At 72.7% G+C, this 57,671-nt stretch carries 45 protein-coding genes and 1 riboswitch (2 of these 46 only partly in view); of the genes, 20 read left to right on the forward strand and 25 right to left on the reverse strand.

Going from position 1 to position 57,671, the window contains the following annotated elements:
- The 14 genes from OG982_RS24115 to OG982_RS24175 form a co-directional block, all read right to left on the reverse strand.
- Nucleotides 1-98: the start of a sirohydrochlorin chelatase gene (locus tag OG982_RS24115; protein WP_266783411.1), read on the reverse strand. It extends 658 nt beyond the left edge of the window; 98 of the gene's 756 nt are visible here — the first part of the coding sequence; the start codon lies at nt 96-98; its stop codon lies beyond the left edge, outside the window.
- 5 nt (nt 99-103) lie between these two features.
- Nucleotides 104-1,000, reverse strand: coding sequence for an ABC transporter permease (locus OG982_RS24120; protein ID WP_266949243.1), 897 nt, complete (start codon nt 998-1,000; stop codon nt 104-106).
- Nucleotides 987-1,781, reverse strand: coding sequence for an ABC transporter ATP-binding protein (locus OG982_RS24125; RefSeq protein ID WP_266783407.1), 795 nt, complete (start codon nt 1,779-1,781; stop codon nt 987-989). The genes OG982_RS24120 and OG982_RS24125 overlap by 14 nt, the downstream gene beginning before the upstream one ends.
- 34 nt (nt 1,782-1,815) lie before the next feature.
- A complete protein-coding gene (locus tag OG982_RS24130; protein WP_266783405.1) occupies nt 1,816-2,940 on the reverse strand; it encodes an aliphatic sulfonate ABC transporter substrate-binding protein in 1,125 nt (374 codons plus the stop codon).
- Nucleotides 2,941-3,158: 218 nt separating this feature from the next.
- Entirely contained in the window at nt 3,159-4,499 is a 1,341-nt protein-coding gene (locus tag OG982_RS24135) for a sulfate adenylyltransferase subunit 1 (RefSeq protein WP_266783403.1), read from the reverse strand.
- Nucleotides 4,500-4,501: 2 nt separating this feature from the next.
- Nucleotides 4,502-5,440 (reverse strand): sulfate adenylyltransferase subunit CysD, encoded by a 939-nt coding sequence (gene cysD / locus OG982_RS24140; RefSeq protein WP_266783401.1) that lies wholly within the window; start codon nt 5,438-5,440, stop codon nt 4,502-4,504.
- On the reverse strand, nt 5,437-5,982 hold the full coding sequence (gene cysC, locus OG982_RS24145) for an adenylyl-sulfate kinase (RefSeq protein ID WP_266791744.1): 546 nt from the start codon (nt 5,980-5,982) through the stop codon (nt 5,437-5,439). Before cysC ends, cysD begins: the two co-directional genes overlap by 4 nt.
- Nucleotides 5,983-6,032: 50 nt before the next feature.
- A complete protein-coding gene (locus OG982_RS24150) occupies nt 6,033-6,755 on the reverse strand; it encodes a phosphoadenylyl-sulfate reductase (RefSeq protein WP_266783399.1) in 723 nt (240 codons plus the stop codon).
- A complete protein-coding gene (locus tag OG982_RS24155) occupies nt 6,752-6,931 on the reverse strand; it encodes a hypothetical protein (protein WP_266783397.1) in 180 nt (59 codons plus the stop codon). Before OG982_RS24155 ends, OG982_RS24150 begins: the two co-directional genes overlap by 4 nt.
- Nucleotides 6,928-8,619, reverse strand: coding sequence for a nitrite/sulfite reductase (locus OG982_RS24160; protein WP_266783396.1), 1,692 nt, complete (start codon nt 8,617-8,619; stop codon nt 6,928-6,930). The genes OG982_RS24155 and OG982_RS24160 overlap by 4 nt, the downstream gene beginning before the upstream one ends.
- A gap of 227 nt (nt 8,620-8,846) precedes the next feature.
- Nucleotides 8,847-8,930 (reverse strand): putative leader peptide, encoded by an 84-nt coding sequence (locus OG982_RS31005; RefSeq protein WP_309550570.1) that lies wholly within the window; start codon nt 8,928-8,930, stop codon nt 8,847-8,849.
- 398 nt (nt 8,931-9,328) lie between these two features.
- Nucleotides 9,329-9,892, reverse strand: a complete 564-nt coding sequence (locus OG982_RS24165) for a GNAT family N-acetyltransferase (RefSeq protein WP_266783395.1) — start codon at nt 9,890-9,892, stop codon at nt 9,329-9,331.
- Nucleotides 9,893-9,918: 26 nt separating this feature from the next.
- Nucleotides 9,919-11,190, reverse strand: a complete 1,272-nt coding sequence (locus OG982_RS24170) for a GAF domain-containing protein (RefSeq protein ID WP_266791742.1) — start codon at nt 11,188-11,190, stop codon at nt 9,919-9,921.
- A 342-nt stretch (nt 11,191-11,532) separates the two neighbouring features.
- On the reverse strand, nt 11,533-13,176 hold the full coding sequence (locus OG982_RS24175) for an acyl-CoA dehydrogenase family protein (RefSeq protein WP_266783393.1): 1,644 nt from the start codon (nt 13,174-13,176) through the stop codon (nt 11,533-11,535).
- Between the two features lie 17 nt (nt 13,177-13,193).
- On the opposite strand from OG982_RS24175, the gene OG982_RS24180 reads away from it, so the two are divergent.
- Both OG982_RS24180 and rsgA read left to right on the forward strand, forming a co-directional pair.
- Entirely contained in the window at nt 13,194-14,309 is a 1,116-nt protein-coding gene (locus tag OG982_RS24180) for a YihY/virulence factor BrkB family protein (protein ID WP_266783391.1), read from the forward strand.
- A 263-nt stretch (nt 14,310-14,572) separates the two neighbouring features.
- On the forward strand, nt 14,573-15,727 hold the full coding sequence (rsgA, locus tag OG982_RS24185; protein ID WP_266783389.1) for a ribosome small subunit-dependent GTPase A: 1,155 nt from the start codon (nt 14,573-14,575) through the stop codon (nt 15,725-15,727).
- Nucleotides 15,728-16,057: 330 nt separating this feature from the next.
- Here rsgA and OG982_RS24190 read toward each other — a convergent pair whose 3' ends face one another.
- The 3 genes from OG982_RS24190 to OG982_RS24200 all read right to left on the reverse strand — a co-directional run bounded on the left by OG982_RS24190 (nt 16,058) and on the right by OG982_RS24200 (nt 17,991).
- Nucleotides 16,058-16,435, reverse strand: a complete 378-nt coding sequence (locus tag OG982_RS24190) for a PPOX class F420-dependent oxidoreductase (RefSeq protein WP_266783387.1) — start codon at nt 16,433-16,435, stop codon at nt 16,058-16,060.
- 71 nt (nt 16,436-16,506) lie between these two features.
- Nucleotides 16,507-16,989, reverse strand: a complete 483-nt coding sequence (locus OG982_RS24195) for a DUF456 domain-containing protein (protein WP_266783384.1) — start codon at nt 16,987-16,989, stop codon at nt 16,507-16,509.
- Nucleotides 16,990-17,013: 24 nt separating this feature from the next.
- On the reverse strand, nt 17,014-17,991 hold the full coding sequence (locus OG982_RS24200) for a helix-turn-helix domain-containing protein (RefSeq protein ID WP_266783382.1): 978 nt from the start codon (nt 17,989-17,991) through the stop codon (nt 17,014-17,016).
- Between the two features lie 198 nt (nt 17,992-18,189).
- Here OG982_RS24200 and OG982_RS24205 point away from each other — a divergent pair, with 198 nt between their 5' ends.
- From OG982_RS24205 to OG982_RS24220, 4 genes are all read left to right on the forward strand, one after another.
- Nucleotides 18,190-21,960, forward strand: a complete 3,771-nt coding sequence (locus tag OG982_RS24205) for a S8 family serine peptidase (protein WP_266783380.1) — start codon at nt 18,190-18,192, stop codon at nt 21,958-21,960.
- Between the two features lie 102 nt (nt 21,961-22,062).
- A complete protein-coding gene (locus tag OG982_RS24210) occupies nt 22,063-23,775 on the forward strand; it encodes a protein phosphatase 2C domain-containing protein (protein WP_266783378.1) in 1,713 nt (570 codons plus the stop codon).
- A gap of 57 nt (nt 23,776-23,832) precedes the next feature.
- Complete coding sequence (locus OG982_RS24215) at nt 23,833-25,575, forward strand: pyruvate dehydrogenase (RefSeq protein WP_266783376.1); 1,743 nt, start codon at nt 23,833-23,835, stop codon at nt 25,573-25,575.
- 165 nt (nt 25,576-25,740) lie between these two features.
- Nucleotides 25,741-26,172 (forward strand): ATP-binding protein, encoded by a 432-nt coding sequence (locus OG982_RS24220; RefSeq protein WP_266791740.1) that lies wholly within the window; start codon nt 25,741-25,743, stop codon nt 26,170-26,172.
- A gap of 53 nt (nt 26,173-26,225) precedes the next feature.
- On the opposite strand, the gene OG982_RS24225 is transcribed toward OG982_RS24220, so the two are convergent.
- Both OG982_RS24225 and OG982_RS24230 read right to left on the reverse strand, forming a co-directional pair.
- Entirely contained in the window at nt 26,226-27,284 is a 1,059-nt protein-coding gene (locus OG982_RS24225) for a DUF2637 domain-containing protein (protein WP_266783374.1), read from the reverse strand.
- A 192-nt stretch (nt 27,285-27,476) separates the two neighbouring features.
- A complete protein-coding gene (locus OG982_RS24230) occupies nt 27,477-28,340 on the reverse strand; it encodes a (2Fe-2S)-binding protein (RefSeq protein ID WP_266949968.1) in 864 nt (287 codons plus the stop codon).
- A gap of 130 nt (nt 28,341-28,470) precedes the next feature.
- Here OG982_RS24230 and OG982_RS24235 point away from each other — a divergent pair, with 130 nt between their 5' ends.
- Nucleotides 28,471-29,136, forward strand: a complete 666-nt coding sequence (locus OG982_RS24235) for a GntR family transcriptional regulator (protein ID WP_323139276.1) — start codon at nt 28,471-28,473, stop codon at nt 29,134-29,136.
- A 216-nt stretch (nt 29,137-29,352) separates the two neighbouring features.
- On the opposite strand, the gene OG982_RS24240 is transcribed toward OG982_RS24235, so the two are convergent.
- Nucleotides 29,353-30,129, reverse strand: a complete 777-nt coding sequence (locus tag OG982_RS24240; RefSeq protein ID WP_266949244.1) for a hypothetical protein — start codon at nt 30,127-30,129, stop codon at nt 29,353-29,355.
- A 166-nt stretch (nt 30,130-30,295) separates the two neighbouring features.
- The gene (locus tag OG982_RS24245; protein WP_266783368.1) at nt 30,296-31,978 is read right to left on the reverse strand and encodes a PucR family transcriptional regulator; all 1,683 of its coding nucleotides are present in this window, start codon (nt 31,976-31,978) and stop codon (nt 30,296-30,298) included.
- A gap of 253 nt (nt 31,979-32,231) precedes the next feature.
- Here OG982_RS24245 and OG982_RS24250 point away from each other — a divergent pair, with 253 nt between their 5' ends.
- The 8 genes from OG982_RS24250 (at nt 32,232) to OG982_RS24285 (ending at nt 42,596) form a co-directional block, all read left to right on the forward strand.
- Nucleotides 32,232-33,128: a xanthine dehydrogenase family protein subunit M gene (locus tag OG982_RS24250; RefSeq protein WP_266783366.1), complete on the forward strand. Its 897-nt coding sequence runs from the start codon at nt 32,232-32,234 to the stop codon at nt 33,126-33,128.
- 2 nt (nt 33,129-33,130) lie between these two features.
- The gene (locus OG982_RS24255) at nt 33,131-33,736 is read left to right on the forward strand and encodes a (2Fe-2S)-binding protein (RefSeq protein ID WP_266783364.1); all 606 of its coding nucleotides are present in this window, start codon (nt 33,131-33,133) and stop codon (nt 33,734-33,736) included.
- 2 nt (nt 33,737-33,738) lie between these two features.
- Nucleotides 33,739-36,144 carry a xanthine dehydrogenase family protein molybdopterin-binding subunit gene (locus tag OG982_RS24260; RefSeq protein WP_266783362.1) on the forward strand — a complete coding sequence of 802 codons (2,406 nt, stop codon included), beginning with the start codon at nt 33,739-33,741 and terminating at the stop codon, nt 36,142-36,144.
- Between the two features lie 356 nt (nt 36,145-36,500).
- Entirely contained in the window at nt 36,501-37,964 is a 1,464-nt protein-coding gene (locus OG982_RS24265; protein WP_266783360.1) for an NCS2 family permease, read from the forward strand.
- A 94-nt stretch (nt 37,965-38,058) separates the two neighbouring features.
- Nucleotides 38,059-39,210: an XdhC family protein gene (locus OG982_RS24270; protein WP_266783358.1), complete on the forward strand. Its 1,152-nt coding sequence runs from the start codon at nt 38,059-38,061 to the stop codon at nt 39,208-39,210.
- A 113-nt stretch (nt 39,211-39,323) separates the two neighbouring features.
- Nucleotides 39,324-40,598 (forward strand): YncE family protein, encoded by a 1,275-nt coding sequence (locus OG982_RS24275; protein WP_266949245.1) that lies wholly within the window; start codon nt 39,324-39,326, stop codon nt 40,596-40,598.
- Between the two features lie 98 nt (nt 40,599-40,696).
- Complete coding sequence (locus OG982_RS24280) at nt 40,697-41,254, forward strand: septum formation family protein (protein ID WP_266783355.1); 558 nt, start codon at nt 40,697-40,699, stop codon at nt 41,252-41,254.
- Between the two features lie 109 nt (nt 41,255-41,363).
- Nucleotides 41,364-42,596, forward strand: coding sequence for a GNAT family N-acetyltransferase (locus OG982_RS24285; protein ID WP_266949246.1), 1,233 nt, complete (start codon nt 41,364-41,366; stop codon nt 42,594-42,596).
- A 13-nt stretch (nt 42,597-42,609) separates the two neighbouring features.
- On the opposite strand, the gene OG982_RS24290 is transcribed toward OG982_RS24285, so the two are convergent.
- Both OG982_RS24290 and OG982_RS24295 read right to left on the reverse strand, forming a co-directional pair.
- Entirely contained in the window at nt 42,610-44,826 is a 2,217-nt protein-coding gene (locus OG982_RS24290; protein WP_266949247.1) for a germacradienol/geosmin synthase, read from the reverse strand.
- Between the two features lie 123 nt (nt 44,827-44,949).
- Nucleotides 44,950-46,959 carry an ABC transporter ATP-binding protein gene (locus OG982_RS24295; RefSeq protein ID WP_266949248.1) on the reverse strand — a complete coding sequence of 670 codons (2,010 nt, stop codon included), beginning with the start codon at nt 46,957-46,959 and terminating at the stop codon, nt 44,950-44,952.
- 297 nt (nt 46,960-47,256) lie between these two features.
- On the opposite strand from OG982_RS24295, the gene OG982_RS24300 reads away from it, so the two are divergent.
- Nucleotides 47,257-47,802 carry a hypothetical protein gene (locus OG982_RS24300; protein ID WP_266783349.1) on the forward strand — a complete coding sequence of 182 codons (546 nt, stop codon included), beginning with the start codon at nt 47,257-47,259 and terminating at the stop codon, nt 47,800-47,802.
- Nucleotides 47,803-47,853: 51 nt separating this feature from the next.
- Here OG982_RS24300 and cobN read toward each other — a convergent pair whose 3' ends face one another.
- Nucleotides 47,854-51,465, reverse strand: a complete 3,612-nt coding sequence (gene cobN / locus OG982_RS24305) for a cobaltochelatase subunit CobN (RefSeq protein WP_266783347.1) — start codon at nt 51,463-51,465, stop codon at nt 47,854-47,856.
- A gap of 32 nt (nt 51,466-51,497) precedes the next feature.
- Nucleotides 51,498-51,656: riboswitch (cobalamin riboswitch) on the reverse strand.
- Between the two features lie 254 nt (nt 51,657-51,910).
- Between cobN and OG982_RS24310 the strand changes: the two genes are divergently transcribed.
- The 3 genes from OG982_RS24310 to OG982_RS24320 are packed head-to-tail and all read left to right on the forward strand — an operon-like array spanning nt 51,911 to nt 55,277.
- A complete protein-coding gene (locus tag OG982_RS24310; protein ID WP_266783345.1) occupies nt 51,911-53,149 on the forward strand; it encodes a cobalamin biosynthesis protein CobG in 1,239 nt (412 codons plus the stop codon).
- A complete protein-coding gene (locus tag OG982_RS24315; RefSeq protein ID WP_266783343.1) occupies nt 53,146-53,793 on the forward strand; it encodes a precorrin-8X methylmutase in 648 nt (215 codons plus the stop codon). Before OG982_RS24310 ends, OG982_RS24315 begins: the two co-directional genes overlap by 4 nt.
- Nucleotides 53,790-55,277: a precorrin-2 C(20)-methyltransferase gene (locus OG982_RS24320; protein WP_266783341.1), complete on the forward strand. Its 1,488-nt coding sequence runs from the start codon at nt 53,790-53,792 to the stop codon at nt 55,275-55,277. Before OG982_RS24315 ends, OG982_RS24320 begins: the two co-directional genes overlap by 4 nt.
- 84 nt (nt 55,278-55,361) lie before the next feature.
- On the opposite strand, the gene OG982_RS24325 is transcribed toward OG982_RS24320, so the two are convergent.
- A complete protein-coding gene (locus OG982_RS24325; protein ID WP_266783339.1) occupies nt 55,362-56,510 on the reverse strand; it encodes a serine hydrolase in 1,149 nt (382 codons plus the stop codon).
- A 167-nt stretch (nt 56,511-56,677) separates the two neighbouring features.
- Here OG982_RS24325 and OG982_RS24330 point away from each other — a divergent pair, with 167 nt between their 5' ends.
- Nucleotides 56,678-57,671: the 5' portion of a sensor histidine kinase gene (locus OG982_RS24330; RefSeq protein ID WP_266783337.1), read on the forward strand. It continues 227 nt past the right edge of the window; only the first 994 of its 1,221 coding nucleotides appear in the window; the start codon lies at nt 56,678-56,680; its stop codon lies off the right edge, out of view.

Genomic DNA, 57,671 nt, shown 5'->3' on the forward strand with positions numbered 1-57,671 from the left:
AGCGCCCGCACGCGCCGGGTGAGGGCGTGCACGGTCGCCGCGTGCCGCGGGTCGCGGCTGCCGTGGGCGATGACGAGCAGGGCGGGTGCGCTGTACACGGGACTCAGCTCTTGACCAGCAGGCCGCGGCTGCGCAGGACCCGGCGTTCGAGGGGGCTGAAGATGAGGAGGTCGATGGCGATGCCGACGACCAGGATGAGGATGATCGCGAGGAACACGCCGGGCAGGTCGATGTTGTTGCGGCCGTTTTCCAGGAGCTGGCCGAGGCCGAGGCCGAGGTCGGGGGAGGAGGCGATGATCTCGGCGGCCATGAGGGAGCGCCAGGAGAAGGCCCAGCCCTGCTTGAGGCCGGCGAGGTAGCCGGGGAGGGCGGCGGGCATGACGATGTGGCGGGCGCCGCGCAGTCCGGTGGCGCCCAGGGTGCGGCCGGCGCGGAGGTGGAGGGGTGGGATCTGGTCGATGCCGGAGACGAGGCCGTTGGCGATGGAGGGGACCGCGCCGAGCAGGATGACGGTGTACATCATGGCGTCGTTGAGGCCGAACCAGAGGACGGCGGGGGGTACCCAGGCGACGGAGGGCAGGGATTGCAGGCCTTGCAGGATGGGGCCGATCGCGGCGCGGACGAATTTGACGCGGGCGACGATCAGGCCGAGGGGGGTGCCGATGGCGAGGGCGAGGAGGAAGCCGAGCAGGCCGCGCGAGACGCTGGTCCAGACGACGTCCAGCAGGGTGCCCTTGACCCACATGTCGGCGAGGCTCGCCCATACTGCGGACAGGGCGGGGAGTTTCGTCTCGTCGGTGACGTTGGCGGTGACGAGGATCTGCCACACGAGCAGGACGAGGGTGACGGCGAGGAGGGGCGGGAGGGCCTTTTTGAGGAGGACCTCGCGCAGGGGGGTGCGGTGGGTGGTGACCGCGTCGAGGGCGTCGAGGCCGGCTTCGAGGCCGGCGAGGTCCTCGTGCCTGCCGTCGGCCTTGGGGGTGGTGTCAGTGCTGGCCATGGCGGCGGATCTCCCCACGCAGGTGTTCGGTGATCTCAAGGGACAGCTCGGCGACGTCGGCGTCCTCGATGCGGCGGGGCTGGGGGATGTCCACGCTCCATTGCTTGGCGATCCGGCCGGGGCGGGAGGAGAGCAGGACCACGCGCTGGGCCAGGCGCACGGCCTCGCGCACGTTGTGGGTGACGAACAGGACGGAGAGCCCGTTCTCGGCCCAGATGCGGGTGAGTTCGCCGTGCAGGACGTCGCGGGTGATGGCGTCCAGGGCCGCGAAGGGCTCGTCCATCAGCAGGAGCCGGCTGTCCTGGGCGAGCGCGCGGGCCAGGGCCACGCGCTGGCGCATGCCGCCGGACAGCTCGTGCACCCGCTTGCCGTAGGCGCCGCCGAGCCGGACCAGCTCCAGCAGCCGTTCGGCCTCCGCCTTGCGTTCGCTCTTGGCCACCTTGCGCAGGCGCAGGGCGAGTTCGATGTTCTTGCCCGCGGTGAGCCAGGGGAAGAGGGCGTGTTCCTGGAACATCAGGGCCGGGCGGCCGCCGGGCGTCTCGATGGCGCCGGCGGACGGCTTGTCGAGGCCGGCGACCAGGTTGAGCAGGGTGGACTTGCCGCACCCCGAGGCCCCCAGGATGGTGACGAACTCGCCGGGAGCGACATCGAGGCTGATGTCGTCCAGGACGAGCTGCGATCCGGCCGGGCCGGAGAAGGACTTCGAGACGTGCTCGATCCGCGCGGCGTGCGTCAGCTGCGCTACGGGGCCCTCGGCGGCCTTGGCGAGCGTGGTGGCCATGGTCGTCACCTCCTGGGGTTGCTGGACTGCGGACTTACTTGGCGCCGAGACCGGCGTCGGAGACCTCGGGCTTGCCCGCGGCCTTGAGCACCTTGTTCAGGAGCGTCAGGTCGTAGATCCCGGCGAGTTCGGGCTGCTCGATGAGCTTGGCCTTGACGGCCCACTCGGACTGGGTCTTCAGCGTCGCGGCGAGCGGGTCGTCGGTGATCGCGATGCTCGGCCAGGCCGGGTCGATGACCTTGGCGTCGAGTTCCTTGCCGCTGAGGGTCTTGAGCGCCGCGTTCGCCGAGGCCTTGGCCTTGTCCGGGTTCGCGTTGATCCACTCGTTGGTCTTCACCGTGCCGCTCAGCACGGCCTCCACGACGTCGGGGTGCTCCTTGAGGAACTTCTGCGACACGATGACGTTGGTGATGACGAACTTCTTGTCGGGCCACAGGTCGGTCTCGTCGAGGAGGACCTTGCCGCCGTCGGAGACGAGCTTGGAGGCGGTGGGCTCGGGCACCCAGGCGCCGTCGATGGAGCCCTGCTTGAAGGCGTCCGGGGTGACCTTGTTGTCCGTGCGGACGACGGAGACGTCACCCTTGCCGGACTCCGGGTCGACCTTCCAGCCCTTCTCGGAGATCCAGTTGAGGAACGCGACGTCCTGGGTGTTCCCCTTCTGCGGGGTGGCGATCTTCTTGCCCTTGACGTCGTCCAGGGTCTTGATCTTGTCCGGGTTCACGACGAGCTTGACGCCGCCGGAGGCGGACCCGGAGACGATCCGCAGGTTGGAGCCCTTGGACTTCACGTAGCCGTTGATCGAGGGCGAGGGGCCGATGAAACCGATGTCGAGAGAGCCCCCGTTGAGGGCCTCGATCTCGGACGGGCCGGCGTTGAACGTCTGCGCCTTGATCGCGGTGGAGCCCAGCTCCTTGGCGATGAGGCCCTCCTGGATACCGACCAGCGCGGTCGCGTGCGTCAGGTTCGGGAAGTACCCGATACGCACCTCGGAGGCGGACAGCTTCTTGCCGCCGGCGGAGGCGGCGGCCGGCTTCGTGTCGTCCTGCTTCGCCTCCGAGCCGTAGCCGCACGAGGCGAGCGCGCCGATCAGCAGCGGAACGGCGGCAGCGGCGGCGAGACCGCGGTGTGCGGACTTGCGGGTGTTGCTGTTGGCAGGCACGGAGGGCTTCCTCTCGTAGCGTCAGCTCATGACGCGTGTCGTCTGTCTTCGTCTGTGGAGCGAGGGCGGGTACGGCTCGTGGGGGGTGCGGGCGCGCGGGCAGTGCGCGTACGTCATCGCGCACATCGCGCAACCCCTCCCTGGCCGCTGCCGAGGGCGCCGCTGCCTACGCGGCCGCCCTCCTTCGCGAAGGTGGAGTAGATGTCGGAGGGCATGGGTTAGAAGTCCCACCCTTCTTCGTCCGCCGGGGTGACCGTCCGCGCCTGGGAGGCGAAGGACTCGCCCGCCATGCCGGCCGCCAGGGTGGTGCCGTCGGCGGGGTCGATCAGCAGGAAGGACCCGGTACGGCGCGAGTCGGCATACGCGTCGAGCGCGAGCGGCTCGGCGGTACGGACGACCACGCGGCCGATGTCGTTGGCCACCAGCTGCCCGGGGTCCGGGTGCTGGGACAGGTCGTCCAGGGTCAGCCGCGAGGGGATCTCCTTGACGATCGCCTTGACCGTGCGCGTCGTGTGCTTGAGCAGCACCCGGGCGCCCACGGCGAGCGGCTGGTCCGCCACGTGGCAGACCGTCGCGACGACGTCCTGCGTGGTGGCCGGCGGGTTCGACGACGGTGCGATCAGGTCGCCGCGCGAGATGTCGATGTCGTCCGCCAGCCGCAGCGTCACCGACTGCGGGGCCCAGGCGATGTCCACGCTCTCGCCGAGCGCGTCGATCCCCTCGATCACCGAGGTACGGCCCGAGGGAAGCACGGTGACGGCCTCGCCGACGCGCAGCACGCCGGAGGCGATCTGGCCCGCGTAGCCGCGGTAGTCGGGGTGCTCGGCGGTCTGCGGACGGATCACGTACTGCACCGGGAAACGCGCCGGGCAGGCGGTGAGGTCGTGGCTGACCGGGACCGTCTCCAGGTGCTCCAGCACCGTCGGGCCGCCGTACCAGTCCATGTGCGCGGACGGCTCGACCACGTTGTCCCCGGCCAGGGCCGAGATCGGGATCGCGGTGATCTCCGGGACGCCCAGGTCCGAGGCGTACGCGGTGAACTCCTCGGCGATCTTCGCGAAGACCGCCTCCTCGTAGCCCACCAGGTCCATCTTGTTGACGGCCAGCACCACGTGCGGCACCCGCAGCAGCGCGGCGACGGCGGCGTGCCGGCGGGTCTGCTCGATCACGCCGTTGCGGGCGTCGACGAGGACCACGGCCAGGTCGGCGGTGGAGGCGCCGGTGACCATGTTGCGGGTGTACTGCACGTGCCCCGGGGTGTCCGCGAGGATGAACCGGCGGCGCGCGGTGGCGAAGTAGCGGTACGCGACGTCGATGGTGATGCCCTGCTCCCGCTCGGCGCGCAGGCCGTCGGTGAGCAGCGCCAGGTCGGGGGTGTCCTGGCCGCGCTGGGCCGACACCGCCTCGACGGCCTCCAGCTGGTCCGTCAGGACCGACTTGGAGTCGTGCAGCAGGCGCCCGACCAGGGTGGACTTGCCGTCGTCGACGGAACCGGCGGTCGCGAAGCGCAGCAGCGTGGTCGCCGACAGGTCGGCGAACTGCTCGGTGGTGCTCGTCATGTCTAGAAGTACCCTTCGCGCTTGCGGTCTTCCATCGCGGCCTCGGACATCTTGTCGTCGGCACGCGTCGCGCCCCGCTCGGTGAGCCGGGAGGCGGCGATCTCGGTGATCACTGCGTCCAGCGTGGCCGCGTCGGAGTCGACGGCGCCGGTGCAGGACATGTCTCCCACGGTGCGGTAGCGGATCAGACGAGTCTCACTCGTCTCGCCCTCGTTCGGACCGCCCCACTCGCCCGCCGTCAGCCACATCCCGTTGCGCTGGAATACCTCGCGCTCGTGGGCGAAGTAGATCTCCGGGAGCTCGATGCCCTCGCGGGCGATGTACTGCCAGACGTCCAGCTCGGTCCAGTTGGAGAGCGGGAAGACGCGCACGTGCTCGCCCGGCGCGTGGCGGCCGTTGTAGAGCTGCCACAGCTCGGGGCGCTGGCGGCGCGGGTCCCACTGGGAGAACTCGTCGCGCAGGGAGAAGACGCGCTCCTTGGCGCGGGCCTTCTCCTCGTCGCGGCGGCCGCCGCCGAAGACGGCGTCGAACCTGAGCTGCTGGATCGCCTCCGTGAGGGGGACGGTCTGCAGCGGGTTGCGGACGCCGTCCGGGCGCTCGCGGAGCTTGCCGGCGTCGATGTACTCCTGGACGGAGGCCACGTGCAGACGCAGGTTGTGCTTCGCCACGGCCCGGTCGCGGTAGTCGAGGACCTCGGGGAAGTTGTGCCCGGTGTCGACGTGCAGCAGCGTGAAAGGCACCGGAGCCGGCGCGAACGCCTTCAGCGCCAGGTGCAGCATGACGATGGAGTCCTTGCCGCCGGAGAACAGGATCACCGGCTTCTCGAACTCGCCCGCCACCTCGCGGAAGATGTGCACGGCCTCCGATTCGAGGGCGTCGAGGTGCGACAGAGCGTAGGGCGCGTCCGTCCCTTCGTGGACGTGTGCGACGGTGGCGGTCATGCCAGACCCCTCTCGGTGAGCAGTGCGTGCAGGGCCGAGGCCGACTCCTGAACGGACTGCGTGTGCGACTCGATACGCAGGTCCGGGGACTCCGGCGCCTCGTACGGGTCGTCGACCCCGGTCAGACCGGAGATCTCGCCCGCCGCCTGCTTGGCGTACAGGCCCTTCACGTCACGCTCCGAGCACACCTCGACCGGGGTGGCCACGTGGACCTCCAGGTACGCGGTGCCCTCGGCGGCATGCCGCTTGCGGACGGCCTCGCGGCTGTCCGCGAACGGCGCGATGACCGGCACCAGCGCCTTGACGCCGTTGCTCGCGAGCAGTTCGGCGACGAAGCCGATCCGCTGCACATTGGTGTGCCGGTCCTCCCGGCTGAAGCCCAGGCCGGCGGAGAGGAACTCGCGGATCTCGTCGCCGTCGAGGACCTCCACGCGGTGGCCCTCGGCGCGCAGCCGCTCGGCCAGCGCGTAGGCGATGGTGGTCTTGCCCGCGCTCGGCAGCCCGGTCAGCCACACGGTGGCGCCCTGGTCGCTCACGCTCATCGTTTTCGTCTCCGTCGGGTCGGTGAGGGTCGGTGCTTCGGGATCGGTCATCAGCCGTGCAGTCCGCACTCGGTCTTCGCGCGCCCGGCCCACCGGCCGGCCCGTGCGTCCTCGCCCTCCGCCACGCGGCGGGTGCAGGGCGCGCAGCCGACGGAGGCGTAACCGTCCATCAGCAGCGGGTTGGTGAGGACGCCGTGCTCGGTGACGTACGCGTCCACGTCGTCCTGCGTCCAGCGGGCGATCGGCGAGATCTTGACCTTCTGCCGCTTCTCGTCCCAGCCGACCACCGGGGTGTTCGCCCGGGTCGGGGACTCGTCGCGGCGCAGACCCGTCGCCCACGCCTCGTACGCGCTCAGGCCCTCCTCCAGCGGCTTGACCTTGCGCAGCGCGCAGCACAGGTCGGGGTCGCGGTCGTGCAGCTTCGGGCCGTACTGAGCGTCCTGCTCGGCCACCGACTGGCGCGGGGTGAGGGTGATGACGTTGACGTCCATCACGGCCTCGACCGCGTCACGGGTGCCGATGGTCTCCTCGAAGTGGTAGCCCGTGTCGAGGAAGACCACGTCGACGCCGGGGAAGACGCGGGAGGCCAGGTGGGCGACGACCGCGTCCTCCATGGAGGAGGTCACGGCGAACTTGCCGCCGAACGTGTCGGCCGCCCAGCGCAGGATCTCCAGCGCGGAGGCGTCCTCCAGCTCCCGGCCCGCCCGCTCGGCCAGTTCCTTGAGGTCGCGTCCTTCGAGACCGGGCGTCCGCACTGCCTGACTCGTCGTCATATCTCTTCCCCTCCAGCGGCATTGGACTGAACACCCCGGGACAGCAGCCCGAGGTACTTCAGCTGGAAGGCTCGGTTGCAGGCCCTGCATTCCCAGGCGCCGTGACCCGTCTCGTTCGGGAACAGGTCCTCGTCACCGCAGTACGGGCAGTAGAAGGGGGCCGCGCGCTCGCTCACGAGAGGTCCTCGTCCTTCGCACGGGTCACCCAGGCGGCGAAGCGCTCGCCGTCGCCGCGCTGCTCCTGGAAGCGCGTGACGACCCGCTCGACGTAGTCGGGCAGACCGGCCGAGGTGACCTTGAGGCCGCGGACCTTGCGGCCGAAGCCGGCCTCCAGGCCGAGCGCGCCGCCCAGGTGGACCTGGTAGCCCTCGACCTGGTTGCCGTCGTCGTCCAGGACCAGCTGGCCCTTGAGGCCGATGTCCGCGACCTGGATGCGGGCGCAGGCGTTCGGGCAGCCGTTGATGTTGATGGTGAGCGGCTCGGCGAACTCCGGCAGGCGGCGCTCCAGCTCGTCGATCAGCGAGGCGCCGCGCGCCTTCGTCTCGACGATGGCCAGCTTGCAGAACTCGATGCCGGTGCAGGCCATCGTGCCGCGGCGGAACGGGGACGGCTTGACCCGCAGGTCCAGCGCCTCCAGGGCCTCCACGACGGAGTCGACCTTGTCCGCCTCGATGTCGAGGACGATCATCTTCTGCTCGGCGGTGGTGCGCAGCCGGCCGGAGCCGTGCTGCTCGGCGACGTCCGCGATCTTCGTCAGGGTCGCGCCGTCGACGCGGCCGACGCGGGGCGCGAAGCCGACGTAGAAGCGGCCGTCCTGCTGCTGGTGCACGCCGACGTGGTCGCGCCACTGGCCGCTGGGCTGCTCGGGCGCGGGGCCGTCGGTCAGCTTGCGCTTCAGGTACTCGTCCTCCAGCACCTGGCGGAACTTGGCCGGGCCCCAGTCCGCGACGAGGAACTTCAGGCGGGCGCGGGTGCGCAGGCGGCGGTAGCCGTAGTCGCGGAAGATCGAGATGACGCCCTCGTAGACGTCGGGAACCTCGTCGAGCGAGACCCAGGTGCCCAGGCGCACGCCGAGCTTGGGGTTGGTGGAGAGCCCGCCGCCGACCCAGACGTCGAAGCCGGGGCCGTGCTCGGGGTGGTTCACGCCGACGAAGGCGATGTCGTTGATCTCGTGCGCCACGTCGAGCAGCGGCGAGCCGGAGACCGCGGACTTGAACTTGCGGGGCAGGTTGGAGAAGTCCGGGTTGCCCACGATGCGGCGGTAGATCTCCTCGATGGCGGGCGTGCCGTCGATGATCTCGTCCCGGGCGATGCCGGCGACGGGCGAGCCGAGGATCACGCGGGGCGTGTCACCGCATGCCTCGGTGGTCGAGAGGCCGACGGCCTCCAGACGGCGCCAGATCTCCGGGACGTCCTCGATGCGGATCCAGTGGTACTGGACGTTCTGGCGGTCGGTGAGGTCCGCCGTGCCGCGCGCGAACTCCTCGGAGATCTCGCCGATGACGCGGAGCTGCTCGGTGGTCAGCCGGCCGCCGTCGATGCGGACGCGCAGCATGAAGTACTTGTCGTCCAGCTCCTCCGGCTCCAGGATCGCGGTCTTGCCGCCGTCGATCCCGGGCTTGCGCTGGGTGTAGAGGCCCCACCAGCGCATGCGGCCGCGCAGGTCGTTGGGGTCGATCGAGTCGAAGCCCGTCTTGGAGTAGATCGTCTCAATGCGTGTCCGCACGTTGAGACCGTCGTCGTCCTTCTTGAACTGCTCGTTGCCGTTGAGGGGGGTGTGGTGTCCGACGGCCCACTGGCCCTCGCCGCGGTGACGGCCGGGCTTACGGCGCGCGGCGGCGGGCGTTTCGGGGGTGGCGGCCATGGCGGTACATCCTTCTTCGGCGGCTCGGGGCAAGGGCGGGGGGAGCGGCGGCGAGTGCCCCCGTGATCGGTCCTGCCGCTGAGCAGGTGTGGCGGATCGCCGCCCATTGCCGGTGTTTCCGGTGGTCAGGGCGGTGTTCGGCCTTCAGGGGACTTGCGGGTACTTCGGGTGACCGACGAGTCCGCAGCGGCGGGGACTACGTCGATGTGCGGCGTTGGCTGGTTCCGTCAGCTCGCCGGACAGATGGCGCTGGACATGCGGCCGAGGTCGACGTGCCGCCGACTCACCAAGGCAATTCCAGCTCCATTCATGGCGGAAGCGTGTCATGTGCCGATTGGAGGAGTCCACTACTGTCCACAATCCGGACGAACTCGTCCCGGATCGTGGGACCGCGTGACGGGGGTCACGCGGCGAAGGGGCGCAATCCGGCCGCTGTCGGCCCGTTCGCGCCGACCGGGCGCCGACGCGACCCCGGCCGCATCGGGCCCCTCCCGCCAGCGCCTCTCCAGGGCGTTGCCCGGGGCGCGGCGGCGATTGCGGCTTGGCCGTCCGGGTCAGGGGTGCCGGGCAGGGCGGCGGGGGGTGTGGTGCTCATGCGCCTCGCCTCGTTCGGCGGGGCTCCGGCATGCGGACCGCGGGCCCGCGCCGTCCCGCGGCCACGCCGCACACGCACCACCCCGCGGCGGCGGGGCCGGCCGTGCGCGGTGCGTCACGCGCCCGGCCAGGGGCCCGGGGTGGGGGTGGATTCCTTTTCTTCCGTTTCCGTCTTGAAGACCTTGAAGCCGCGGCGGAGGTAGTTGTCCATCGCCGTCGGGCCGTCCTGGCTGCAGGTGTGGACCCAGACGCGGCGGGTCGGCTCCAGCCGCGGCCAGCGGGTGGCCAGGTCCCAGGCGCGGGCGACGCCCACCGACAGCAGGTGGCCGCCGATGCGGCGGCCGCGGAACTCCGGCAGCAGGCCGAAGTACATGATCTCGACGACGCCGTCCGGCTGCGGGTCGAGCTCCACGTAGCCCGCCGGGGTGCCGCGGTCGTACGCGACCCACGTCTCCACGCCGGGCCGCCCCAGCTGCTCCACCCACTGCGCGCGCGTCAGCGACAGCCGGTCCGTCCAGTGGATGTCCCCGCCCACCGACGCGTACAGGAAGCGGCTGAACTCGGGGGACGGGACCTCCGCCCGGGCGATGTGGATCTCCGGTCCGGGCGTGACGGCCGGGACCAGGTCCCGCACGGAGGTCATGTCCAGGGACCACGTGGTCAGGGTGACGGTGCTCATGCACGCCAGGGAATCACATCCCCCGGTCAGCGCCGGGCGGGCCCCCACGGCCCCGGGCGGCCGCCCAGGCGGGCCCTGGCAACCGCCGGGGCCGTCGAGTGCGGGAGCAGCTCGGCCGGGTCCTGCGGGCGGATCAGCTCCACCTCCACGTCCTCCGCGAAGCGGTACGGCCGGTGGGTCAGCACCCCCGCCAGGTGCCGGCGTACCCGCGACAGCTCCGCGCGGACCGTCACCGTACGCGTGGGGTCCCCGAAGAGCTCCGCCGACAGCTGCGCCGCGGAGCGCCCGCGCGGCGACTCCGCCAGCAGGAACAGCAGCTCCGCGTGGCGCGGGCTCAGCTCCTGCGACCAGCTGCCCGCGGCCCCGTACACCGCCACCGACCAGGACCGGGGCCGGCTGAGGTCCAGTACGACACGGCTCGCCGGCGCGTCCGTACGGGACTCCGTCACCCGCAGCAGCCAGCCCCCCGGCAGCGCCTCCACCACGCAGTCCCCGAGCTGCGGCACCCACACCCGGCCCGGCCCGAAGCGCTTGGGGAGCGGGTAGCGCTCCTGCGGCGCCAGCCCCGTCACCGCGGCCGTCCAGCCGTTCGCGTCCACCGCCAGCGCCCGCCCGGCCAGCCGGGCCAGCATCGGGGCCGCCACCGCGCGCAGCCGCTCCAGCGACTCCAGGTGCCGCACCCGCAGCTCCCGCTCCGCGAGCCGGGCCACCGAGCTCACCCACGCCAGCGTCGCCGGGTGCATGGTGGCCAGCGGCCCGCTGACGTCCACCACCCCCAGCAGCCGACCGTCGCGCGGGTCCCGCAGCGGGGCCCCCGCGCACGTCCAGTCGTGGTGGCTGGAGACGAAGTGCTCCGCCGAGAACACCTGCACCGGCCGCCGGGCCACCAGCGCGGTCCCCACGCCGTTCGTGCCGACCACGGCCTCGTCCCAGTCGGCGCCCACCGCGAACCCCAGCCGGTCCGCCTTCCGCAGGATCGAGGAGTGCCCCTCCCGCCACAGCAGCCGCCCGTCCGCGTCGGCGACGACCATGATGTGCAGGGCCCCGTCCAGCGCGGGCAGCAGCCCTTCGCGCAGCACCGGCAGCAGCTCCCGCAGCGGCGAGAGCCGGCGCCGCTCCTCCGTCTCGGCGGCGGACAGCATCCGCGAGCGCGCGTCCCGGTCCGGGTGCACCCCGCCGGCCAGCATCCGGCGCCAGGATTCCGCGATCTCCGGGCGCGGGGAGGCCGGGGGACGGTTCCCGGCCAGCGCGGCGGCCCTTACTCCCTTGAGCAGACGCGTGGCCTCCCGCGCGTCCATGGCCGAAATGCGCGCCACGTCGATCGTGCTGACTGCGGTGTCGCCCACCGGAACCTCCCCGTGTGAAACAGACGTGCTGCCGAAGCCCCCCCCGGACGGTCCGCGCGTGCCGCTTCCCCTGGCGCGCGCGACGGGGGCTCCGACTCGAAGGGTTGCAACGGTACGCAACTCTCGCCAAGCCCCGGTCACCCGACCGAGACTGTCCGGACGTCGCAGAGCGGCGTGACGGCTCCTTCCTCGGGGCTCAACGGATCAGGGGTGGTGCCGAGTCGGCGCGGCGCCGCCCCCGATCTCCGGTCAACGGGCCCGGATCCCGGCCGGGGGCGGTTTGGGGACCACTCCTCAACCCGTGATCCGCGCCCGTTCCACCACCGCGCCCAGGTCCAGGCTGTGCGGCAGCGTCCCGAACGCGGAGCCCCAGTCATGGCCCAGCCGCGACGCGCAGAACGCGTCCGCGACCGCCGGCGGGGCCCAGCGGACCAACAGCGACCCCTGTAGCACCAGGGCCATCCGCTCCACGACCCGGCGGGCCCTGGCCTGAATCCCCTCCAGGTCCGCGAGCTCCGTCAGCAGGTCCTTGATGGCCGAATCGAGCCGGTGATCGGCGCCGCGCGCCAGCCCGACCTCCTGTAGGAACGCGTTCAGCGCCAGCGGCTCCCGCTGGAGCGCCCGCAGCACGTCCAGCGCCTGCACGTTGCCCGAGCCCTCCCAGATGGAGTTCAGCGGGGATTCCCGCAGGAGTCTGGGCAGCCCCGACTCCTCGACGTAGCCGTTCCCGCCCAGACACTCCAGGGCCTCGGCGACCATCGGCGTACAGCGCTTGGTCACCCAGTACTTCGCGGCGGGCACCGCGATGCGCAGGAAGGCCCGCTCCTGGTCGGTGTCCGCGTCGTAGGCCGCCGCGAGCCGCAGCGACAGCACCGTCGCCGCCTCCGACTCCAGGGCGAGATCGGCCAGCACGTTGCGCATCAGGGGCTGCTCGATGAGCGGTGCTCCGAAAGCAGAGCGGTGCTCCGCGTGGTGCACGGCCTGCGTCAGCGCCTGACGCATCTGCGCGGCCGAACCGATCGTGCAGTCCAGCCGGGTCGCCGCGACCATCCCGATGATGGTCCGCACCCCCCGGCCCTCCTCGCCCACCCGGCGGGCCCACGTCCGGTCGAACTCCACCTCGGCCGACGCGTTCGAGCGGTTGCCCAGCTTGTCCTTCAGCCGCTGGAGCGCGAAGACGTTGCGCGAGCCGTCCGGCAGCACCCGGGGCACCAGGAAGCAGGTCAGCCCGCCCGGGGCCTGCGCGAGCACCAGGAACCCGTCGCTCATCGGCGCCGAGCAGAACCACTTGTGCCCCGTCAGCAGGTACTCCCCGGGGGCGTCCAGCGCCGCCGCCGCCGTCGTGTTCGCCCGTACGTCGCTGCCGCCCTGCTTCTCCGTCATCCCCATGCCGAACAGCACGCCGGCCTTCGCGGCCGGCGGCCGCATCTCCCGCTCGTACAGGTGCGAGGTCAGCAGCGGCTCCCACTCCGAGGCCAGCTCCGGATCCACCCGCAGCGCCGGCACCGCCGCGTGCGTCATCGAGACGGGGCAGCCGTGCCCAGCCTCGGCCTGCGACCAGACGAAGAACCCCGCCGCGCGGCGCAGATGCCCGGCCGGCCGGCCCCAGGCGTCGGTGAGCCCGGCGCCGACCGCCTTCCCGAGGAGCCGGTGCCAGGCGGGGTGGAACTCGACCTCGTCGATCCGGTTGCCGTAGCGGTCGTGCGTCAGGAGTTTCGGAGGGTTCTCGTTCGCCTGCCGGGCCCACTCCTGGGCCTGCGACGAGCCCGCGGCACGCCCGAGGACGGTGAGCTCGTCCCGTACGGCGCCGAGGAGTTCGGGGGGCGCGTCCGCGAGGTGCCGCTCCACCCCCTCGGTGAGGACCCGGTCGCCGCTGAAGACGTCGTACGCCACCAGGGGCGGAGCCTGGTTGCCGACTGTGTGGGTGGTGGCTGCCATGCGGATACCGTAAGGACGTGCAGCCAGCAAAAGAAACACCCGAGCGGATCCCTGGGCGGCTCCACCGGGCACGTGCCCTCTACCGCAACGTCTCCAAGCGCAAAATGGCCTGGCTGCTGCTGAAAGACACCGTCAATTCGTGCATCGAGTACCGGATCCTCGGACTGGCGGCCGAGGCGGCGTTCTTCACGCTCCTGTCGCTGCCGCCGCTCTTCCTCGGCCTGCTGGGCCTGCTCGGGTACGTGGACGGCTGGACCGGAGGCACGTTCGTGGCCAGCATCGAGGAGAACATCCTCGGCGCGGTCGGCACCGTGCTGTCCGACCGGGGCGTCAACGACATCGCGAAACCGATGCTGGACGACGTCACCAGCCGCGGCCGCCCGGACCTGATCTCCCTCGGCTTCGCCTTCGCCCTGTGGTCCGGCTCGCGCGCCGTCAACGTCTTCATCGACACCATCACCGTCATGTACGGGCTCGACGGGCAGCGCGGGATCGTCAAGACCCGGCTGCTGGCCTTCCTGCTGTACGTGATCGCGCTGGTGATCGGGTCGATCGTGCTGCCGCTGATGATCGCCGGCCCCGACGCGGTGGTCCGGCTGGTGCCCTGGAGCACGGAAGTGATCGCGGTGCTGTACTGGCCGACCGTCACCCTGCTGTCCATCGCCTTCCTCACCACGCTCTACCACGTGTCCGTGCCCGTGCGCTCGCCGTGGATCGAGGACGTCCCCGGCGCGCTCGTGGCGCTCGCCATGTGGGTGCTCGGCTCGTTCCTGCTGCGGATCTACCTGACCAACACCGTGGAGGGGCCGACGATCTACGGCTCGCTGGCCGCGCCGGTCGCCGTGCTGCTCTGGATCGGCATCTCGGCCTTCGCCGTGCTCGTCGGCGCCGCCGTGAACGCCGCGATCGACCGGGTCTGGCCGTCCGTGGCCACGGCCGCGGCGCGCGAGGCGAACGAGCGGGTCCGGGAGGCGGAGGCCGCCCAGCTGGTGGCCCGGGCCGCCGCGTGGCGGGCGCTCGCGGAAGGGGAGTCGGAGGACGACGAGGACGGCGGGATGCCCTCGGAGTTCCCCGAACGGTGGTCGAACTTCCTTCCCCCGGAGGACTACTCCTCCCGCCTGCGCAAGCACTGAGGCCGGGGCGCGCGCGAGCCGCCGGAAAAAGAGTTGGCGGGCGCGCGAGGCCCCTTGGTACGGTGAGCATGTTCCCGCCGGTCGGCGGGAACTGACGGCACGTGCATGACCCGGAGGTGAGTTCGTTGATGACTGTCACTGCGCAGGGCGCTGCCCGCATCCAGAAGACCATCAATGTCACTTCCGTGGTCTCCGGCTGATCCCAGAACTCTTCGCGCGCCGCCGAGCGCGCGCTGCCGGGGCCACCCTGTGAAGGGTTCCCCTTGTCTTTCTCTTCTTTCCCGTCTTCGTCTTCCTCTTCGTCTGCGGCGTCTTCGTCCTCCGCGTCTTCGTCCTCCGCGTACGCGCCCGCCCTGGCCCCGTTCGGCTGGGACGAGGCGTGGGAGGCCGAGTTCGCCCCGTACACCGAGCAGGGCCTGGTTCCCGGCCGGGTGGTACGGGTGGACCGCGGCCAGTGCGACGTCATGACCGCGGACGGCATCGTCCGCGCCGACACCGCCTTCGTCACCCCGCACGACCCGCTCCGCGTCATCTGCACCGGTGACTGGGCGGCGGTCGAGGCGGTCGGCAACCCCCGGTACGTGAAGACGTACCTGCCGCGCCGGACCGCGTTCGTACGGTCCACCTCCTCGCAGCGCTCCGAGGGGCAGATCCTGGCCGCCAACGTCGACCACGCGATCATCGCGGTCTCCCTGGCCGTCGAGCTGGACCTGGGCCGCATCGAGCGCTTCCTGGCGCTCGCCTGGGAATCCGGCGCGCAGCCGCTGGTCGTCCTGACCAAGGCGGACCTCGTCCCCGACCCGGTGACGCTCGCGCACCTGGTCCAGGACGTGGAGACCACCGCGCCGGGCGTCGACGTCCTCACCGTCTCCTCCCACACCGGGGAGGGCACGGACGTGCTGGCGGCGGTCGTCGCAGGCGGTACGAGCGTGCTGCTCGGCATCTCGGGCGCGGGCAAGTCCACGCTGGCGAACGCGTTGCTCGGCGCCGAGGTCATGGACGTCCGGGCCACGCGTGACGTGGACGGCAAGGGCCGCCACACCACGACCACCCGCAACCTGCTGGCGCTGCCCGGCGGGGGCGTCCTGATCGACACGCCGGGGCTGCGGGGGGTCGGCCTGTGGGACGCCGAGGCCGGGGTCGGGCAGGTCTTCTCGGAGATCGAGGAGTACGCCGCGCGGTGCCGGTTCCACGACTGCGCGCACGAGGCCGAGCCGGGGTGCGCGGTGCTGGCGGCGGTCGACTCCGGGGCACTGCCGGAGCGGCGGCTGGAGAGCTACCGCAAGCTGCTGCGGGAGAACCAGCGGATCGTCGCCAAGACGGACGCGAGGCTGCGGTCCGAGATCCGGAGGGACTGGCGCCTGAAGTCGGCGGAGGGCCGGGCCAATTACGCGGCGAAGCGCAGCGGCCGGGCGTGACCCGTACCGATCCGGCTCCGCCGGCGTGCGAGGCGGGGCGCCGGCGTCACTGACCGCCGGCCCCCGGCCCCGTTGCCGGGGGCCGGCCCCCGCACCCCTGGTCCTCAATCGCCGGACGGGCTGGGGGTGGCCGGGCGTGCTGGGTTCGGTGCGGCGCCGTTGCCGGGGGGCCGGCCCCCGGACCCCCGGTCCTCAAACGCCGGGCGGGCTGGATGGTGGCCGGGCGGCCCGGGGACGGTTGGGCGGGCTGGGGGCGGCCGGGTGGCCCGGGGATGGGCGGACGGGCTGAGGCGGTCGGGGCCTGGGGGTGGTCCGGCGGATCGGGTGGGGTTAGGTGTTCAGGCCCCAGGTGATGACCTTTTCCGGGTGGATGCGGATGACCTCCGGGCTGAAGTGCGGGCCCAGGGTGTGCGGGCCCACTTCCAGCGTGGCGCGGCCGCGGATCTCCAGGCCCCTGACCCGCCACGGGCGGGTGCTCACGAGGTCGTCCACCACCAGCGCGAGCCGCGGGTTGCCCTGGAGGTTGCGCCACTTCTTCGTCGTGCCCATGGCCAGGCCGCCCACCAGGACCGTCCCGTCGTCCTGCGGGAAGAACCCCACCGGGTTCGCCTGCGGCTGCCCGGCCGCGTCCACCGTCGCCAGCCGCCCCAGATGCTGCGACCCGAGGTACGCCAGCTCGGCCTCGCTGAAACCCTTGAACTCCGTCATACGACCACCCTCGCAGCGCCGCAGGCCCCCCGCATCGGGCCCGCGGCCGAGCCGCGCCTAGGCCCTTGGCACTACGTCGCCAGTACGGCTCCCAGCCACGCCGCCGCGACCATCAGGCACGCGAACAGCTCCACCAGCACGCTCGTGCCCACCGCCCGCATCACCGCCCGCACCGAGGCCCACGCCTCGCCCGAGGCGCCCAGGCGCAGTCGCTCGCACAGGTAGATGCCGCCCACGAACCCCGCCGCCGCGCCCACCACCGGCAGCACCACGAAACCCGCCAAAGCACCGACACCCGCGTACACCGCCATCCGGCGGGTCACCCCCACCCCCCGCAGCCGTCGCGGCGGCAGCAGCCACTTCACCACCTGGACCACCAGCAGCAGCGCCGTCGCCGAGACCAGCAGCGTCCACGCCACCGACGACCGCTCGTGCAGCGCCCACCACAGCAGCCCCGCCCACACCAGCCACGTCCCCGGTACGCCCGGCACCATCACCCCCACCACGCCGAGCAGCAGCACCAGCCCCACCAGGAGCAGCTGAGGCAGATCCATCTGCTCAGCGTGACCGACCGGGCGCTATCGGGCCACCCAGCCCCGCTCGTACGCGTACCAGCCCAGCTGGAGCCGCGTCGTCACCCCCGCCAGCTCCATCAGGCCCTTCACCCGCCGCTGCACCGTCCGCAGCCCCAGCTCCAGGTGCTTGGCCACGCTCGCGTCCGTCATCCCCGCCAGCAGGAGCGAGAGGATCTCCAGGTCCGTGGCGTCCGGACCGCCGTCCGACTCCTCCGGCGCCCCGGCGGAGCCCAGCCGCAGCGGCAGCGACTCCCGCCACACCGCCTCGAAGAGGCCCATCAGGGACTCCAGCAGCCCCGACGCGTGCACCACCAGCGCCGCCGGCTCCGCGCCCCGCGCCGTCAGCGGGACCATGGCCAGGCTGCGGTCCGCGATCACCAGCTTCGTCGGCACCTCGCCCGTCACCCGGATCCGCTCGCCCCGCGCCAGCGCGGTCGAGGCCTCCCGGATCCCGGTCGGCAGGGTCAGTACCTCGCGCTCGATCACCACCCGGTACTCGACGCCCCGTACCGAGGCACGCTCCTCCGCCTCGTTCTCCATCCCCGTCACCACCTGCGGCCGCCCGCTGACCAGCGCGCACACCTCCTGCGCCGCGCCCAGCTGGAGCTGGTGGAACCGGTGCGCCACCGCGCTCGCGCCCGTCACCACCTCCACCAGGTCGTGCACCGCCGGCTCGGCCGCCTCCACCCGGTACTCCTGCGCCAGCAGCGCCGCCGCCAGCTCCGCCTGCTCCAGCTCGTGCCGCTGCTGGGTCAGCAGCGCCCCCAGCGCCACCCCCGGCGGGGCCGCCACCCACCGCCCCGGCCGGGCCGAGGACTGCGCCGCCAGGCCGTGCCGCTCCAGGTGCCGCAGCGCCCGCTCGGTCTGCGGCACCGGCAGCGTCAGCCGGTGCGCGAGGTCCGGGACCTCAGCCGCGCCCAACGCCACCAGCGCCCGGTACGCCGACTCCTGGCCCTCGTCCAGGCCTATCGCACCCAGCAACCCGCCCACCCCATTTCCGCACGGCGCCTGGCGGGAAGCGGCCACGGCGCAAACCCGCCCCGGACATCATCGCCGCACCCACCGCCACTCTGCCAAGGTGACGCCACCGCAGCACCAACCACCGCAGGCCATAAGCCACTTACGCGGCGACTTCGCCGCGCAACGCAGGAGATGGCCGGAATTCACCTGGGGAGAGCGATGCGCCCGATATCGCGCACGGCACTGGGAGCGGCCATCGCGGCCGTCCTGGCCGTCACCGCCGTCGGCCCGTCCTCGGCACGGCCGAGCGACGACGGAGCGCCCGGAGCGGGGAACAGACCGCTCACCGGGAGCGAGTCCGCCGCCCGGCAGTCCGGCGCCCCCGTCACGGTGACCCTCGTGACCGGCGACCGGATCCTCGTCTCCACCGACGCCGCCGGCCGCAGCGCCGCCACCGCGATGCCGCGCGAGGACGGCTCCCAGCCGCTCGTGCAGACCCGCCAGTCCGGCGAGGACCTCTACGTCTACCCCGAAGGCGCCGTCACCGCGCTCGCCGCCGGGAAGGTCGACCGGGAGCTCTTCAACGTCACCGGCCTGATCCGGCAGGGCTACGACGACGCCCACGCCAAGAAGCTTCCGCTCATCGCGGTCTACGACGGCTCCGTGAACGTCGCGCGCAGCGCACCGCCCGCCCCGCGCGGCGCCGACCGCTCCCGCACCCTCGCCTCCATCGGCGCCGTCGCGCTCGCCGCCGACAAGCAGCGGGCCGCCGCCTTCTGGGCGGACGTCACCGACACCCGCTCCCGCGCGGCCGGCGGCCTGAGGAAGCTGTGGCTCGACGGCAAGGTCCGGGCGAACCTGGAACGCTCGACCAAGCAGGTGAACGCCCCCGCCGCCTGGGCCGCCGGATACGACGGCAAGGGCACCAAGGTCGCCGTCCTCGACACCGGGACCGACCTCGAACACCCCGACCTCAAGGGCCGCGTCGCCGCCTCGGAGAACTTCACCGACTCCGACACGGACGCCGACCGCCAGGGCCACGGCACCCACACCATCTCCACCGTCGGCGGCTCCGGCGCCGAGAGCGGCGGCGCCAAGAAGGGCGTCGCCCCCGGGGCCGGGCTGCTCAGCGGCAAGGTGCTGAACGACCAGGGCTACGGCCTCGACTCGTGGATCATCGCCGGCATGGAATGGGCCGTCGAGAGCAAGGCCGACGTGGTCTCCATGAGCCTCGGAGACCCCTCGCAGACGGCCTGCGACGACCCGATGTCCGCCGCCGCCGAACACCTCGCGCGCAGCACCGGCACCCTGTTCGTCATCGCCGCCGGAAACTCCGGACCCGGCAACAACACGGTCTCCTCGCCCGGTTGCGCGCCCAGCGTGCTGACCGTCGGCGCCGTCGACCGTGACGACACCACCGCCCCCTTCTCCAGCCGCGGCCCCGCCGGACCCCAGCACACCCTCAAGCCCGAGATCGCCGCCCCCGGAGTCGGGATCTCCGCCGCCGCCATGGGCGGCCGCGGGGTGTACGCGTACCAGTCCATGAGCGGCACCTCGATGGCCACCCCGCACGTCGCGGGCGCCGCCGCCATCGTCAAGCAGCGCCACCCCGACTGGACGGCGCAGCAGATCAAGGCCGCCCTCGTCGGCTCGGCCAACACCGCCGTCCCCGGTGACGTGCGCCAGACCGGCGGCGGCCGCCTCGACGTGAAGGCGGCGATCGACACGGCCGTCATCGGCGCCCCCGCCGTGCAGGGCGGCACGTACCACTGGCCGCAGGAGCGCGGCGACCGCACCGGCGTCGAGATCCCGTACACCAACACGGGCAGCCGGCCCGTCACCCTGGACCTCGCCGTCGAGAAGGTCACCGGCAACGACGGCTCGGCCGTCCGCAGCCGGATCGCCCGCCTGGAGCGACGCACCGTGACCGTCCCGGCCGGGGCCACCGTCAAGGTGCCGCTCGCCCTCGACCCGGCCGCCCGGCTGGAACGCTCCCAGTACGGGGACGTCACCGGCCGCGTCGTCGCCACGGCGAACGGCGCGCGCGTCTCCACCCCCTTCTCCCTCTACGTGGAGCCGGAGACCGTCACCCTGCGCGTCAAGCTGATCGACCGCTGGGGCAAGCCGGCCGCCGGACCCTCCTCCCTCGACGTGATCGGCACCGACGACGCCAGCGGCGAGCGCCGCTTCAACGAGGGCGCCGCCGACCAGGTCTACCGGGTGCGCCCGGGCTCGTACTTCCTGTCCGCCTTCGTCGCCACCCTCGACGCGGGCGAGGGAGCCACGCTGTACGACTCCCTCACCTACCTCGGCCGCCCGCAGCTGGAGGTCAGGAAGGACACGGTGGTCACGCTGGACGCCCGCAAGGCGGCCCGGCTCTCGATCGAGACCGAGCGGCCGACCGAGGCCCGCAACACCACCCTCGCCTTCGCCCGCCACTGGGACGACACCTGGCTGCACGCAGGCACGGCGGCGGGCGGTCGCACCATCCGCGGCTACTACGCCTCGGTCGAAGGCCGCGCGGACGACGGCGCGTTCGAGTTCGGCAGCTACTGGCGGGCCGCCGCGCCCCTGGTCTCCGAGCTGAAGGCCGCCGGCGGCGGCCCGGTGCTGCACCCGATCACCGCCTCCACCGGCAGCGACAACCTCGACGGAACCGGCAGCGCACCCCTGGTCGACGCGGGCGCCGGCACCGCCGAGGAACTGGCCGCGGCCGGTGCCAAGGGCGCGATCGTGCTGGTCAAGGCCGCGGACGACTCCTTGTACGAGGTCGCGAACCGCGCGAAGGGGGCCGGCGCCAAGGCCGTCCTCGCCCACCGCGACGCCCCCGGCCGCTGGGTCGGCTTCACCGGCTACGCGGGCGGCTCGCTCCCGGCGCTGACCGTCGACTCGGCCGAGGCGAAGGCCCTGCTGGAGCGGCTCGCGGGGGGCAAGGTCACGCTGGCCTGGAAGGCCGCCGCGAAGAGCCCGTACGTCTACAACCTGGCGCAGATCGAGCAGGGCCAGGTCCGGGGAGAGCGCACCTACCGGGTGCGCGACCGCGACCTCGGCGCGGCCGAGTCCACCTACCACGCCATGGGGGTCGGCGCCGACTTCATGGACCTGCCGGGCGCCTACCGGCCGCTCGGCAACGCCGTCTTCTTCGGCGGCCTCGACACCGTCGCGGTGCCGGGCAAGCGCACCGAGTACTACACGCCCGGCGACACCGCCTGGGAGCACCTGGTCTCCAGCAGCTTCCCGTGGGGCGAGTTCATGACCGACCAGCAGCGGACGTACGCCAAGGGCGGCAAGCGGAGCGAGAGCTGGTACGACGGGGTCATCGGCCCCGTCGCGCCGCGCGACGCCTCGGGCCGGGCGGTGCTCGCCGCCGAACGTCAGGGAAACCTGATCGGCTTCGCCCCGGCGATGTGGGGCGACAGCGGGCACTACGCCCAGCCGGGCTCCTTCGGCGACATCGGCGGCCTGGTGCTGAAGCGCGACGGCGAGCAGATCGGCGAGAGCTGGTACCCGTCCGGGGTGTTCGAGGTCCCGGCCGGGGAGGCCACGTACGAACTGACCCAGCAGGTCGAGAAGATCGGCGCCCCGGCGCGGACCTGGCAGCGCTCCCGGGGGGTCGTGACCTCGTGGACCTTCCGTTCGAAGGCGGACCCCACCCAGTACTCGCAGGGCCTGCCGATCCTGTTCCCGGCGCTCACGGTGCCGGAGGACGGGATGAAGGCCCTCGCGGCGAAGGACGGCCAGACGATCGGGCTCGGTGCCACCGGGCACGCGGGATACCGGCCGGGGGCGCTGAAGTCGGCGAAGCTGGCGTACTCGTACGACGGTGAGCACTGGACGCAGGCGAAGGTCGGCGAGCGGGACGGCCGGTGGACGGCGGTCGTGGACCACGCGGGTGCCGGGGGCAGGCCGGTGACGCTGAGGGTCGAACTGACGGACGCGAACGGGGCGTCCGTCACCCAGACGGTCGCGCGGGCGTACGACGTCCGCTAGTTCGTACGACTGACCGGGAAGGGGTCCGGCGGGCGGCGGCCCGCTGGACCCCTTTCGGGTATTCGGCGTTTTCCGACGGGCCTTCGGGCCGAGAATGGGGGCATGAGTCAGCAGGGCGCGGACGACTGGTGGCAGAAGCTGTACGAGGACCCGGACGCGGGACCGGAGCCTGATCCGGGGGACACCCTGGACCACCGCTTCCGCTCGGCAGCGGTGGTGGTGACCCCACCCGCCCCCGGGGAGCCGCCGCCACCCCTCCTCCCGTCCCAACGCCACCCCGAGCCGCCGCCGGAGGGACGTCCGGACCCGCTGGGCGCCGCGGGGACGGCCGCACGCCCGGCGGAGCCGGGGCTCCACGGGGCGACGGGGGCCGTGCCCGGCGCCCGGCGCCCGGACCCGCGCCCCGACCTGCCCCCGCACCTGCGGCCGGAGGCCGGCGGACACCTGCCGCCGGACCCCGTCGCGGACGCGAACCCGCGTCCGGAGTCCGTCAACGGCCCCCGGCCGGGAGGGAGCCCGGACGCGGTGCCGGGGACCGCCCCGGGGTCGCCTCCGAGAGCGCGTTCGGATCGGCGTCCGGAGTCCGGCACGGGCCCGGGGACGGGACGGGGCCCGGACGTGGCGCCGGGCGCCGTGCCCGGGGCGCTTCCGGGAGCGCGGGCGGGGTCCGTGCCAGGGCAAGGGCCGGGGCCGGCTCTGGGGCGGGGCCCGGAGGCCGGTCCGGAGCTGCGGCCGGGGCCGCCGCGGGATCCGCGGCAGGCCGGGCCGACCGGGTACGCGCTCGGGGACGTGACCGTGCCGCCGGCGCCGGCCGAGCCGGAGGAGGCGCCCGAGTTGCCGGTGTGGCGGTGGGGGGTGCCGCGCGACGGGGAGGCGGTGCAGGAGGTTCCGCCGGCGGCTCCGGGGCCCCCGCCCGCGGCCGAGCCGGTCGGCGCGGTCGGACGGCGGCCCGAGGTGCGCCACCTCGGCGACCGGGCACCGACCTACGCCGCCGAGCCGGGCTCGCTGCCCGTCGCCGACCCCGCCGACCTCGACCGGCTCGTCCCCGACACCGTCCTGGAGGGGGCCCGCCACGGCACGTACACCCTGCGCGCCGCCTCCGTACGCGGCGACTCCGCCCGCTACCGCGGCGAGGCCCGCAGGGACTTCCTGCTCACCGCCCGCTTCGGCACCGGCGACGACGCCCTCGTCCTCGTGGCCCTCGCGGGCGGCGACCGGGCCGCCCCCGGGGCCCGCGAGGCCGCCGCCGAGGTGTGCCACTGGGTCGCCGCCGCCATCGGCCGCAGCCAGGAGCGGCTCGCGGCGGACATCCGGTCCGGCCGGCGCGACGCCCTGCGATCCGGGCTCCAGCGGCTCACCGACCGCGGCTACGGCCGGTTGCGCGCCCACGCCGCCGAGCTCGGCCTCGCGGAGGAGGAGTACACGGCCGGGCTACGCGGGCTGCTGCTCCCGGTGGACCCGGAGTGCAAGACCCGGGTCAGCTTCGGCACCGGCGCGGGCGGCCTGTTCCGGCTCCGCGCGGGCCAGTGGCAGGACCTGGAGCCCGGGCGCGACCCCCGGGAGCCCGCCCCCGAGGACCCGGCCGGCGGCGGCTTCCGGTTCCGCGCCTCCGTGGCCCGCCCGGGGGACACCCTGCTGCTCTGCTCCGGCGGCCTCGCTGAGCCGATGCGCGAGGAGGCCCTGCTCCCGGCCGCGCTCGGCGCCCGCTGGGCCGAGCCGGAGCCGCCCGGCCTGGCGGCCTTCCTCGCGGACACCCAGCTGCGCCTCAAGGGCTACGCCGACGACCGGACGGCCGCCGCCGTCTGGGAGGCGTGATCCGGGGGAACGTGCGTGGATGGAAGGCGCACACGGCACAGAAAGGGCACCCCCTCCATGGCCAAGCAGAACGTGGCGGAGCAGTTCGTCGACATCCTCGTGCGCGCGGGCGTGCGGCGGATGTACGGAGTCGTCGGCGACAGCCTGAACCCGATCGTCGACGCGATCCGCCGAACGGGTGGAATCGACTGGATCCAGGTCCGGCACGAGGAGACGGCCGCCTTCGCGGCCGGCGCCGAGGCCCAGATCACCGGCTCGCTCGCGGCCTGCGCGGGCTCCTGCGGGCCCGGAAACCTGCACCTCATCAACGGCCTCTACGACGCCCACCGCTCGATGGCCCACGTCCTCGCACTCGCCTCGCACATCCCCTCCGGCGAGATCGGCCTCGGCTACTTCCAGGAGACCCACCCCGACCGGCTGTTCACCGAGTGCAGCCACTACAGCGAGCTGATCTCGAACCCGCGGCAGATGCCCCGGGTGCTCCAGAGCGCCATCCAGCACGCCATCGGCCGCGGCGGCGTCAGCGTGGTGTCCCTGCCCGGGGACATCGCCTCGCAGCCCGCGCCCGAGAAGACCGTCGAGCACGCGCTCGTCACCGCGCGGCCCACGGTGCGGCCCGGCGACGGGGAGATCGAGAAGCTGGTCCGGCTGATCGACGAGGCGGACCGGGTCACCCTGTTCTGCGGCAGCGGCACCGCCGGGGCGCACGCGGAGGTGATGGAGTTCGCCGGCCGGGTCAAGGCCCCCGTCGGGCACGCGCTGCGCGGCAAGGAATGGATCCAGTACGACAATCCCTACGACGTCGGCATGAGCGGGCTGCTCGGCTACGGCGCGGCCTACGAGGCCACCCACGAGTGCGACCTGCTGATCCTGCTGGGCACGGACTTCCCGTACAACGCCTTCCTGCCCGACGATGTGAAGATCGTCCAGGTGGACATCCGGCCCGAACACCTCGGCAGGCGCTCCCAGCTGGACCTCGCCGTGTGGGGCGACGTCCGCGAGACCCTGCGCGTCCTGAACACCCGGGTGAAGGCCAAGACCGACCGCCGCTTCCTCGACCGGATGCTGAAGAAGCACGCGGACGCGCTGGAGGGCGTGGTCAAGGCGTACACCCGCAAGGTGGAGAAGCACACGCCGATCCACCCCGAGTACGTGGCCGCCGTGCTGGACGAACTGGCCGACGACGACGCCGTGTTCACCGTCGACACCGGCATGTGCAATGTGTGGGCCGCGCGCTATCTTTCCCCGAACGGCAAGCGCCGCATCATCGGCTCCTTCAGCCACGGCTCCATGGCCAATGCCCTCCCGCAGGCCATCGGGGCACAGTTCACCGACCGGAACCGTCAAGTGGTCTCGATGTCCGGCGATGGCGGTTTCTCGATGCTGATGGGAGATTTCCTCACCCTGGTGCAGTACGACCTGCCCGTCAAAGTGGTCCTCTTCAACAACTCATCGCTCGGCATGGTCGAGTTGGAAATGCTGGTTTCCGGCCTTCCTTCGTACGGGACGACGAACAAGAACCCGGATTTCGCCGCGATCGCCCGCGCGGCGGGTGCCTACGGGGTCCGGGTGGAAAAGCCCAAGCAGCTCACAGCGGCTTTGAAGGACGCTTTCCGGCACAAGGGGCCGGCTCTGGTGGACGTGGTCACGGACCCCAACGCATTGTCCATTCCCCCCAGGATCAGCGCCGAAATGGTGACCGGGTTCGCACTTTCCGCCAGCAAGATCGTGCTGGACGGCGGGGTGGGCCGCATGATCCAGATGGCTCGATCCAACCTCCGAAACGTGCCCCTCCCCTGACCCCGCAGGAGTGCGGATTGCCCCGGCGGGCATGCTCCCGTAGGCCTGTTCGAGAGGCTTTCGTTATCGGAGCGCGACGCGGGGGAGGACATCGCCGTGCGGGTGGGGGCGAAGACCGGGAAGCTGTGGAGACGGGGGCGGCCCGTACCGCGCGAACCGTCGGCCATGGACGGGGACGGGGCGGACGCGGTGGACACGCTGGAGATGAGCCGCAGTCTGCGCCGGGCCGATTTGAAGGCCGTGGGCGAAGTGCGGCGGGCGTTACGGGAGTTGATGCGCCACCGGTGCCGCTCGGATACCGCCGAGGCGGCGGAGCTGCTGATCACCGAGGTCGTCACCAACGCCCTGGTCCACACCGAGCAGGGCGCGGAGGTGTCCGCCAGTCTCGCCGCCGGCCGGCTGCGGGTGGAGGTCAGGGACTACGCCGCCCGCCGGCCCCGGCCGCACGTACCGACCGCCGACGACGGTACGCACGGCAGGGGTCTGGTCCTCGTACAGGCGCTCGCCGACGCGTGGGGCGTGGACGCGCCCGCGCGCGGCGGCGGCAAGGTGGTGTGGTTCGAGCTGGCCGGAGCGTGCGAAGCGGGGCCCGCCTGAGCGCGCGTACGCGCTCGGACGGGCCCCGCGGGTCCGGGGCCTTGGAGTCCGGCTCAGCCGAACTGCTGCTCCAGGTCCTTGAGTTTGCGTTCCAGTGAGTCGAGTCGGGGGATCGTCTGGGTGTCGTCCTCGGCGGTGAGGTCCACCGTCCGGGGACCGGCCGGATCAAGGGATTCGGCCGCGTTCACGGCCTGCAGGGAGGGCCGGCGTCGCAGGGGCAGCTGTCCCGCTTCCGATATGGCCGGCTCCGCGCCGACCGGCGCGGAGCCCGCTTGGGAGGTCAGCCCCGGCAGCTCGACCTGGCGGCCGCGCGAACGCCCGAACGCCCGGTGCTGGCGGCCCAGCGCCTTGATGCGCGCCCGGTCCAGCCGGTTCTGGTCGCGCCTGCGGTGCCGGTCCTGCTCCTTCTCGCGCTTGTCCTCCCGTACCTCGTCGACGGCCTCGTCCAGGGTGCGGACGCCCTCCAGCAGCATGAGCGACCACGCGCCGAAGGTCTCGCGGGGTGCCCGCAGCCAGCGGACCATCCGGATCTGCGGCAACGGCCGCGGAATCAGGCCCTGTTCGCGCAGCGCCGCCCGGCGGGTCTGCTTCAGGGCCCGGTCGAACAGGACGGCCGCCGAGAGCGACATCCCGGCGAAGAACTGCGGTGCCCCGTCGTGGCCGAGGCCGCGCGGGGCGTGCACCCAGTTGAACCAGGCGGCGGCGCCCGCGAACAGCCAGACCAGCATGCGGGATCCGAGGGCCGCGTCGCCGTGGCTGGCCTCGCGGACGGCGAGCACCGAGCAGAACATGGCCGCGCCGTCGAGACCGAACGGGACCAGGTACTCCCAGCCGCCGGAGAGGTTCAGGTTCTGCCGGCCGAAGCCGACCAGTCCGTGGAAGGAGAGCGCCGCTGCGACCGCCGCGCAGCAGAAGAGCAGGACGTACGAGGCGGTTCCGTACACGGCTTCCTTGCGGCGGCGCCGTTCCTCGCTGCGTTCCCAGCTGTCCTCGGCCGCGGCCTTCTCGCCGTCCCGCTTGCCCCGGGCCAGTACCGCCACTGCCGCAAGTACGCCCAGGATCAGCAGGCTGCCGGGCAGCAGCCAGTCCAGCGATATGTCGGTCAGTCTCATGCGGATGTCCCTTGCCTCGCGTATGCGGCGTTCCGGGCGCCATAGTGGCGCAGCCGGCCGGCCGTTCATGCGGGTTTCGGGCCAAGACGACGCCATCGGGGGGCGGGGCCCGTCGGATAGGGTGTTGTGTCTCGAACTCCCGCTCGCTTGAACGGCGTTGAGTTCGATTTACGTTCATCCGGGCGGGTGGGTTCAGCCCGCGGCGGCCTGCGTGAGCCGCACGACTCGGTCCGCGTCGCGGGTACGGGGGCAGGTGACGCAGGTGTCCTCGGGGCGGATCGTGTAGAAGAGGCAGCACCCGGCCCGATCCCGGGTGGGCAACGCCTCGCCGTCCGGACCGGTGAGGGTGCGGAAGCCAGCGCCCCCCGTGTACGGAGCCGTCGAGCCGGGCAGCAGCGCCTCCAGCTCGGCCATGGCCCGGTGCTCCTCGCCGAGCAGGTGGCCGACGTACCAGAGGCTCTCGACGACCTCGTCGGTCACCATGCCCCACAGGGCGCGGCGGCCGCGCCGCATCCGCGGGCCGAAACCTTCCACCACGGCTCCGAGGTGCTGGGCCACCGCAGCCCGCACCTCCTCGCGCAGCGCTTCCTCGTCGGGCACGACACGGGCCCCGGGGAGAGCGGCCGCCGGGTCGTCCGGCAGGCAGGCGAAGCTTTCGACGTGGACGGCCATTTGGCCGAGGGTCCGGTGGAAGGCCACCTCGGCGGCCGGGAGCCGGGGGACCCGCCGGAGCAGGAACCACGGGATCGTGATCAGCAGGCAGGCGGGCCACGCGTACCGGTGCAGCCCGAAACCGGCGATCACGTCCGGCCGGGCCGGCTGCCCGTAGTCCCGCAGGACCTGGGCCTCGTCCCATTCCAGGAAGGTGTCCAGGGCGCTGTCGCCCGCCGCGAGCTCGTCCGCGCCGACCCACCCCACACCGCGAGGGGAGGGTTCGTGCGCGGACCGCTCGATGACCTGGAGTCCGCCGTACGCCTCGGTCAGGCGGGCGTAGGCGGCGCTGAGGGCCGTGGTGGCGGTGACGGCCGTGGCGGCGGTGACGGCCTGGACGGGCATGCTGGACACCGCCGAATCACGCGATCGTTAACAGGTAAGCCTTACCTTACCTGACCATCGCCGGTGGTGCGAGAACCCGGTCGCCTATTCTCTTTTCCTGAGCAGGTCGAGACCCCTGGAGGAGGACCGAGTGCGCGAAACGGCCCAGGCCAGGATCCCGGCGCAGGCGCGGAAGGTGCCGAAGGTGTTGCGCCATTCGGTGCGCGGGCAGGTCCTGGAGGCGCTGCGCGCGGCGCTGGTGGCAGGCGACCTGGTGCCGGGGGAGATCTACTCGGGCCCCGCGCTGGGGGAGCGGTTCGGGGTCTCGGCGACGCCTGTGCGGGAGGCGATGCAGCAGCTGGCCCTGGAGGGGGCGGTGGAATGCCTGCCGAACCGGGGGTTCCGGGTCCTGGCGCGGACGCCGAGGGCGCTGGCGGAGCTGGCGGAGGTACGAGCGCTGCTGGAGGTCCCGGTGATGCTGCGGCTGGCGCGGACGGTGCCGGCCCAGGTGTGGGCCGGGCTGCGGCCGGTGGCCGACGCGACGGTGGTGGCGGCCGAGGCGGGTGACCTCGCGGGGTACGCGGAGGCGGACCGGCACTTCCACCGGGAGGTCCTCGCGCTGGCGGGCAACGCGGAGCTGGTCCAGGTCGCGGAGGAACTCCACCGCCGCGCGCAATGGCCCCTCCCGGGCGTGGCCCGCACCCCGCGCGCGAGGCTCGTCGCCGACGCGGCGCAACACGTGACGCTCCTGGAGGCCCTCATCGCCGGCGACCTCCCCCTGTCCGACTCCCTGATCCACACCCACGCCCACCCGTAGCCACGGCCGTCCCGCCTGAAACGGCACCGCCGGGGCTGCCCGGTGCCGGCCCCCGAGCCCCCGCGCCTCAATCGTCGGCGGGGCTGGATGGTGCCGGATGCCCGCACATTCCAGCCCCGCCGGCGTTTGAGGCGCGGGGTCCGGGGCGGAGCCCCAGGTTTTTTGGCCGGCCGGCGATTGAGGGCGCGGCCGGGCAGGGCCCGCGCGGGGCGGGGGTCAGGTGGCCGGGGCCGGGTGGAGTTGGTCGGCCAGCCAGGTGGGGATGCCGCCCAGGAGGTGGAACAGGCGGCGGGCCTCCGCGCGGAGCCGGGCGGCTTCCGGTTCCGGCTCGGCCTCGGCGAGGGCGGCCAGCGCGGGGGCCGTGCCGACCAGGAACCCCAGGTCCTCCCGGATGCGCAGCGACTCCGCGAAGCCCTTGCGGGCCTCCGCCACCTCCCCGTCCCGGAGGGACAGCGCCGCCAGGTGCCGCCACGTGAAGGACAGCAGCAGGGTGTCGCCGTGGGCCAACGCGCCGGCGTGGGCGCGACGGTACGCCGGACGGGCCGACTGCGGGGCGTCCGCGAGGTGTTCCGCGACCAGGCCCCGGCGGAAGTCCAGCAGCGGGCGGGTCCGCGAGCCCGGGGAAAGCAGGGCCGCCGCCCGCCCCAGGGCGGACCGGGCCTCGTCCGAGCGGTCGCGGACGCCCAGAACGGTGGCCGCGTACGCCAGCTGGCCCCGCTCGCACGCCGCCGCGCCCCGCTCGTCGTCGTCCCGCGCCACCGCCTCCGCGACCCGCAGCGCGTCCTCCGCCTCGGCCCAGCCCTGCCCGGTGAACAGGCACCGCTCGACCAGCAGCGCGGTGCGCTGCACGGCCGCCCCCGCGCTGCCCACGTGCGGCGTCAGCAGGGCCGCCGCGTCGGTCCAACAGCCGCGCGAGCGCAGCCGCCATATCGCCCGCTGGAGGGGGTCGTCTCCCCCGGTAGTTCCGGCACCGGACATGGCGGTGTCCGCCACATTGCCCTCCCCAAAGCAACCAAGCAGCACGTCTTCGAGCCCTGGGGCGAAATGAGAGCACGGATCGCCTTGATCGGCCAAGGGGTCGGGTGAACCTTTTCACAAAGTCCGGATGCCGCATCAGGCGCCCCCGACCGGCCCTCGACCGGCGCCCGACCGTATCGGCTCAGCTCATCCGCAGTGCGAGGAAGAAGTCGAGCTTGTCCTCCAGCCGCGACAGGTCCCGACCCGTCAACTGCTCGATTCGCCCGACCCGGTAGCGCAGCGTGTTGACATGCAGGTGCAGCCGCGTCGCGCACCGCGTCCAGGAACCGTCGCAGTCCAAGAACGCCTCCAGGGTCGGGATGAGCTCCGCCCGGTGGCGGCGGTCGTAGTCCCGCAGCGGGTCCAGCAGTCGGGCGGTGAAGGCCCGGCGCACGTCGTCCGGCACGAACGGCAGCAGCAGCACGTGCGAGGCCAGCTCGTGGTGGCCGGCGGCGCACACCCGGCCCGGCCGGGCCGCCGCGACCCGGCGGGCGTGCCGGGCCTCCTCCAGGGCCCCGCGCAGCCCCTCCGCCGAGTGCACGGCGGCGCTGACCCCCAGCGTGATCCGGCCGTCGTCGGCCAGCCCGGCGGCGAGCGGCTCCCGCACGGACGCGAGCAGCGCGTCGGCGTGCAGGGCGGCGTCCGGGCCCTTGTCCTCCCCGGCGTCGCCCAGCAGCGACGGCAGCGGGACGAGGGCGATGGCCTCGTCACCCGCGTGGGCCACCGCGATCCGGTCGGAGGGCTCCGGGCCCGACATCGACGGGTCGACCAGGATCTCCTCCAGCAGCGACTGGGCCACCGGGCCGCCGGGGATGTCCCCGCCCTCCCAGTCCACCCGGGCGACGACGACCTGCCAGTGCGGGGCGGCGCCCAGTCCGGGCAGCAGTACCGGGGCGGCCACCCGCAGGCGCGCGGCGATCTCGGCGGGCGGGGCGCCCGTCTGGACCAGTTCCAGCACCTCCTGCGCGAGCCGGCGGCGCACCGTACGGGCCGCGTCGCGCCGGTCCCGCTCGACGGCGATCAGCTGGGTGACGCCCTGGAGCAGGTCGAGCCGCTCGGCCGGCCAGTCGCCCGCGTCCGCCTCGACGGCCAGCAGCCAGTCCGACAGCACGCTCTCGCGGACGTCCCGCGAGGCGGGCCCGGCCGCGGCGCCGCGGCCGTGTCCCCTGATCGGGAACAGCGAGTAGGTAATACCCTGGATGGAGATCCGGTGCGGGCCCCTGCGGCCGGTCCGGACCGCTGCGAGGTGCTCACTCGCGAGTGTGGCGCAGACGCCCGGCGCCAGCGGTTCGCCGGCTCCGGCGATCTGTCGGCCCGTGGGTGAGAGCACCCAGGCCCGAAGGTCGAGGTCCGTGGTGAGCAGATCCAGCACCACATCGGGGCCACCGCCCGCCGGGCCCGATGTCATCAGCCGGCGATGGCGGTCCACGACGGCCGCGAGGTCGCCCGCGCGCTCTCCCGAAACCTGCCGTACGACGTATTCGGTGATCGTGGCGAATGCAACGTCCTCGTTCACCGCGAACAGCGGCAGCCGGTTGCGCACACAGGCCGAGACCAGATCGTCGGGGATGTCGCCGAGCTCCGCCTCGCCCGCCGCCAGCCCCGCGACACCCGCGCTCGCGAGGATTCGTACGAATGGCTCGGAGTCGGCTGAATTTCTTCGCCAGGCCAGCCCTGTCAGGACAAGTTCGCCTCCGGTGAGGTACCGGCTGGGATCCCTCAGGTCGGTCGTCATGACCCCGCGGACCGTCCGGTCGAGTTCTTCCTCGCCGCCCAGCAGCCGCAGCCCCAGCGCCTCGGTTTCCAGCAGTGCGCGCAGCCGCATGATGTCGCCGCCGATCTGTCTCGATGTTGCCGTTGGAAATCGGGCAGGTCATCGCATCCTGCCTTTCATACGAATCTACAAGACGAGGGAGGCCGTCAGCCAACTCCTTCATGGTTTCGGTGACTGCACCCGGGGGACGCGCGGCTTGTGTACTGACTCCACACCGCGTTAACAGCACGTGAACGACCAGTCGAGGGCCTGATGGCCTCCTGGCTTGAAGTGAACGACACGATGAAGAAGAAGAGAGCCGCACATGGACTTCCTTCGCCCCGCCAGCTGGGAGGAGGCGCTCGCCGCTAAGGCCGAGTTCCCCACAGCTGTGCCGATTGCGGGTGGCACCGATGTGATGGTCGAGATCAACTTCGACCACCGCCGGCCGGAGTACCTCCTGGACCTGAACCGCATCGGTCTGCTGCGGGAGTGGGAGGTCGCCGAGGACGTGGTGCGTCTGGGCGCCTCCGTCCCGTACACGCAGATCATGGAAAACCTCCGCACGGAGCTCCCGGGTCTCGCGCTCGCCTCGCACACGGTCGCGTCCCCGCAGATCCGCAACCGCGGCGGCGTCGGCGGCAACCTCGGTTGCGCCTCCCCGGCCGGCGACTCGCACCCCGCCCTGCTGGCGGCCGGTGCCGAGGTCGAGGTGGAGTCCGTGCGCGGCTCTCGCCTGATCCCGATCGACGAGTTCTACACGGGCGTCAAGCGCAACGCGCTGGCCGCCGACGAGCTCATCAAGACCGTCCACGTCAAGAAGGCGGACGGCCCCCAGCAGTACTCCAAGGTCGGCTCCCGCAACGCGATGGTCATCGCCGTCTGCGCGTTCGGCCTGGCGCTGCACCCCGAGACCCGCACGGTCCGTACCGGAATCGGTTCGGCCGCGCCGACCCCGATCCGCGCGAAGGCCGCCGAGGAGTTCCTGAACGCCGCGCTCGAAGAGGGCGGCTTCTGGGAGTCCGGCAAGGTCATCACCCCGTCGATCGCCAAGCAGTTCGGTGACCTCGCCTCCGGCGCGGCCAACCCGATCGACGACGTCCGCGGCACGGCGAAGTACCGCCGTCACGCGGTTGGCATCATGGCTCGCCGCCAGCTCGTCTGGACCTGGGAGCAGTACCGCGGTACCGGCAACGGCCGCTCGCTTGAAGGGGCTGCGTAATCATGCGCGTCAATTTCACTGTCAACGGCCGTCAGCAGGAAGCCGACGACGTGTGGGAGGGCGAGTCCCTCCTCTACGTCCTGCGCGAGCGCCTGGGCCTGCCGGGTTCGAAGAACGCCTGTGAGCAGGGCGAGTGCGGTTCCTGCACCGTCCGCCTCGACGGCGTGCCCGTCTGTTCCTGTCTGGTGGCCGCCGGCCAGGTCGAGGGTCGCGACGTCGTGACCGTCGAGGGCCTGGCCGATTTCGCCAAGCAGCGCGAGGAGCACGGCCACGGCGGTGCCTGCGGCACCGGCGGCGGCTGCGGCAGCAAGGGCGTGTCCCTGGACGCGGCCAAGCAGTGGCAGGCCAAGCCCGGTGACTCGCAGACCGGCGAGGGAGCCCCGCTCTCCAACGTCCAGCAGGCGTTCATCGACGCCGGCGCCGTGCAGTGCGGTTTCTGCACCCCGGGTCTGCTGGTCCAGGCCGACGCGCTGCTGGAGGAGAACTCCTCCCCGTCCGACCAGGACATCCGTGAGGCCCTGTCCGGCAACCTCTGCCGCTGCACGGGCTACGAGAAGATCCTCGACGCGGTCCGCCTCGCGGCCGCCCGTCAGTCTGAGGCGGTCTGACCATGGCTCAGAACACCCGAACCGTTCCCGCCGGTACGCCGACCAACGTCACCCAGAAGCACAACAAGGGCGGCATCGGCGAGTCCACGCTCCGCCCGGACGGCACCCTCAAGGTCACCGGTGAGTTCGCGTACTCCTCGGACATGTGGCACGAGGACATGCTCTGGGGCCAGACCCTGCGCAGCACCGTCGCCCACGCCGAGATCGCCTCGATCGACATCTCCGAGGCCCTCGCGATGCCCGGCGTCTACTCGGTGCTGACCTACGACGACCTGCCGGCCGAGATGAAGAACTACGGCCTGGAGATCCAGGACACCCCGGTCCTCGCCAACGGCCGGGTACGTCACCACGGTGAGCCGGTCGCCCTCGTGGCCGCCGACCACCCGGAGACCGCCCGCCGTGCGGCCGCCAAGATCAAGATCGACTACCGCGAGCTGCCGCTCGTCACCGACGAGGCCTCCGCCCTCGCCGAGGGCGCGCCGCTGATCCACGAGGGCCGCGACGACCACCACTCCGGTCACGTCCCGCACCCGAACATCGTGCACCGCCAGCCGATCGTCCGCGGCAACGCGGACGAGGCCGCCAAGCGCGCTGACGTCATCGTCAAGGGCGAGTACACCTTCGGCATGCAGGACCAGGCCTTCCTCGGCCCGGAGTCCGGCCTCGCCGTGCCCACCGAGGACGGCGGCGTCGACCTCTACGTCGCCACCCAGTGGCTGCACTCGGACCTCAAGCAGATCGCCCCGGTCCTCGGTCTCCCCGAGGAGAAGGTCCGCATGACGCTCTCGGGCGTCGGCGGTGCCTTCGGCGGCCGCGAGGACATCTCGATGCAGATCCACGCCTGCCTCCTGGCCCTCGCCACGAACAAGCCGGTCAAGATCGTCTACAACCGGTTCGAGTCCTTCTTCGGGCACGTGCACCGCCACCCGGCGAAGCTCTACTACGAGCACGGCGCCACCAAGGACGGCAAGCTCACCCACATGAAGTGCAAGATCGTCCTGGACGGCGGCGCGTACGCGTCCGCTTCCCCGGCGGTCGTGGGCAACGCCTCCTCGCTGTCGGTCGGCCCGTACGTGGTCGAGGACGTCGACATCGAGGCGATCGCGCTCTACACGAACAACCCGCCCTGCGGTGCGATGCGCGGCTTCGGCGCCGTCCAGGCCTGCTTCGCCTACGAGGCCCAGATGGACAAGCTCGCGGCGAAGCTGGGCATGGACCCGGTCGAGTTCCGCCAGCTGAACGCCATGGAGATGGGCACGATCATGCCCACCGGCCAGGTCGTGGACTCCCCGGCGCCCGTCGCCGAGCTGCTGCGCCGGGTCAAGGCGCGCCCGCTGCCGCCGGAGCGCCAGTGGGAGACCGCCGGCGAGGGCGCGGACGTCCGCGCGCTGCCGGGCGGCCTGTCCAACACCACCCACGGCGAGGGCGTCGTCCGCGGCGTCGGCTACGCGGTCGGCATCAAGAACGTCGGCTTCTCCGAGGGCTTCGACGACTACTCCACCGCCCGTGTCCGCCTGGAGGTCATCAACGGCGAGCCCGTCGCGATGGTCCACACGGCGATGGCGGAGGTCGGCCAGGGCGGTGTCACCGTCCACGCCCAGATCGCCCGTACGGAGCTGGGCGTCACGCAGGTGACCATCCACCCGGCCGACACGCAGGTCGGCTCCGCCGGTTCCACGTCCGCCTCCCGGCAGACGTACATGACCGGTGGCGCCGTGAAGAACACCTGCGAGGCCGTGCGCGAGAAGGTCCTGGAGATCGGCCGCCGCAAGAACGGCTCCTACCACCCGGCGTGGGCGACCGCCGAGCTGCTCCTGGAGAGCGGCAAGGTCGTCACCGACGGCGGCGAGGTCCTCGCGGACATCGCCGACATCCTGGAGGGCGAGGACGCGATCGACCTGGAGCTGGAGTTCCGGCACCGGCCGACCGTCCCCTTCGACCTCAAGACCGGCCAGGGTGACGGACACGTCCAGTACACGTTCGCCGCGCACCGCGCGGTGGTCGAGGTGGACACCGAGCTCGGCCTCGTCAAGGTCGTCGAGCTGGCGACCGCGCAGGACGTCGGCAAGGCCCTGAACATGCTCTCCGTGGTCGGCCAGATCCAGGGTGGTACCACCCAGGGCCTGGGCGTCGCGATCATGGAAGAGATCATCGTGGACCCGAAGACCGCGAAGGTGCGCAACCCCTCCTTCACGGACTACCTGATCCCGACCATCCTCGACACCCCGACCATCCCGGTCGACGTCCTGGAGCTCGCCGACCCGAACGCGCCGTACGGCCTTCGCGGTATGGGCGAGGCCCCCACCCTGTCGTCCACCCCGGCCGTCCTCGCGGCGATCCGGCAGGCGACCGGTCTGGAGCTCAACAAGACGCCGATCCGTCCGGAAGCCCTCACCGGCACCCTCTAGGACGGCGCCCTCCGGGGGCCGAAAGGCCCCCGGACCCCAAGCTCTCCGGGCGGTGTGACCAGGGAACGTCACACTTGCCGGCCACACCGCCCGGAGTACGAAAGTCCGGAAGACGAAAAAGCCGCACCGCTCGCGGCCCGTTCCACCGGCGTTATCCCCCCGCAGCACCCCCGGTGGCACCACAACCCCGGTGCCCCGTCAGTACCGCAGAACCCCCGCAGTACCCGCAGTACACGCAGGAACATTCGCGTCGCCTCGGGCCGTCACCCCGGGTCGTGCAGCCAAACGGAGTTTCCCAAATCCCGCGTCTCCAATCTTTATGCGGGTGCCCCTTTGAACCTTGGGAGTTAGGCACCATGACCCAGTCGTCTGTAGAGCCCAAGACCACCGCGGAAGAGGCCGGCGACGGCTCTCGCACCCCCGCGGGGCGTTCTTGGCTCGACCGGTACTTTCACATCACGCACAGAGGCTCCAACGTCGGCAATGAGATTCGTGGCGGCGTCACGACCTTCATGGCCATGGCGTACATCCTCTTGCTCAACCCGCTGATCCTCTCCGGCAAGGACGTCGCCGGAGACACCATGAGCCAGAAGGCGCTCATCACGGCCACGGCCTTCGCCGCGGCCCTGACCACGCTCCTCATGGGCTTCGTGGGCAAGGTCCCGCTCGCCCTGGCCGCCGGACTGTCCGTCTCCGGTGTGCTGTCCTCGCAGGTAGCCCCCCAGATGACCTGGCCGCAGGCCATGGGCATGTGCGTGATGTACGGCGTCGTGATCTGTCTCCTGGTCGTCACCGGCCTCCGTGAGATGATCATGAACGCGATCCCCCTCGCGCTCAAGCACGCCATCACCATGGGCATCGGCATGTTCGTCGCCCTGATCGGCCTCGTGAAGGCCGGCTTCGTGGGCAACGGCGGGGAATTCGCTCCTCCCGTGACCCTCGGCGCCGCCGGCGAGCTCGCCGGCTGGCCCGTCCTGATCTTCTGCGTGACCCTGATCACCATCTTCATGCTTCAGGCACGCAAGATTCCCGGCGCCATCCTGATCGGAATCGTCGGCGGAACGGTCCTCGCCGCGATCCTCAACGTCGTGGCGGACATCGACCCGAAGGCCTGGAAGAACGGCGCCCCGGAGCTCACCGGCTCCGCGGTGTCGATGCCGGACTTCTCGCTGTTCGGCCAGGTCTCCTTCGGCGGCTGGGGTGACGTCGGCGTCATGACGGTCGGCATGATCGTCTTCACCCTCGTCCTCGCCGGCTTCTTCGACGCGATGGCCACCATCATCGGCGTCGGCACCGAGGCCAAGCTCGCCGACGACAAGGGCCGGATGCCGGGCCTGTCCAAGGCGCTGTTCATCGACGGCGCCGGCGGTGCCATCGGCGGTGTCGCGGGCGGCTCCGGCCAGACGGTGTTCGTCGAGTCCGCCACCGGCGTCGGCGAGGGAGCCCGTACCGGTCTCGCCTCCGTCGTCACCGGCCTCTTCTTCGCCGCCTGCCTCTTCTTCACCCCGATCACGCAGATCGTCCCGGGTGAGGTCGCCTCCGCGGCCCTGGTCGTCATCGGCGCGATGATGATGCAGAACGCCCGCCACGTGGACTGGTCCGACAGCGCGACCGCCATCCCGGTCTTCCTGACCGTGGCGATCATGCCCTTCACCTACTCGATCACCGCCGGTGTCGCCGCTGGTGTGATCTCGTACGTGGCCATCAAGATCGCGCAGGGCAAGGCGCGGGAGATCGGTGCCTTCATGTGGGCGCTGACCGTGATCTTCGTGGTCTTCTTCGCCCTCCACCCGATCGAGGGATGGCTCGGCGTCAACTAGTTCAGCCAGCCGACCAGGGCCTTTCTCCCCCTGGTCGGCACTGGACCCGCCACGCATCCGATACTGGAAACCGAACCCCTCCGAGGAGGCCGCAATGCTGGACATCGCCGAGGAACTGAACCGGTGGGTCGAGCAGGGACGTGACTTCGCAGTCGCCACCGTCGTGGCGGTCGGCGGGAGCGCGCCCCGGCAGCCCGGCGCCGCGCTCGCCGTCGACAGCGAGGGCACCGCGATCGGCTCGGTCTCCGGCGGATGCGTGGAGGGCGCCGTGTACGAGCTGTGCCGGCAGGCGCTGGAGGACGGCGAGACCGTTCGCGAGCGCTTCGGCTACAGCGACGACGACGCCTTCGCCGTGGGCCTGACCTGCGGCGGAGTCATCGACATCCTGGTGACCCCGGTCCCCGTGGGCTCTCCCGTGCGGGAGGTGTTCGCGGCCGCGCTGGCCGCCGCCGCCCGCGGGGAGGCGGCGGCGGTCGCCCGGATCGCCGAGGGTCCGCAGGAGCTGATGGGCCGCGCCCTGGTCGTGCGTACCGACGGCGCCTACGAGGGCGGCTTCGGGGGGCACCCCGAGCTGGACCGCACCCTCGCCGAGGAGGCCCGCGCCATGCTGGACGCCGGCAAGACCGGCGTCCTGGAGATCGGCGCCGACGGCCGGCTGTGCGGAGAGCCGCTCAAGGTACTGGTCGAGTCCAGCGTCCCGCCGCCGCGGATGATCGTCTTCGGCGCCATCGACTTCGCCTCCGCCCTGGTGCGGATCGGCAAGTTCCTCGGCTACCACGTCACGCTGTGCGACGCGCGGCCCGTGTTCGCCACGAAGAACCGTTTCCCCGAGGCGGACGAGATCGTGGTCGACTGGCCGCACCGCTACCTGGAGACCACCGCGGTGGACGGCCGGACCGTGCTGTGCGTGCTGACCCACGACGCCAAGTTCGACGTCCCGCTCCTCGAACTGGCCCTCAAGCTTCCCGTCGCCTACGTCGGCGCCATGGGCTCCCGCCGCACCCACGAGGACCGCAACAAGCGGCTGCGCGACGTCGGCGTGACCGAGCTCGAACTCGCCCGGCTGCGCTCCCCGATCGGCCTGGACCTCGGGGCCCGCTCCCCGGAGGAGACCGCGCTGTCCATCGCCGCAGAGATCGTCGCCAACCGCCGCGGCGGCACCGGGGCCGCGCTGACCGGCGCGCACATCCCGATCCACCACGACAGCTCCCACACCGTGGTCAGCAGGATCGGCGTCGTCGCTTGAAGCGGTGAGTTCCCGGGCTGACGAAAGGGCGCACCCCTGAGGGTTGCGCCCTTTTGCCGTTCCGCCTATTTTACCCGCCGGTAACAGCGCCTTTCCGTAACGGAGTTGAGCGGATGTCCCGGACCACACGCACGGCACGCCCCGTCCGTACCCCCTTGCGCGCGCTCCTCGCCGGTTGCGTGCTGGCCGCGGCCGCGCTCGCCGCGGGCCCCGCGTCGGCCGCCGCCCCGGACGCGGCGGACCTCCGCGAGGTCCTCTTCGTCGGCAACAACTGGGAGGGCACCGCCGATGTGCTCGCCTCGACCGGAGACCTCGCGCGCGTGGGGCGGATCAACGTGGTCCCCGACAAGGAGGAGCGGCTCCGGGAGATCTACCTCAACCCGGTCAAGCTCGGCTTCTTCCTCGGGATCCGCGCCACCGCGGGCGAGGGCCACGACCAGTTCGTGGACGACATGTACACCACCCCCGACGGCTCGGCGGTGGTCGTCTCCCGCCCCAGCTTCGCCGACGTCGTCTCCCTCGACGTCCGCTCCGGGCGGATCAACTGGCGCTTCCCGGTGGCCGGCTACCGCGCCGACCACATGGCTGTCTCACCCGACGGGACCCGCGTCGCCGTCTCCGCCTCCACCGCCAACACCGTGCACGTGCTGGACATCGCCACCGGCCGGCAGCTCGGCTCCTTCGCCACCGGGGACAAGCCGCACGAGAACACCTTCACCCGCGACGGCCGCTTCCTGTGGAACAGTTCCATCGGCGACGTGACCTCCGCCCTCGACGCGCCGTGGCTGGACTGGACGAAGGGCGACCGCAAGATCACCCTCGTCGACGCGCGGACCTTCCGCACGGTCCGGGTGATCGACATGCGCGAGCGCCTCGACGCCTTCGGCCGTGCGGACCTCTCCGACGCCGTGCGGCCGGTGGCCTTCAGCCCCGACGAGTCCAAGCTGTACTTCCAGGTCTCGTTCTTCAACGGCTTCCTGGAATACGACGTGTCCGCCGACCGGATCACCCGCCTCAAGACGCTCCCGGAGAACCCGGCGACCAGCCGCGACCGCACCACCTGGGTCAACGACTCGCGCCACCACGGCATGTCCATGAGCCCCGACGGCGCCAAGCTCTGCATCGCGGGAACCATGGACGACTACGCGACGGTCGTCGACCGGGCCACCCTCACCGAAGGGCCGCTGGTGCCCGCCGCCAAGCCGTACTGGGCCACGGTCGACGGGGACGGCACCGGCTGCGTGATCTCCGAGAGCGGCGCCGACCGGGTCACGGCCATCGATTTCGCGACGGGCGCCAAGCGGGTCTCCGTCCCCGTCGGCGACCACCCCCAGCGCGTCCGCCTCGGCCACGTCCCCACCGGCTGGACCGGCCCCGCCGCCCGGTAGGGGGTAGCGTAGGAAGCGGGGCACACTCCATCGGCGGGCACGCGTCGGCGAGTTCCGGCCCGTGCGGCCCGTCGGAAAATGCGAGGAGAGCCGCGCGCATGTCCAGACCACCGCAACCACCGCAACGACCCTCGTTCCGCGAGCCGCCCGCGCGGCCGGGACGGTACCGGCGGGGCCGGTCCGCCGTCGTGGCCCTCGCGCTCGCGCTGTTCCTCGGGGTGTCCGGAGCGCGGGCCGGCGCCGTCGACCGTGTCGCCGGCCCCGCCTTCGGCGACGTGGACGACATCAAGGTGGGGGACTGCTTCAACACCGACGACGACTTCACGGAGTACGAAGGGGAGGAGGGCCAGGCGCCCCTGTCCGTGGACACCGTGCCCTGTGCCCGGCCCCACCAGGCGGAGGCGTTCGCCGTCGTCCGCCTGCCCGACGGGCCGTACCCGGGGGTCGAGAAGGTGCAATCGATCGCCGACGAGAAGTGCGGCGGCAAGGCGCTCGGCGATTACGCGGGCAAGGCCGCGAAGCTCCCGAAGACGATGGAGGTGTACTACTACTACCCGGTGCAGGCCACTTGGACGCTCGGCGAGCACGAGATCACCTGCTTCGTCAGCGACGAGGACGGCGCGAGCGCCGGCTCGGTGCGCGCCGGCGGCTCCTGAGCCCGCCGGGCCTGACCCCTCCCGCCTCGGGGTGGGCGTGTCCCCTGGCCCGGGGACATCCGGCCAAAATGGGGTGACCGGTCCGCGATGACCGATTAGTCTCCGGATCATGGTGGACATCCGCGAGGTACCCGAGGCCGACATCGACCGCGCCCTGGAGCTCGCCTACCTGGTCTTCCACGATCGCCCCGAGGAGGAGGCGCGCGCCCGGCACCACACCCTGCTCGGCGGCTGCGCGCGGCTCGGCGCCTACGAGGGCGACACCCTGGTCGGATTCATGGCCGCGTACGACTTCCGGCTCTCGGTGCCCGGGGCGGACCTGCCCTGTCCCGGGCTCACCTTCGTCTCCGTCGCGCCCACCCGCCGCCGCCGGGGCGTGCTCACCGCCCTGATGGCCGAGCAGCTGCGCCGCACCGGCGCGGCGGGCAGTCCGATCGTCGCCCTGTGGGCCTCGGAGGCCGCGATCTACGGCCGGTTCGGGTACGGGGCGGCGACCCAGGGCGTCACCGTCGAGATCGACTCCACCCGGCCGCTGGCCCTGCGCGTCACCCCCGACCGGCGCCCGCTGCGGCTGATCGACCCGGCCGACGCCCCCGCCGTGATCGGCCCCGCCTACGAGGCCACCCGGGCCCTGCGGGCCGGCCGCCCGAGCCGCAGCCCCGAGCGGTGGACCCTGGAGTGGCTGTGCGAACAGGACGAGGAGGACGACGAGTTGAGCCCGCCCCGGATCATCGCCCTCGGGGAGCCCGGCGAGCCGCTCGCCGGGTACGTGGTCTACCGCACCAAGCCGGGCGACGACAGCGGCCCCGTCCACACCCCGGGCCTGGTCCGGGTCGACGAGCTGGAGGCGGACACCCCGCAGGCCGCCGCCGCCCTCTGGGAGTGCGTGGCCGGCCTCGACCTCACCGGCAGGGTCTGCGCCTGGGGCCGGCCGGCCGACGACCCGCTGCTGCACTTCGCCGCCGACCGGGACCAGGTCAGGGTCACCGCCGCGTTCCCCGCGCTCTGGCTGCGCCTGGTCGACGTACGGGCGGCGCTGACCGCACGGTCGTGGGCCGCGCCCGTGGAACTGGTGCTGGAGCTGGCCGACGTACGCCTGCCCGCCAACGCCGGGCGGTTCCGGCTGAAGGCGGGCCCGGGCGGGGCCACGTACGAGCGGGCCGGCCAGGCTCCCGACCTGGAGCTGGACGTACGGGAGCTGGCCGCCTGCTACCTCGGCGGGACCCGGGTCGTCGAACTCGTCGCCGCCGGACTGGTGCGCGAGCACACGCCGGGCGCCGCGGCGGCGCTCGACGCGGCCCTGCGGACGGACCTGCTGCCCCACACCGCCGACGAGTTCTGAGCCGTCCCGCCCCTCAGCGGGGCAGCGAGATCCGGGCCGCCGACATCCCGAACGACGGGCTCAGCACCCCGCTGGACAGCAGGCCGGGCAGCCCGTGCAGGTCCTCCTCGCGGTAACGGGCCACGTTCTGGTGCCAGTTGAGTACACCGGCGAGCCAGTCCTGTAGTTCGCCCACGTACGCGTCGATGCCGGCCCGGGCCTGCGCGTCCAGCTTCCAGTCGTCGTAGAGCAGCGGCAGCTGGTTCGCGACGATGTGCTCGAACTCCTCGGTGCGCCGGGTCATCAGGTCGTGGCAGATGTGCAGCGCCTCGGGGTAGCCGATGTCGAAGAAGTTTCGGGTGACGAGCACGAAGTTGTGCACCTCGCCCTCGACCTCCACCTCCTTCTGGTACGAGAAGATGTCGTTGATCATGCAGGCGGCGTCGGCCACCGCGTTCTCCAGGGACCGGATGGTGCCGCAGGCGTAGATCTCCTCCGGGATGCCCCGGCCCTGCCGGCCCAGCCGGCACAGGTACATCGTCAGGTACGAGCCGAACGTGCGGCGGCGCATCTCGGCGTAGTCCACCGGGTCCGGGATGCGGTTCTGGATCTGGTTGTCCACCTCCCACAGCCAGCTCTCCAGCATGTCCACGAGCGTCGCCCGGAACTCCGCGCGGACCGGCGGGGTCATCTCCGCGGAGGTGCGCACCCACAGGTCCCCGAGGGCCCGCTCCATCGCGGTCGCCGGCGTCGGCTGCTCCGCGTGGTCCACGGGGATCATGGAGATGAGCCGGGCCGTGGTCGCCTTCGCCGCCGGGAGGTTCTTGGCCTGGCCGAACACCACCGGGTAGTAGTCGTCGCCGTACGTGCCCCAGGTCAGCCAGCATGCGTTCAGCAGCAGCGCCTCGCGGGTGGCGTCGGGGTCGAGGCCGGCCGAGCAGAGCGCGAAGTCGTAGCCGCGCAGCTTGGGTTCGCTCCAGATCGCCGAACCGGGGTCGCCGGGCTGCGGATCGAGCAGGCCCATCTCCCGCGCCCAGGCCACCGATCCCTCGCGCGCGTACGCGTGGTGCGGGCTCAGCGAGAGCGGGAACGGCATGTAGATGTCCGGGATCACGGACGGGCCGGTGCGCTCGAAGGGGGTGTGGGAGAAGGACCGGCGGCGCCTCTCCAGCGCCCGCGGTTCCAGGATCGCCCGCAGGTCCAGGGCGGTGGAGCCGAGCCCGGTCGGCATGAAGGGCAGGGACAGCGGCGCGGTGGGGCGGGCCTCCTTGTTCATGTACCGGCTGGAGACCATGTGCCATTCGTGGCCGCCGGACTGCCAGTCCTGGAGCCCCTTCGCGTAGGCGAGGACGGCCGCGATCTCCGCCGGCTCCAGCGCGTGGTCGGCGATGAGCTGCGGGAGTTCGGCGAGCGCGGTCTGCTCGAACTGCTGGAGGCGGGAGGTGAGCAGGTCGTTGGAGGCCTCGGCCGCCTCCTGGGTGGAGCAGCCGAGGAAGGTCTCCAGCACCAGGATCGCGTTGGAGAGCTCGCCCTCGTCGGCGACCTCGCGCTGGTAGGAGAAGATGTCGTTCCTGATGTGCACGGCGTCCGAGAAGGCGTCGCGCAGCACGCCGAGCGGCCGGGAGCGCGCGATGCGCGCCGGGACCTCGGCGCCGACGTACTCGACCAGTCCCGCCGACCAGGGGGCGCCGCCCACCTTGCGGCGCATCTCGATGTACTCCAGCGGGTTCGCCACCCGCCCGATGTTGATGTTGGCGAGCTCCCACATCGACTCGTCGAGAAGGTTCCGCGTCGACTCGGAGAACCGTTCCCTCCAGTCCATCGACATCGCGGGCACCGTGCGCGCCCACAGGTCCGCGAGGCCCGCCTCGACGGGGTTGGTGGGCGTGGGGAAACCATCCGCCAGGTCCATCGGCATGAACGCGGCGAGTCTGTCGAGGTACGCCTTGGCCCCGTCGCGGTCCTGGGAGCGCTTGTACATCTCCAGGAAGTGATCGTCGAAGAAGAACACCCACACGTACCAGTCGGTGACCAGCGACAACGCCTCGGCGTCGCAGTCGGGATGGGTGTACGAGCACAGCAGGGCGTAGTCGTGCGAGTCGAGGTCGCTCTCCTCCCACACGCCCGAACCCTCCAGCATCCCGAAGTCGCGCGCCCACCGCTTGGTATGGACCCGCGCGTCCTCCAGGTGGGGGTTCAGTCGCGCCGGATACGGCACGTAGAAATCCGGCAGTTGGAACGGCTGCGTCACGGTGGGGTCGGCCTTTCGTCTGTCTGTCCGTACCAGGTGCGGGGGCCCGGCCGCCCGGGCCCCCGCAAGACATCAGCAGTGCCCTACCCCTGGTGCCCCTGGGACAGGGAGGAGTTCACCGCATCAGGTGACCGTGGTCCCTTTCTGCGGCGGCGGGGCCTGCCGGGGGATACGGGTGCTCACCCCCTCCGGCCGGTCCCCGTACTGGTCGGCCTGCATGCGGAACATCGCCGCGTACCGGCCGCCCAGCTCCAACAGCTCCTCGTGGCCGCCCTGTTCGACGAGCCGGCCCTCGTGCAGGACGTAGATGACGTCGGCGTGCCGCACCCCGGACATCCGGTGCGTGACGAGGACGACCGCGCGGTGCGGACCGGCCAGGCCGCGGATGCTGTCGAACGCGGCGATCTCCGCCGCCGGGTCCAGGGCCGAAGTGGGCTCGTCCACGACGATGACGCGGGCGTCGCGGTAACGGGTGCGGGCCAGGCCGAACTTCTGCCACTGTCCGCCGGAGAGTTCCGAGGCGCCCCGGAAGATCCGGGCGAGCAGCGTCTCGTACCCGTGCGGCAGCTTCTCGACGACCTGGTCGGCGCCCGTGTACCGCGCGGCGGCGACGACCTCCGCCGCCTGGTCGACCGAGCCGTCCGCGCCCTCGCCGCCGGGCCGCCCGATGGCGATGTTGGTACGGGCGGTCACCGGCCAGCGTTCGAAGTCCTGCGTCAGCAGCGCGACCCGGTCGAAGACCTGCTCCCGGTCGGCCTCCCGCACGTCCACGCCGTCCCAGGTCAGCGACCCCGTGTCGGGCAGGTGCAGACCGGCGAGGAGTTTGACCAGGGTGCTCTTGCCGGAGCCGTTCTCCCCGACCAGGGCCACGACCTGGCCCGCCTCGATGGTCAGCGACACCCCGGCGAGGACCGGCTCCTCCCGGTCGGGGTAGCTGAACCCGACGTCCGCGAGCCGGATCGTGCCCAGCCGCTCCGCCAGCGAGCGCCCGCCGGGCGGGATGACGCGCCGGCCCGCCTCGGCGACGAACCGCTCCAGGTCCCGTACGTACAGGGACTCCTCGTGCAGGGTGTTGGTGGTGGCGACGAGGGCGCCCAGGCTCGCCGAGCCGGTGCGCACGGCGATCACGGCGGTGCCGGCGACCGCCAGGTCCATCCGCCCGGCGGCGATCAGCGCGCCCATCGCCGCGTACGTGACCAGGGCCGCGAGCCCGGAGAGGGCGGCGGCCAGCAGCTCGGTCGCCGCCTTGTCCCTGGCGAGCCGGGTGGCCTCGCCCTCGGCGTGCTCGGCCATGTTGCGGTAGTGGCCCAGCAGATAGCGGCCGACGCCGTGCACCCGGACCTCGGGCGCCGACGTACGGGCGATCAGCAGCTGCCCGATCAGCCGGGCGGCCCGTACGTGCTCCACCCAGGCCATGACCGACAGGTAGCGGCGCTGCGCCACCCGCATCGCGCCCCAGCCGCGCGGGGCGGCGATCAGCAGCAGCATGGGCAGCAGCAGCGGGTGCAGCACGGTGAGCACCCCGGCGGTCGCGACGAGGGAGATCAGCCCGCCGAGGGTGGCCACGCAGGCGCCGACGGTACGGCGGGCCGAGGGCGGCCCCCACTGCGCGCTGTCCAGCAGCCGCCGGAACTCCCCGTCCTCGATGGCCTCCAGCTCGACCTCGACGGCGGCGTGCAGGTACTGCTCCTGCGCGGCCCGCTCGACCTTGGGCTCCAGCCGCCCGGCGGCCGCCGTGGACCGGGAGGCCAGTACGGCTCCCAGTACGGCGACCAGCGCGCCGACGGCGAGGGCGGGCAGGGCGTCGTGCAGCCGCTCGGCCGGGCTGCCCGCGCCGAACAGCGTACGGAGCACGTCGCTGAGGACGAGCAGCCCGACGGCGGAGGTGACGCCCTGGCCCGCCTCGGCGACGGCGACGGTGAGCAGGGCGGGCCGGTCGGTGTCCCAGGCGAGCCGGAGGGTGCCGCCGACCATGCGGGGCATGGCGCGCAGGGTGGTGAGCAGCCGGCTCTCCAGCAGGGCGTACTCGTGGTTGGCCCAGCCGGCGTCGTAGCGCAGCGGACCGCCGAAGAGCCGGCGTTCGCTCTCGGAGACGGTGGGCTCGGCCGTTGCCGGCCGCTTGAGGAGCCTCATGCGCGGCCACCTCCGCCCGGTGCGGGGTCGAACACCACATGAACGTGTACGGATCGCAAGATTCCTCCCGATGTACCGCGACGGGCGAACCGACGCACTGACGCCGGGAGAACGCGGCTGTTCAGAGCGCCGTCACGGGCCGCCGGGAGCGAACGCCCGTACAGAGTTGCGACCGGTGCGCCGAGCCCAAGGGGCGCCCGGGTCGCGCTCCGTGACGCGGCGTTCGAATCACCCGGAGGTGGGGAGGGCCCCCTTCGAGGTATTGCGTCGATATCCGGCCGGTGATCGAATTCCGCCATGGACATGGCTGATTCGGGCGTCGCCCGCGGGATGCGCGCACTGCCGGCGCTCGTGGTCGTCGCGGGCGCTCTCACCGGGTGCTCACTGCTGTCGCCGTTCACCACGTGCGAGGGCACCGGGGCCGCGGTGACGAGCCTCCGGCAGGATCCGATCCTGGAGCTCCGCCCCGGGGCGACGCGCGAGCTGAAGGGGTTCGAGGGCGTCTCGGCCGAATGCCTCGACGACAGCGGGGACGCCTGGATGTACGCGAACCGGCTCTACGTGGCGCCCGTGGACGAGGGGACGGTCCTGCGGTTCTACCGCGAGGCGGCGCCGGCGCAGGGGTGGACGCTTCGGCCGGACCGGTGGCACATGTCCGAGGAGATGGCCGGATTCTGCCTCTCACAGGGGGAGGGGCAGGTGCGCGAGCTCGACGTGATGATCATGCCGACGAGGCAGGCGAAGGAGATGTACGACTACCAGCCGCCCGCGGGCCCGGTCGTGGAGACCCTGTACACCGTGGAGGTCGGCGCGTCCGTGGACGGTACGCCGACGGAGTGCTGAGGCCCCCGCGCCCGGCGGGGGGCGAGGGGGCCTCCGGATCCGCGGCGACCCCTACTCCGCCTCGCCCTCCAGGTTGCCCTCGGTGTCCAGGTACACCTGGCGCAGGGATTCCAGGATCTGCGGGTCCGGCTTCTCCCACATGCCGCGCGACTCCGCCTCCAGCAGGCGCTCCGCGATGCCGTGCAGGGCCCAGGGGTTGGCCGCCTCCAGGAAGGCGCGGTTCTCCGGGTCGAGGACGTAGGTCTCCGTCAGCTTGTCGTACATCCAGTCCGCGACCACGCCCGTCGTGGCGTCGTAGCCGAACAGGTAGTCCACGGTGGCGGCGAGCTCGAAGGCGCCCTTGTAGCCGTGGCGGCGCATCGCCTCGATCCACTTCGGGTTGACCACGCGGGCGCGGAAGACGCGGGACGTCTCCTCCACCAGGGTGCGGGTCTTGACCGTCTCCGGGCGGGTGGAGTCGCCGATGTACGCCTCCGGCGCCGTGCCGCGCAGCGCGCGGACGGTGGCCACCATGCCGCCGTGGTACTGGAAGTAGTCGTCCGAGTCGGCGATGTCGTGCTCGCGGGTGTCCGTGTTCTTCGCGGCCACCGTGATCCGCTTGTAAGCCGTCTCCATCTCCTCGCGCGCCGCCCGGCCGTCCAGGCCGCGCCCGTACGCGTAACCGCCCCACACCGTGTACACCTCGGCCAGGTCGGCGTCCGTGCGCCAGTCGCGCGAGTCGATCAGCTGGAGGATGCCCGCGCCGTACGTGCCCGGGCGCGAGCCGAAGATACGGGTCGTCGCGCGCCGCTCGTCGCCGTGCTCGGCCAGGTCCGCCTGGGCGTGGGCCCGTACGAAGTTCTGCCCGGCCGGCTCCTCCAGCGAGGCGGCGAGCCGCACGGCGTCGTCCAGCAGGCCGATGACGTGCGGGAACGCGTCACGGAAGAAGCCCGAGATGCGCAGCGTCACATCGATGCGGGGGCGGCCCAGCTCGTCGAGCGGGATCGGCTCCAGGCCGGTGACGCGGCGCGAGGCCTCGTCCCAGACCGGACGGATGCCGAGCAGGGCCAGCGCCTCGGCGACGTCGTCGCCGGCGGTGCGCATCGCGCTCGTACCCCACAGGGACAGGCCGACCGAGGGCGGCCACTCGCCGTTGTCCGTGCGGTAGCGGTTCAGCAGCGAGTCCGCCAGCGCCTGGCCGGTCTCCCACGCGAGGCGGGAGGGGACGGCCTTGGGGTCCACCGAGTAGAAGTTCCGGCCGGTCGGCAGCACGTTGACCAGGCCGCGCAGCGGCGAGCCGGACGGACCCGCCGGGACGAAGCGGCCGTCGAGGGCGCTCACCACGTGCGTGATCTCGTCGGTGGTGCCGGCCAGCCGCGGGACGACCTCGCGGGCCGCGAAGTCCAGTACGGCCGCGACGTCCGCCGAGTGCCCGGCGGCGACCGAAGCCACCGCCTCCGGAGCCCAGTTCGCGTCCTCCATCGCCTGGACCAGCGCGCGCGCCGTCTCCTCCGCCGCGTCGGCGGTGGTACGGGTCGCCGCCGACTCGTCGAGGCCGAGCGCCTCGCGCAGGCCCGGCAGGGCCGTCGTACCGCCCCAGATCTGACGGGCGCGCAGGATCGCGAGGACCAGGTTGACCCGGGCCTCGCCGGTCGGGGCGCCGCCCAGGACGTGCAGACCGTCGCGGATCTGGGCGTCCTTGACCTCGCACAGCCAGCCGTCGACGTGCAGCAGGAAGTCGTCGAAGCCCTCGTCGTCCGGGCGCTCTTCGAGACCCAGGTCGTGGTGGAGCTTCGCGGCCTGGATCAGGGTCCAGATCTGGGCGCGGATGGCCGGCAGCTTCGCCGGGTCCATCGCCGAGATCTGCGCGTACTCGTCCAGGTGCTGCTCCAGGCGGGCGATGTCGCCGTACGACTCCGCGCGCGCCATCGGCGGCACCAGGTGGTCGACCAGGGTGGCGTGCACGCGGCGCTTGGCCTGCGTGCCCTCGCCCGGGTCGTTGACCAGGAACGGGTAGATGAGGGGCAGGTCGCCGAGCGCGGCGTCGGGCGCGCAGGCCGCCGACAGGCCGGCGTTCTTGCCCGGCAGCCACTCCAGGTTGCCGTGCTTGCCCAGGTGGATCATCGCGTCGGCGCCGAAGCCGCCGTCCTCGGCGCGCGCCTGGATCCAGCGGTACGCGGCCAGGTAGTGGTGCGAGGGCGGCAGGTCCGGGTCGTGGTAGATCGCGATCGGGTTCTCGCCGAAGCCGCGCGGCGGCTGGATCAGGATGAGCAGGTTCCCGCGGCGCAGGGCCGCGAGGACGATGTCGCCCTCGGGGTTCGCGGAGCGGTCCACGAACATGTTGCCCGGGGCCTCGCCCCAGTGCTGCTCCACGCTTTCGCGCAGCTCGGCGGGGAGCTCGGCGAACCACCGCTTGTAGTCGGCGGCCGGGATGCGGACCGGGTTGCGGGCCAGCTGCTCCTCGGTCAGCCAGTCCTGGTCGTGGCCGCCCGCCTCGATCAGGGCGCGGATCAGCTCGTCGCCGTCGCCCGAGACCAGACCGGGGATGTTCTCGACGGGGCCGAAGTCGTAGCCGCCCGCGATGAGGGTGCGCAGCAGTTCCACGGCGCTGGCCGGGGTGTCGAGACCGACCGCGTTGCCGATGCGGGAGTGCTTCGTCGGGTACGCGGACAGGACGAGCGCGACCTTCTTGTCCCGGCGCTCGATGTGCCGCAGCCGGGCGTGCCGGACGGCGATCCCCGCGACCCGGGCGGCCCGCTCGGGGTCGGCCACGTAGGCGGGCAGGCCGTCCTCGTCGAGCTCCTTGAAGGAGAACGGGACGGTGATCAGGCGGCCGTCGAACTCGGGCACGGCGACCTGCGTCGCGGCGTCGAGCGGGGACAGGCCCTCGTCGTTCTCCTCCCAGGCGCTGCGCGAGCCGGTCAGGCACAGGGCCTGCAGGATCGGCACGCCGAGACCCGCGAGCGCGCCCGCGTCCCAGGACTCGTCGTCGCCGCCCGCCGAGGCGGTGGCGGGCTTGGTGCCGCCCGCCGCGAGGACGGTGGTGACGACCGCGTCGGCCGACTCCAGAGCGGCGATCAGCTCCGGCTCGGGGGCGCGCAGGGAGGACACGTACAGGGGCAGCGCCCGCGCGTCCTTGGCCTCGATCGCGTCGCACAGGGCGTGCACGAAGGAGGTGTTGCCGCTCATCTGGTGGGCGCGGTAGTACAGCACGGCGATCCGGGGCCCCGTGGTGGTCCCGGGCGTGCGCTCCAGCGGGCCCCAGGTGGGGGCGGCGGCCGGCGGCTCGAAGCCGTGACCGGTGAGCAGGACGGTGTCCGAGAGGAACCGCGCCAGCTGGTCCAGGTTGGCGGGGCCGCCGTGCGCGAGGTAGCCGTGCGCCTCGGCGGCGATGCCGATCGGGACGGTGGAGGCCTCCATCAGCTGGGCGTCCGGGGCCTGTTCGCCGGTCAGCACGACCACCGGGCGGGTCTGGTCGGGGGCCAGCAGCAGGTCGAGGCCCTCCTGCCAGGCGCGGAGGCCGCCGAGGAGGCGTACGACGACCAGGTCGACGCCGTCGAGGAGGCCGGGCAGGTCGTCGAGGGGAAGGCGGGAGGGGTTCGCGAACCGGTACGGGACGGGGCCGTCCGCGGCGGCGCGGGCGCTGAGCAGATCGGTGTCGGACGTCGACAGCAGCAGGATCATGCGGCGGCAGGCCTTCCTCGGGGTTTCCGCGCCCCGGGCAGTGAGGACAGCGGGAGTTCCTGACTCACCCGGCCGATTGGCTCCGCAGGGTTCACAGTGGCGGGACCGCGCCGGAATCGCACCGGGCTTCCTCCCATGTCGCCGTCCTCGGCGATGGCGGACCGAGCGGTCCGCCGCAGGTCATCTTAGGTGCCCTGATCGCCGGACGGGAGTGCGGGCCGCCCGCCGATCGGTGTGCGGTTGCCCGGGCCGGGCGGGAGCGGGCCGGGCGCGGCGGCCGGGGGCGGTGTGCCGCCGTGATCCGGGGGCCGGGTTGGCGGGGGCGGCGTGGTGCCGTTGTCGGCGGGCGGCCGGGCAGCCGGGCGGGGGTGGGTGCGGGTGTGGCCGGTTCGGGGTGGTGATCGACACAGGGGGCGGGCGGAGAATCCTGGGTATGCTCGCCGCCATGCCCCAGCCCCCCTCCGCCGCATCGCGGGACGAACCCGTCATACGGGACGGCGGCGACGCATGCCCGGGCGCGCTCCGGCTGCACGCGGCGGACGACGGGTTCCTCGCGCGGGTCCGGATCCCGGGCGGGCTCCTCGGCCCGGCCCAGGCCGCCGCACTCGCGGACGCCGCCGACCGGTACGGCGACGGGCACCTGGAACTCACCTCGCGCGGCAACGTCCAGCTCCGCGGCCTCGCCGACGGCTGCGGCGCCGGGCTCGCCGAACTCCTCGACGCCGCCGGACTGCTGCCCGCGCCCTCGCACGAGCGGGTCCGCAACATCGTCGCGAGCCCCCTCGGGGACCCGGCCCCGGTGCGCGCCCTGGACCGGCTGCTCTGCGCCGACCCGGAGGCCACCGCGCTCTCCGGGCGGTTCCTGTTCGCCGTCGACGACGGGCGCGGTGACGTGGCCGCCCTCGACCCCGACGTGACCCTGCTCGGGCAGCCGGGCGGGCGGGCGCTGGTCCGGCTCGGCGCGGCGGCCGACGCCGTCGAGGTGGCCGCCGCCGACGGCCCCGGGGCGGCCCTGGAGGCCGCGCGCCACTTTCTCGCCGCCGCGGCCGCCGCCGGCACCCGGGCCTGGCGGGTCGCCGAGCTGCCCGCCGAACACGCCCTGGACACCGGGGAGTTCATCGCGCGGCTGACCGGCCGTGGCATTGCCGCCCGGTACGTCCCGGACGCGCCGCGCCCGTACGCCGACCCGCCCGCGCCCGGGCCGCACGGCGACGCGCTGTGCGTGTTGATCCCGCTCGGGCGGCTCGCCACCGCGCAGTGGCGGGAGCTGCCGGGCGAGCTTCGGGTCACGCCGTGGCGCAGCGTGGTGGTCGCGGACCTCGGCGCCGCCGCCGGGCTGGGCCGCGCCGGGCTCGTCACCTCGCCCGGCAGCGCCTGGGAGGCCGTCACCGCCTGCACCGGGCGGCCCGGCTGCGCGAAGGCCCTCGCGGACGTACGCGCCGACGCGCGAGCCGTCGTGGAGCGGGCGCGCGGGCCGCTGCCGGTGCACTGGTCCGGCTGCGAGCGCCGGTGCGGGCATCCTCGCGGCACGGACTGGGTGGACGCCGTAGCCACCGCCACCGGATACCGACTCACCGCGCCCGGACGGCCCGTACCGCGGCACGTCAGCGCCCCCGACCTTGGCGCGGCCCTGCTGGACGCGCGCAACACCCCCCGAATTTCCGAAGACGCAGTGAAGAAATGAGCGAGTACACCGTGTTCGAGTACGAGAAGGACGGCGCCGCGATCTACCGCCAGTCCTTTGCCACGATCCGCGCCGAGGCGGACCTCTCCGGGCTGCCCGCCTCCGTCGCCCAGGTCGCGGTGCGCATGATTCACGCCTGCGGGATGACGGACCTGACGAAGGACCTCGGCTACACGCCGGACGTCGTGCTGCGGGCCCGCGCCGCCCTGACCGCCGGCGCGCCGATCCTGTGCGACGTCCAGATGGTCGCCAGCGGCGTCACCCGCAAGCGGCTGCCCGCCGACAACGAGGTGATCTGCACCCTCTCCGACCCGGCCGTGCCGGAACTCGCCGCGAAGATGGGGACGACGCGCAGCGCCGCCGCCCTCGAAGTGTGGCGCGACCGGGGCCTGCTGGAGGGCTCGGTGATCGCCGTCGGCAACGCGCCGACCGCGCTGTTCCGGCTGCTGGAGATGATCGAGGAGGGCGCCCCGCGCCCCGCCGCCGTCATCGGCGTCCCCGTCGGTTTCATCGGCGCCGCCGAGTCCAAGGACGCCCTCGCCGAACACGCGTCGGGCCTCGACCACTTGATCGTGCGCGGTCGGCGCGGCGGCAGCGCCATGGCCGCCGCCGCCGTCAACGCGATCGCGAGCGTGGCCGAATGAGCGCCGGACGCCTGTACGGGGTCGGGCTCGGCCCCGGCGACCCGTCCCTGATGACGCTGCGGGCCGTCGAGGTCATCGCCGAGGCGGATGTCGTCGCGTACCACAGCGCCCGCCACGGCCGCTCGATCGCCCGCTCCATCGCGGCGAAGCACCTGCGCGCCGACCACATCGAGGAACCGCTGGTCTACCCGGTCACCACCGAGACCACCGACCACCCCGGCGGCTACCAGGGGGCGATGGAGGAGTTCTACGAGGCCTGCGCCGCCCGTCTCGCCGCCCACCTGGACGCCGGCCGGACCGTCGCCGTCCTCGCGGAGGGCGACCCGCTCTTCTACGGCTCGTACATGCACATGCACAAGCGGCTCGCCGACCGGTACGAGGCCGAGGTCATCCCCGGCGTCACCTCGGTCAGCGCCGCCGCCGCCCGGCTCGGGACCCCGCTGGTGGAGGGCGAGGAGGTGCTGACCATCCTGCCCGGCACCCTGCCGGAGGCGGAGCTCACCGCCCGCCTCGCCGCCACCGACTCGGCCGTCGTGATGAAGCTCGGCCGCACCTTCCCCGCCGTGCGGCGGGCCATGGAGGACAGCGGCCGCCTCGCCGAGGCCCGCTACGTGGAGCGCGCGACGATGGAGGGCGAGCGGACCGGGATCCTCGCCGACACCGACGCCGAGTCCGTCCCGTACTTCGCCGTCGCCGTGGTCCCCAGCCGGATCGGCAACCCGGGCAGCGTGCCGTCCGGGCCCGGCGAGGTCGTCGTCGTCGGCACCGGCCCGGCCGGGCCGCTGTGGCTGACCCCCGAGACCCGGCGGGCGCTGGCCGACGCCGAGGTGCTCGTCGGGTACACGACGTACCTGGACCGGGTGCCCGTGAAGCCGGGCCAGATCCGGCACGGCTCCGACAACAAGGTGGAGTCGGAACGCGCCGAGTTCGCCCTCGACCTCGCCCGGCGCGGCAAGCGCGTCGCCGTGGTCTCCGGCGGAGACCCCGGCGTCTTCGCCATGGCGACCGCGGTCCTGGAGGTCGCGGGGCAGCCGGAGTACAAGGACGTGCCGGTACGGGTCCTGCCGGGCGTCACCGCCGCCAACGCGGCCGCTGCCGCGGCCGGCGCGCCGCTCGGCCACGACTACGCCACCATCTCCCTGTCCGACCGGCTCAAGCCCTGGGAGGTCATCGCGGAGCGGCTGCGCGCGGCCGCCGCGGCCGACCTGGTCCTCGCCCTGTACAACCCGGGCTCCCGCAGCCGCACCTGGCAGGTCGCCCAGGCCAAGGAACTCCTGCTGGAGCTGCGCTCCCCGCAGACCCCGGTGGTCGTCGCCCGCGACGTGGGCGGCCCGCAGCAGTCGGTCCGCGTCCTCCCGCTCGGCGAACTGGAGCCGTCCGAGGTGGACATGCGCACCATCCTGCTGATCGGCTCCTCGCAGACCCAGGTCACCGAGCGCCCCGACGGCACCCGCCTGACCTGGACCCCGCGCCGTTACCCGTGACGGCGCCGGCAGTCTGAGACCCCGAGGGTCCGGGGCGGCCGAACACCGTCCCGGGCCTTCAGGCCGCACGGGGCAAGGCGCGGTTCAGCGGCACAGGGCCGTGTCCACGACCTTCTCGACCCGCCGCGTGGCGGCCAGGTCGGTCGGGACGGTGGTCACCGCGACACTGGCGGCGCGGCCGTCGTCGGTGACGCCGCCCCGGGTCTCGTACCCGGCGATGTCACCGCCGTGGCCCCAGTAGACCCCGCCGCACGACAGCGGCCTGCTCATGAGCCCCAGTCCGTAGCCGGCGCCGGTGTCCCCGACGGGGACGGTGGTGCGCATCTGCGCGAGCTGGGCCGGCGGGAGCAGGCGGCCGCCGAGGAGCGCGGCGAAGAACTGGTTGACGTCGGAATTGGTGGAGATCATCTGGCCCGCCGCCCAGCCCGCCGACGGGTCGATTTCCGTGAAGTCGCGCAGCGGCGCGTCCGCCGTGTCCCTCTGGTAGCCCCGGGGATGGGTTTCTCGGATGGTCCGGTCACCGGGGGCGGGGAAATAGGTGTGGCGCAGCCCGAGGCGTTTGACGATGCGCCGCTCCACTTCCTCGGCGAGGGGGCGGCCGGTGACCTTCTGGACGATCAGGCCCGCCACCACGTAGTTCGTGTTGCTGTAGGCCCATTTCTCGCCGGGGGCGAAGTCGGCCTTGTGCTTCAGCGCGATGTCGAGGAGATCGCGGGGTTCGAAGTACCGGCTGCGGAGCGTGTCGTCGGGGATGTCCGCCCCGTAGTCGGGCACTCCGCTGGTGTGCTGGAGGAGCTGACGGACGGTGATGTGGCTCCCGTCGATCCCTTCCCCGCGCAGGAGGCCCGGCAGGTAGTCGTCGACCATGCCGTCGAGGTCGATCTTCCCCTCACCGACCAGTTGCAGCACGACCACCGCGGTGAAGGTCTTGGTGTTGCTCCCGATCCGCACCTGACCGTCCGCGGGCACCTTCGCGCCGGTGGCCAGGTCGCCGACCCCCGCGGTGTAGGTACGGGTGCGGCCCTCGCGGTCCTTGACGCTCGCCAGCGCGCCGGGCAGGCCATCGGTGCGCACCAGCGCGTCCAGGCCCTGCTGGACGCCGTCCGGTTTGGCGGCGGCGAACGCGGAGGGCGGGGCCAGGGCGCCCGTCGCCATGACGGCGAGGGCCACCGCCGCCACGGCCGCGGCGGCTCGCCCGGAACGACGCGGCCTTGGGGATGCCTGCTCACGCATGGGTCAACTCCTGTGGAATCGTGGGGAATCCGGCGGCGGTAGCGCCGCCGTTCAGGGCTCGATCCTGGCTCGCGGGGGCACGGACGCGCATCGCGGGAAGGCGGGAGGAAACGCTCCCCCGATCGGGGGAGGTCACCCGTGTGGCGCCCGGTCATACTGGGCTGATCATGATCAAGGGAATCCGGCCGCTGCTGCGCGGCTCCACGTATGCCGGTGCGCTGTTCGCGTACGGCGGGGCACTGGCGAGCCTTCCGCTGCTGCTTTTCGCGCTGCTGCCGACGCTGGGGCTGCGTTCCGCTCCCGAGGGCGTGCAGATCGGCGCGGTCCTGCTCGTCTGGGCGGTACTGATCGGCCTGGCCGGACTGGCCCGCACCACGCGGCGGGTGCTGATCGCGTCCGCCCGACGAATGCTGAGGGTGCCGCTGCCGGATCCGGCGGCCGCACGCCCGTCCGGCACCGGCCGTTGGCGCACCCCCCTGTGGCTGCTGCTGCACGTGGCCCTGGGGTGGGCGGGAGCGCTGGTCAGCGGTGTGCTGTTCCTCATGGGCCTGACCCTTCCGGGGGGTTGGCTCGGCGCCGAGGCGGAGCTGTCGCTGTTCGGCTGGTCCGCGCGGTCGGTGGGCGGCTGGGGGAGCTGGGTGGTGGCGCTCGGCTGCGTACTGCTGGGGGCGGCCGCGTGCGCTGCGGTGACGAGCGCCCTGCGGTGGCTGGCGCCGAGGCTGCTGGGGCCGTCCTCGGCCGAGCGGCTCGCGCTGGCGGCCGAGCGCGAACGGCACCTGGCCGAACGCAACCGGCTCGCCCGCGAGTTGCACGACTCGATCGGGCACACGCTGACGGCGACCACGATCCAGGCCGCGGTGGCGGGCGAGGTGCTCTCCGCCGACCCGGTGGCGGCGCGCGCCGCCCTGCGCAGCATCGAGGAGTCCGCCCGGGCCGCGCTGGAGGACCTGGACTACGTGCTGGGCGTGCTGCGCGAGGAGACGGCGCAGACGGCGCCGACCCGCACCCTGGCCGACCTGCCCGAGCTGCTGGAGCGGTTGCGGCACGCGGGCGCGGTGGTGGAGCCGGAGCTCTCGGGAGACCTCGCGCAGGTGCGGGGGACGCTGTCCCGGGCGGCGTACCGGATCGTGCAGGAGGGGCTGACGAACGCGCTGCGGCACG

It is taken from the genome of Streptomyces sp. NBC_01551, assembly GCF_026339935.1.
Lineage (GTDB): Bacteria > Actinomycetota > Actinomycetes > Streptomycetales > Streptomycetaceae > Streptomyces.

What these genes read in the sequence shown, in the direction of transcription:
- OG982_RS24125 (WP_266783407.1), bottom strand. Translation starts at nt 1,781, where the DNA reads ATGGCCACCACGCTCGCCAAGGCCGCCGAGGGCCCCGTAGCGCAGCTG.
- OG982_RS24255 (WP_266783364.1), top strand. Translation starts at nt 33,131, where the DNA reads ATGCGCGTCAATTTCACTGTCAACGGCCGTCAGCAGGAAGCCGACGAC.
- OG982_RS24265 (WP_266783360.1), top strand. Translation starts at nt 36,501, where the DNA reads ATGACCCAGTCGTCTGTAGAGCCCAAGACCACCGCGGAAGAGGCCGGC.
- OG982_RS24170 (WP_266791742.1), bottom strand. Translation starts at nt 11,190, where the DNA reads ATGGACGCGCGGGAGGCCACGCGTCTGCTCAAGGGAGTAAGGGCCGCC.
- OG982_RS24295 (WP_266949248.1), bottom strand. Translation starts at nt 46,959, where the DNA reads ATGAGGCTCCTCAAGCGGCCGGCAACGGCCGAGCCCACCGTCTCCGAG.
- OG982_RS24215 (WP_266783376.1), top strand. Translation starts at nt 23,833, where the DNA reads ATGGCCAAGCAGAACGTGGCGGAGCAGTTCGTCGACATCCTCGTGCGC.
- OG982_RS24315 (WP_266783343.1), top strand. Translation starts at nt 53,146, where the DNA reads ATGAGCGAGTACACCGTGTTCGAGTACGAGAAGGACGGCGCCGCGATC.
- OG982_RS24260 (WP_266783362.1), top strand. Translation starts at nt 33,739, where the DNA reads ATGGCTCAGAACACCCGAACCGTTCCCGCCGGTACGCCGACCAACGTC.
- OG982_RS24160 (WP_266783396.1), bottom strand. Translation starts at nt 8,619, where the DNA reads ATGGCCGCCACCCCCGAAACGCCCGCCGCCGCGCGCCGTAAGCCCGGC.
- cysD (WP_266783401.1), bottom strand. Translation starts at nt 5,440, where the DNA reads ATGACCGCCACCGTCGCACACGTCCACGAAGGGACGGACGCGCCCTAC.
- OG982_RS24245 (WP_266783368.1), bottom strand. Translation starts at nt 31,978, where the DNA reads ATGCGGCTGCGCGCACTGCTGGAAACCGAGGCGCTGGGGCTGCGGCTG.
- OG982_RS24275 (WP_266949245.1), top strand. Translation starts at nt 39,324, where the DNA reads ATGTCCCGGACCACACGCACGGCACGCCCCGTCCGTACCCCCTTGCGC.
- OG982_RS24300 (WP_266783349.1), top strand. Translation starts at nt 47,257, where the DNA reads ATGGACATGGCTGATTCGGGCGTCGCCCGCGGGATGCGCGCACTGCCG.
- OG982_RS24195 (WP_266783384.1), bottom strand. Translation starts at nt 16,989, where the DNA reads ATGGATCTGCCTCAGCTGCTCCTGGTGGGGCTGGTGCTGCTGCTCGGC.
- OG982_RS31005 (WP_309550570.1), bottom strand. Translation starts at nt 8,930, where the DNA reads ATGAATGGAGCTGGAATTGCCTTGGTGAGTCGGCGGCACGTCGACCTC.
- cysC (WP_266791744.1), bottom strand. Translation starts at nt 5,982, where the DNA reads ATGAGCGTGAGCGACCAGGGCGCCACCGTGTGGCTGACCGGGCTGCCG.
- OG982_RS24320 (WP_266783341.1), top strand. Translation starts at nt 53,790, where the DNA reads ATGAGCGCCGGACGCCTGTACGGGGTCGGGCTCGGCCCCGGCGACCCG.
- OG982_RS24310 (WP_266783345.1), top strand. Translation starts at nt 51,911, where the DNA reads ATGCCCCAGCCCCCCTCCGCCGCATCGCGGGACGAACCCGTCATACGG.
- OG982_RS24280 (WP_266783355.1), top strand. Translation starts at nt 40,697, where the DNA reads ATGTCCAGACCACCGCAACCACCGCAACGACCCTCGTTCCGCGAGCCG.
- OG982_RS24225 (WP_266783374.1), bottom strand. Translation starts at nt 27,284, where the DNA reads ATGAGACTGACCGACATATCGCTGGACTGGCTGCTGCCCGGCAGCCTG.
- OG982_RS24175 (WP_266783393.1), bottom strand. Translation starts at nt 13,176, where the DNA reads ATGGCAGCCACCACCCACACAGTCGGCAACCAGGCTCCGCCCCTGGTG.
- OG982_RS24135 (WP_266783403.1), bottom strand. Translation starts at nt 4,499, where the DNA reads ATGACGAGCACCACCGAGCAGTTCGCCGACCTGTCGGCGACCACGCTG.
- OG982_RS24150 (WP_266783399.1), bottom strand. Translation starts at nt 6,755, where the DNA reads ATGACGACGAGTCAGGCAGTGCGGACGCCCGGTCTCGAAGGACGCGAC.
- OG982_RS24190 (WP_266783387.1), bottom strand. Translation starts at nt 16,435, where the DNA reads ATGACGGAGTTCAAGGGTTTCAGCGAGGCCGAGCTGGCGTACCTCGGG.
- OG982_RS24205 (WP_266783380.1), top strand. Translation starts at nt 18,190, where the DNA reads ATGCGCCCGATATCGCGCACGGCACTGGGAGCGGCCATCGCGGCCGTC.
- OG982_RS24220 (WP_266791740.1), top strand. Translation starts at nt 25,741, where the DNA reads ATGGACGGGGACGGGGCGGACGCGGTGGACACGCTGGAGATGAGCCGC.
- OG982_RS24210 (WP_266783378.1), top strand. Translation starts at nt 22,063, where the DNA reads ATGAGTCAGCAGGGCGCGGACGACTGGTGGCAGAAGCTGTACGAGGAC.
- OG982_RS24230 (WP_266949968.1), bottom strand. Translation starts at nt 28,340, where the DNA reads ATGCCCGTCCAGGCCGTCACCGCCGCCACGGCCGTCACCGCCACCACG.
- cobN (WP_266783347.1), bottom strand. Translation starts at nt 51,465, where the DNA reads ATGATCCTGCTGCTGTCGACGTCCGACACCGATCTGCTCAGCGCCCGC.
- OG982_RS24285 (WP_266949246.1), top strand. Translation starts at nt 41,364, where the DNA reads ATGGTGGACATCCGCGAGGTACCCGAGGCCGACATCGACCGCGCCCTG.
- OG982_RS24325 (WP_266783339.1), bottom strand. Translation starts at nt 56,510, where the DNA reads ATGCGTGAGCAGGCATCCCCAAGGCCGCGTCGTTCCGGGCGAGCCGCC.
- OG982_RS24270 (WP_266783358.1), top strand. Translation starts at nt 38,059, where the DNA reads ATGCTGGACATCGCCGAGGAACTGAACCGGTGGGTCGAGCAGGGACGT.
- OG982_RS24120 (WP_266949243.1), bottom strand. Translation starts at nt 1,000, where the DNA reads ATGGCCAGCACTGACACCACCCCCAAGGCCGACGGCAGGCACGAGGAC.
- OG982_RS24165 (WP_266783395.1), bottom strand. Translation starts at nt 9,892, where the DNA reads ATGAGCACCGTCACCCTGACCACGTGGTCCCTGGACATGACCTCCGTG.
- OG982_RS24250 (WP_266783366.1), top strand. Translation starts at nt 32,232, where the DNA reads ATGGACTTCCTTCGCCCCGCCAGCTGGGAGGAGGCGCTCGCCGCTAAG.